The sequence below is a fragment of the Hymenobacter polaris genome, assembly GCF_012927305.1.
Taxonomy (GTDB): Bacteria; Bacteroidota; Bacteroidia; order Cytophagales; family Hymenobacteraceae; genus Hymenobacter; species Hymenobacter polaris.
The window spans coordinates 1,483,370-1,541,040 of record NZ_JABBGH010000001.1 but is presented as its reverse complement, the minus strand read 5'-3'; the positions used below and the strand labels follow the sequence as shown (position 1 = coordinate 1,541,040).

Genomic DNA, 57,671 nt, shown 5'->3' with positions numbered 1-57,671 from the left:
GGCCGCTCACGTTCACGCACCGAAAGTGGAAGTCGGCGTGGTCTTCGAACAGCTGCCGCAGCGGCTCGCCAATCGACTCGGCCTCCAGCTCGGCCGTAGCCACCTGGTAGAGCAGCGGCCAGAACCCGAAGTAGTTGGTTTTGCTCAGCAGCACTACTTGGAATAGGTCGCCGGGCAGGTTCTTGAGCAGGTTGACGCCCGCAAAGCCGCCGCCTACCACCACCACGCGGGGCTTGGTGGTGGGCGGAATGATGAGCGTGAGTTGGTCGGCAGGCAGCATACGGCAGGAAGAGATGGGTAGGATTGCCTATACGAGTTCTGAGAAAGAAGTATGCAGTACTTAACCCAGGTGCCGCGCGCCGGCTCACTACCTACTAGCCAATTCGCAGCTGGTATAGGGGCGGGGCTGGCCCCCGCCCGTCGCGCGCGCCGCTTGTAGGTAATCGTTCAACGACGGGCGGGAGCCAGCCCCGCCCCTATACCAGCTGCGAAAACGCTCTGGCAGCCCCGCGCCGCCACTAAACGGCGCTAGCGTCGCTTTTACTGCATCACCGACCGCGGCCGGTCGGCCACGGCTACGCCCCAGGTGGGGCTGGGCTTGGGGCCCATTTCCAGGACGAGCTTACCGCCCTGCTGCAGGTCCTGGAAGCGGAGGTAGGACTTGGGGTAGGGCTTGCCGTTGAGGGTGACGCGCTGGATGTATTTGTTGGCGGCGCTGTTGTTCTTGGCTTCGATGGCGAAGGTTTTGCCGCCACCCAGCGCGATGGTGGCTTGGTTGATGGAGGGGCTGCCGAAGATGAAGTTGCCGTTGGCCGGGTTGGGCTGGTAAAACCCTAGGGTCGAGAGCACGTGCCAGGCCGACATCTGCCCCACGTCCTCGTTGCCGATGATGCCGTCGGGCTTGGTGGTGTAGAAGTTGTCGGTGATGAAGCGCACCTTCTCGGCCGTTTTCCAGGGCTGGCCCACGTAGCTGTAGAGGTAGGTGATGTGGTGGCCCGGCTCGTTGCCGTGCGCATACATGCCAATAAGGCCCGAAATGTCGGGCGAAGCCTCGGCGCCCATATCGCCCTTCACCGTGAACAGCGAGTCGAGCTTCTGGCTGAAGCGCTTTTCGCCGCCCAGCAGGCCGATAAGTCCTTCCACGTCCTGCGGCACCAGCCAGGTGTACTGCCAGGCGTTGCCCTCCGTAAAGTCGCTTTTCATGTGCACCGACGAGAACGGGCTGAACGGCGTGCGCCACTCAGTTTGCGACACCCGGCCGCGCATAAAGCCCACGCGCTTGTCGAAGTAGTTCTGGTAGTTTTTGGCGCGCTTGCTGAAGTAGGCGTAGTCCTCTTTCTTGCCCATCTGCTTGGCCATCTGCGCAATGCACCAGTCGTCGATGGCGTATTCCAGGCCCTTCGACACGTTCTCGACCTCGCTGTCGGCCGGAATGAACCCTAGGGCCTTCACCGACTTCAAGCCGAACTCGTTGCCCATGGCGGTGGCCTTCACGGCCTCGTAAGCCAGGTTGGCGTCGAAGCCCTTGTAGCCCTTGAGGTAGGCATCGACCACCACCGGCACGGCGCTGTAGCCCACCATGCAGTTGGTTTCGTTGGCCATGAGGTGCCACACCGGCAGCTTGCCCTGCTGCTGGTAGATGGCCAGCATGGTGCTCACCATGTCGTTGACGCGCTTGGGCTGGAGCAGGGTAAACAGCGGGTGCGCCGCCCGGTAGGTATCCCAGAGCGAGAACGTAGTCAGGTTGGTGAAGCCGGGGTTGGTGTGCACTTTCTTATCGGTGCCCCAGTAGTCGCCGTTGTGGTCGTTGAAAATCGACGGGGCTACCATGGTGTGGTAGAGCGCCGTGTAGAAGGTCTTCATGCGGGCCGGGTCAGCCTGGATGCGCACCTTTTGCAGCTCCCGGTTCCAGGCCGCGTCGGCCTGGGCGGTGGTCTTGGCGAAGTTCCAGTGCGGCACTTCGGCGCGGATGTTGGCGATGGCGTTGGCGGTGCTGACGGGCGAGATGCCCACTTTCAGCTTCACCACCTCGCCCTCTTTGGTGGCGAAGGTGACGACACCTTTCAGCCGGTTGCCGGTGGCGGCGGGCGTGGTGTTGCCTAGGGTATCGGTTACCTGCACGCTGGTGAACTGGCGGATGGGCTTGGAAAGCACGGCCGCGAAGTACAGGCGCTGGTCTTTGGCCCAGCCCTTGGAGAAGCGGTAGCCCACCAAGGTGCTGTCGTTGAGCTTTTCGATGTGGGTGTCGGTGGCTAAATCCCAGCCGATGCCCTGCTGCAAGTCAAACACGAGGTGCGCCTGGTCAGACTTGGGGAAGGTGTATTGGTGGAAGCCCACCCGCTCGGTGGCCGTCAGCTCGGCCTTGATGTTGTAGCGCTTGAGGCGCACGCGGTAGTAGCCGGGTCGCACGCTTTCTTCCTTATGTGAAAACAGCGAAATAAAGCCTTTCTGCGGGTTTTTGGGCATGCCCTTCGTTACCCGCACCTCGCCGGTGGTGGGCATTACGGCCACGTCGCCCAGGTCGCCGATGCCGGTGCCGCTGAGGTGGGTGTGCGAGAAGCCCACGATGGTGGAGTCGGAGTAGTGGTAGCCCGAGCACCAGTCCCAGCCCTCGGAGCGGTTGACCGGCCCGAGCTGCACGCCGCCAAACGGGACGTTGGCCCCCACGAACACGTGGCCGTGAAACCCGGTACCGATGTAGGGGTCAACGTATTGCGTGAGCTGCGTGAGCTTGGCCGCCGGGGCCGGGCGCGGGGCCTTGCGCGGCGGGGTGCCGGCGCTGGCGGCCAGGGCCGCGAGGCCGCCAGCCAACACGGCTACCGGAAAGCGAAAAGGAGCAGAGCGAAACTTCATAAAACGCACGAAATCAACTGAAGCGAAGGGTGGGAGAGGTAAGCGGGCCGGTGGGGCCTAGGGTCGGATAAGCAGTAAAGGAGGAAATTAGTGCCGGAGCCAGCTGGCCGGCACGGGTTGCGGCGAACTGCCGTTGAGGCTGTATTTCAGTTGCAGTGAGTAGCCGCCGCCGCCCTCCACGAAGTCGAGCGCGAAGGGCTGCAAACCTTGGGCCAGGGCCACTTGGCCGCTTTTCTCGATAGCCGAGTGCAGGCCGCCGTTGTCCACCACCAGCCGGTCGGCGAGGCGCAGGATGCCGCCGTCGTCGCAGGTGAGGTAGAAGGTGTAGATGCCGGTGGTCGGCACGTCGAGGTAGCCGCGGAACTGCACTCCGAACTTGTCGGTCTCGGCCTGCTTGGGCACGGCCACGGCGTTTACCACGGCGCTGCCGGTGGCCGTAGCCTGCTGCATGGCGGCCGACTTGGGGAAGTAGCCGGTGAAGTAGGTGGCCGTCAGGCCGGCGGTGGTGGCCTGGTTGCGTACCGGCTCGGCGTAGCTCTGCTGCTTGTAATTGATGGTGTAGGTGTCGCCCTTCAGGCCCTCGGGCGTGTAGGCGGCCAGCTTGATGGTGGTGGACTGGCTGATGGGCAGCGGTTTGGCCAGCACCGGCGAGGTGGCCGTGGGCGCGCTACCGTCGGTGGTGTAGCGCAGCGTTAGGTTATCGAGCGGCTTCTGCGCGGCCAGCTGGGTGCTGGTGGTGAAGACGCTTTCCTCCACGAAGCCGCCTAGGTCGGGCACGCGGTAGTGGGCGCCCAGCTGCCCTAGGCGGGGGTAGTGCGCTTTGAGGCGCTGCTGGTAGGCCGCGAAGTCGGGCTTATTGGTCCAGACTACTTCGGCCAGCGCCGTCATGCGGGGCAGCACCATATAGTCGGCGCGGTTTTCGGTGGGCACCATCTCGGTCCATAGGTTGGCCTGGGCCCCTAGGATGGCCTTCGCGGTATCGGTGCCCAGCAGCGCCGGCGGGGTAGGCTGGAGCTGGTAGACCTGGGCGAGCGAGTTTTTATCGGGCAGGTAGTCGAAGTACAGCGGGTTGTTGGGGGTCATCACCACCTGGTTACCGTTGCGGGCGGCGCGCAGGGGCGCGTCGGGCACCCAGGTGCGCCAGTACATCACGGTGGCCGAGGCATCTACGCCGCCGTCGAGCACCTCGTCCCAGCCAATCATTTTCTTGCCCTTGCTCTGCAAAAACCGCTCGATGCGGCGCACGAAGTAGCTCTGTAGCCCATTCACGTCCTTGATGCCTTCCTTTTGCATCAGCGCGGTGCAGGCGCCGGCCTGGGCCCAGGTGGTTTTCTCCACTTCGTCGGCCCCGATGTGCACGTAGCGGCTCGGGAAGAGGGCGGCCACCTCGCTCAGCACGTTTTGGGCAAACTCGTAAGTGCCCTCGTTGCAGGGGCACAGCGGCACCGAAAACTCCTTGCCCCAGGTGGCGGTGCCCGTGCAGCTCAGGTCAGGGTAGGCGCGCAGGGCGGCCATCATGTGGCCGGGCATGTCGATTTCGGGGATGATTTCGATGTGCCGCGCCGCCGCGAAGGCGATAATATCCTTGAGCTGCTGCTGGGTGTAGAAGCCGCCGTACTCGGTGCGGCCGTTGCGCTGGCGCAGGTGCTTAGGGTCGAGGGTAAAATCGGGGTTGTCCTTTGACTTCTTGATGCAGGTCGAATCCTGGTTGTTGAGCGTGCGCCAGGCCCCTAGGGTGGTCAGCTCGGGGTATTTCTTGATTTCGATGCGCCAGCCTTGGTCGTCAGTCAGGTGCAGGTGCAGCTTGTTGAACTTGTAAAGCGCTAGGTAGTCGATATACCGCTTGAGATAGTCGACCGAAAAAAAGTGGCGCGACACGTCGAGGTGCATGCCGCGCCAGCTGTAGGCCGGCTGGTCCTGAATCTGCACGGCCGGCAGGCGCAGCGTAGCGGCGCGGCCCGGCTTCTCGATGGTGGGCGGCAGCAGCTGCCGCACCGTTTGCACCGCCCGGAACATGCCGGCCGGCTCCTTGGCCGCCAGCGTCACGCGCTGGGGCGTGATGGAGAGGCGGTAGCCCTCGGGCGCCGTGATGGCCGGGTCGTACACCAGCGCGATGCTGCCCGCCGTGGCCAGCTTGGCGGCCGGCAGCGGCTTGCCCAGGCCGTTGGCCAGCAGGTGCTGCAGCTGCTGGGCCTCCTGCGCAAACCGGCCCCCGGCCGGCAGCGCCAGGCGGGTAGCCCCCGTGACGGTGAAGCTGCCGCTACCCGGCACCAGCGAAGTCGGGTACGGAATCAGCGGGTAGGCCGTGCTGGCCGACTGCGCGTCCGCCACCCGCCCTAGGAGGAGCAATCCAAGTAAGCAAAGGAGCGGTTTGGCGAACATAGAGGGCTAAGAATTCTGAACTGAAAAACGTTTGTCATGCTCATCTAGCGTCCGCTTGCCGAAGCATCTCTCCTGGCAACATTGTTCGGTAGAGATGCTTCGGCAAGCGGACGCTAGATGAGCATGACGTTCTTTCAGAGTTACTTGTAAACACTATTACTTGCCTGATACAGGCACCAGCTGCTTCGTCACGTTCCAGCCTTCTACCGATACCACGGGGGCGGGCACGCCGGCCGTGGGCGTATAGTCGAGCGTCACGGTTTGGCTGCCGCCGGGCAGCACCGACACGTAGTTGTCGCTGTAGAACACTGGCAGGATGCGCTTTTGGGTGCTGGGGTTCACCAGGGCCACGCGGTTGAAGAAGGCCACCGGGGCGCCCGCGGGGTTGCTGAGCGTGACTTCCAGCTTGCCAGCGGCTACCTGCCGGGTAGTTACCCTAGGGCTCGCTTTGGCCATGCCTTTCAGGCCCGAGTACTCGCCCTTAGCATCGGGCAGCCAGTAGAAGTTATTGCTAATGACCTTCTTGTCGAAGTCTTGCAATTGCAGCGACAAGAACAGGCCCTGCTCCTTGCCCAGCCGCCGCACCAGCCCGTTGATGGGCAGGTAGCGTTTCGACGACGAGGGGTTAATCTCCACGATTACCTGCGTCACGGGCGTTTTCTTGCCGGCCATGTCGTAGGCATCCACCACCAGCATCATGTCGCGCTTCGTTTCGAAGTGGTTGTTGACGAGCGTTACCATGCTGTCCACGGGGTTGTACATCACGTGCAGGGGCTCGCTGCCGGTGCGCAGGCCGTAGAGGCAGGCGTTGGGGTCGAGGTAGTAGTCGTACATCTGGCCGCGCAGGGCGGTCCAGGGGTTCTGCGTTTTCCAGATGATGCTGCCCGTGTACCAGTCCCACATGTGCGAGCTAAAGCCTTCCATGAGCGCGCGGTACTGGTCGTAGTTCACGAGCTGCGCCTTCAGGCCGAAGTCGCGGATGTCCTTGGGCGCGCCGTAGGGCTGCAAATACTGCTCGTAGCCGATGTAGGTGTGGTAGGTCCACACCGAGTCTACCTGCTCGGTGGGGACATCACCTTTACTATTGGCGGTGCGCGGGCCTAGGTAGCGCGGCGGCACCAGGTTGGCGGGCAGCAGGAAGCGCTCCAGCGACTCCGCATCGCCCACGCCCACCGAGCCCACTTCCGAGTTGAAGGGGAAGGTGCGGTGCCCCCAGAACGTGCTAATCGGCTGAATACCATAGGGCCCGTCGCCGTTGCCGCCTAGGTTGTTGTACGACATGCTGTCGGCGTTGGAGAACGGAATAAACCAGCGCGTGCCGTCGAGGCGGGGCAGCAGCGTGTCCTGCATGGCCGCCAGGATGTCCTTGGGCGGCGTAATCTCGTTGCCGCCGCACCAGATGGCCAGCGAGGGGTAGTTGCGTACCAGCTTGATTTGGTCGGCCACCGAGTTCACAAACAGCCGGTGGTCGTTGGGGTATTTGCGGCGGGTGTACTGGTCCTCCAGCTTCATGGGGTCCACCCAGCGGCCGTTGCAGTCGCCGCTCATCCAAAAGTCCTGCATCACGAGCATGCCGTACTTGTCGCAGGCCTCGTAAAACTCGGGCCGCTCCACGAGCGCGCCGCCCCACACCCGAATCAGGTTCAGGTTCATGTCGCGGTGAAACCGGATTTCGGTATCGTAGCGCTCCTTGGTGAAGCGCAGCATGGCATCCGAGATAATCCAGTTGCCGCCCTTGATGAACAGCTTTTGGCCGTTCACCAGCACCTGCATGCTCTCGGTTTTGCTGTTCCACTGGTGCTGGATTTCGCGCACGCCCACCTGCATCGCTTCCTCATCCGACACAGTTTTGCCGCCCGTCAGGAATTGCACCTTGGCGGGGTAGAGGTTTTGCGGGCCGTAGCCGTTGGGCCACCACAGCTTGGGGTTTTGGAGCGTGAGAGTAGGCAGGCTCACTTGCTTGGTGCTGCGGGCGGGCACCGTCACGGCCTGCTTCACCAGCTGGCCCCCTAGGGTGTACTGCACCACGCCGGCCACCGGCTTGGCGGTTGGGTTTTCCAGCTCGGTCGTCACTTGCACGAGGGCCGGCGCCTGCGGGCCCTTGGGCTGGCGCACGCCGGGCACGCGGGTTATCACGTGCGGATTCTTGATGTTGATGGCCCGCGTCTTCTCAATCGTCACCTTGTCCCAGATGCCCGTGTTGCGGTCCCGGATGGGCCGAATCCAATCCCAGCCGGCGGTGTACTGCGTGCTCACGTTGCGGGCAATGGTGCCGTCGCCGCCCTGGCCGCCGTTGGGGTTGCCTACCGGGTCGGGCGGGTACACCACCACGGCCAGGCGGTTGCGGCTGCCCTTGGCCAGGTAGGGCGTGATGTTGTAGGCCTGCCGCAAGAACATGCCGTGGTGCGTCTGCCGGTTGAGCTTCTGCCCGTTCAAATACACCTCGCAACTGTAGTTCACGCCCCGCAAATGCAGCCACACCTGGCCATCGTCCGCGGCCGGCGCCTCCTGAAAATCCTTAACAAACCAGTAGGTGTAGTAGTCGCGCCCGGTTTTGTAGATATCCGGGATGCGCTCGTTGTTCATCCCGAAGAACGGGTCGGGCACCTGCTTATTCACCAGCTGAGTCGTGAGCACCGTGCCTGGCACCACGGCCGGTTGCCAGCCCCCCAGGGCATAGCCCGGCTGCGACAGCTGCGCACCCGTAGCTGTGACTTTGGCAATGGGCTGGCACTGCCAGCCGGTGTTTAGCTCATAGCGCTGCTGAGCGGCCAGCGGGTAGGCGCCGGCCAGGGCCAACAATAAAAGCAGGTAGCGAAATTTGAGCATTCGGAAAAGAAACCGGGGGTGGATGAGAGGAACGACAATAGGGGCGGCGGGCCGCGCCTGCTTCACGGCGCGGGCGCCTGGGGCGGGCTGGTCAGAGGCCGCTGCTTCAGGTGGCAAAGGGCGGCGGCACCCAGCACGGCCGCGTGGCGCAGGGCCGAGGGCGCCACCACCAGGCGCTCGGCCACGAGCGGAAATGGGAAGGCCCCCAGGCTCTCGTAGAGGCCCCCGCGAAAATACGCGAAGCCCTGGCTGACCGAGCCGCCCAGCAAAATGGCCTCCGGTGCCAGGGCGTACAAAATGATGTGCAGCGCCTGCCCCAGGTGCCGGCCAAACTCGGTGTACACGGCCAGGGCCTCCGCATCGCCTTGCGCGGCCCGCGCGTGCCACACGGCGCCCGGCTGCCCGGTGCGCTGCACGAAGAACTTGCCGCTGCAATAGTCCTCCAGCGTTTTGTCGAGGTATGGAATCATGCCAAACTCGCCCGCGCTGGCCAGCGTGCCCGCGTGCAGCTGGTGGTTGATGATGAGGCCCGCCCCTAGGCCCGTGCCCAGCGCCAAGCCCACCAAATTGGCGTAGGGCTGGCCCTGGCCGTACATTTTTTCGCCCACGGCAAAGGCGTTGGCGTCGTTGCTGAGGTACACCGGCTTGCCGAAGCAGTTAGCCAGGTGCTGCCGCAAGTGCACCTCGCGCCAGGCCGGAATGTTCTGCACATTGTGCACGATGCCGTTTGCCTCGTCTACTAGCCCCGGCACGCCAATGCCGATGCCCGCCACGTCGGCCGTTACCAGCGGGGCCAGCTGCTGCGCCAGCTCGCTCAAAATTTGCGCTTTGGGCGCGTTGGCCGAGGTTTCAAACCTGACTTCTTGCACCAGCTCGCCCGCCTGCACGATGCCGGCGTGCACCTTCGTGCCGCCAATGTCAACGCCCAGGTATTTGCTGCTGCTCATGGAGTGGTGCATGTGAGGCGGCCCTAGGGCCCGGCTAGTACTGATAGCGCACGAACGCCTCCATGGCCTCGTAGTTGGCCATGCCCAGGCGGTCGTACTGCTGGGCGGTTTCGCGGTTGCGGTGCTCGGCGCGCACCCAGAACTCGCGGGCGTCGTCGCCCGGAAACACTGGCGTATCCTTCTGGCTTTGGTGCTTGAAGATGGCGTTGCGCTTGCGCAGCACCTCCTGCGGCGACAGCGGCACGGCCATCTCAATCTCGTAGGGCTTAAACTCGTGCCAGGCCCCGCGGTACATCCACACCCAGCAGTCCTGCACCCAAGCCTCGGTTTGGCGCAGGCGGCGCAGCGACTCAATCACGATGTTGAAGCACACGATGTGCGTGCCGTTGGGGTCGGCAAAGTCGCCGGCCACGAACACCTGCTGCGGCTTCACCTGCTGCAAGAGCTTTATGGTCAGCTCGATGTCTGCATCCGTTACGGTGTTTTTGGCCGTCTTGCCCGACTCGTAGAACGGTAGGGCCTCGAAGTGAATGTGGCTGTCGGGCAGGCCGGCGTAGCGCGCCCCCGCAATGGCCTCACTCTTGCGAATAAAGCTCTTGACGTTGCGAATTTCCTGGCTGTCGGGCTGGTTGGGCAGCTTGTGCTTAATAAACTCCCGCATGTTCTCGTACACGCGCTGCAACTCGCTGGTATCCTTGCCCAGGCTGCGGTCGAAGTCGATGGCGAACTCCACGTAGCGCAGCACGTCGTCGTCCCACACGGCCGTATTGCCCGAGGTTTGGTACGCCACGTGCACGTCGTGGCCCTGGTCGATGAGGCGGATAAAGGTGCCGCCCATCGAAATTACGTCGTCGTCGGGGTGGGGCGAGAAAATAATGACGCGCTTCTTCTCAGGCAGGGCCCGCTCGGGGCGCTGCGAGTCGTCGGCGCCCGGCTTGCCCCCCGGCCAGCCCGTAATGGTGTGCTGCAGCTGGTTGAAGATGTGGATGTTGATGGTGTAGGCTGGGCCGCGCTCGGTCACCAGCTGGGCCATGCCGTTGGCATTGTAGTCCTCGTCGGTCAGCTTCAGAATGGGCTTCCCTAGGGTGTTCGAAAGCCAGATAACCGCCTTCTTGATGAGCTGCTCGTCCCACTCGCAGTCCTTCACCAGCCAGGGCTTGTCGAAGCGCGTCAGCTCGGCGGCGGCGTCTTCGTCCAGCACAAACTCCACGTTGTCGGCCAGCTGCAAGTAGGTGGCGGGCACCTCGCTCGATACCTCGCCCTCCACGGCCTTTTTGATGATGGGGGCCTTCTTGCCGCTCCAGGCCAGCAGAATAATCTCGTGGGCCTTGAAGATGGTGCCGATGCCCATGGTAATGGCCTTGGTGGGCACGTTCTCCTTGCCGCCAAAGTCGCGCGAGGCGTCGCGGCGCGTCAGGTCGTCGAGCGTCACCAGGCGCGTGCCCGAGTTAGGGGCCGAGCCCGGCTCGTTGAAGCCCACGTGGCCCGTGCGCCCAATGCCCAGGATTTGCAAGTCCAGCCCGCCGCATTCCTCAATCTGGCGCTCGTAGTTGAGGCAGAAGGCCGCCACCTCGTCGGGGGCCAGCGTGCCGTCGGGAATGTGAATATTGGCCCGCTCAATGTCGATGTGGTCGAACAGGTTTTCGTTCATGAACGTGACGTAGCTCTGCGGCGCGGTGGGCGGCATGGGGTAGTACTCGTCCAGGTTGAACGTCACCACGTTCTGAAAGCTCAGGTTTTCCTCGCGGTGCAGGCGCACCAGCTCGGCGTACACGCCCACCGGCGTGGCCCCGGTGGCCAGGCCCAGCACGGCCTGCTGGCCCAGCTGCTGCTTGCCCCGAATGAGGGCGGCAATGCGGGCGGCCACCTGCACCGAAGCCTCCCGCTGGTTGCGGTACACGGTTACGGGCAGCTTTTCAAAGCGCGTTTCCTCCAAGAGGTTTAGGCGGGTCATGACGGGGAGCGTAACGTTTTGCATGGCGGCGGCGCGTAGGGGTTGGCGAAAGGTCTAGGGTCTGTAAATCAAGGTAAAGCGGGCCTAGGCCAGCTCCAGGTAGCTTTCAAATATGTTTTCCATCACCGTGGCCACCGAGCCCAGAATGACGGCGCTGTTGCCCAGCTCCGACACCACGAGGCTGGTTTTTTCGCGCAGCTGGGCCATGCAGTAGGTGTTGATGGCCTGCTGAATGCTGGGCAGGATGAACTGCTTGGCCTGCGCCATGGCGCCCCCCAAAATGATGAGTTCGGGGTTGAATAGCTGAATCAGAATGGCGATGCCCTTGCCCAGGTTGGTGCCGGCTTCGGCCAGCGTGTTGATGGCAAACTGGTCGCCCTGGTGGGCGGCCTCGTACACTTGCTCGGGCTGCAAGTGTTCCACCGCCTGAGCGCTCAGCTCACTCAGCAGCGTGTTTTGCCCCGCCCGCAGGCCGGCCTTGGCAATGCGCACCACGGCGCTGCCCGAGGCTACTGTTTCGAGGCAGCCGCGCTTGCCGCAGGAGCATAGTGCTCCGCCCTCTACGAGCGGAATGTGCCCAAACTCGCCGGCAAAGCCCGAGGCCCCGCTGCGCAGCTTGCCGTCCAGTATCATGCCCATGCCAATGCCCCAGTCCATGGACAGCACCAGCGCGTCGCGCCGCCCGTGCGCCAGACCAAAGCGGTACTCGGCCAGGGCTGCGCTCTTGGCGTCGTTCTGCAAGAAAACCGGCTTGCCAAACTGCTCTTCCAGCAGCTGTTGCAGCGATTCCGGTTCCCCGTTTGTGCGCAGGTAGGTGTAGTTGTTGCCTTCCTTCGAATCAACCAGGCCGGGCATACTCAGGCCCACGCCCACCAGCTTTTTCAGCTCAATGCCCGACGCGGCCAGCAGCTCTTGCGCGCGCGCCACGATGGGCGCCAGCGCTTGCAGGTCCGCCGTAAGCTCAATGGCGAAGGTGTGCACCTCGTTGATAATATGGTTGTTATTATCAAAGATGGCCATCCGCGTCTTGAACTTCTCCACGTGGATGCTCAGCACGAACAGCGACCCGTCGCACAGCCCGTAAAGCTCCGGCTTGCGGCCCCCCAGGGACTTGCCGCGGCCCTGCTTCTCCACCAGTCCCTCGGCCACTAGCTCGCTGAGCATGGCGATGGAAGTGGGCGAGCTAATGTGGAAGCGGCTGCAAATGTCCGCGTTGGTCTTGGACCCCTTCACGTACAAGTGCTTCACTATCTTAAGCTTCTGCAAATGCTTGCGGCGCTCAACGTTGTTGAGCCGCGCCAGGTGAGTTTCCTCGGGGGCCAATAAGGAACTCATAGCATGGAGGCTTTATTTTTTGTAAATAAAGTAGCTTTTTTTGGTAAGAAAAAGCACTTCCATAAAAATTTAACAGAAGTCCGGTTAGAAAGCGCAAATAATAAGAGAACGCGCCAGCGGGCCACGTTTGCTTAGGTCCTAGTTAGCGCCTCCCGGTTTCAGTTACTGTGCCTGTAGCACCACGTGCTTGATGTTCTGGCGGTTGTAGGTGTAGGTGATGTGGACCCGGCCATCCTGCGCCTCGATAATGGCGGGGTAGCTGTATTCCTCGGTGGTGCCGTTTTCCAGCGTGGCCACGTCGTGCCAGGCTACCCCGTCGGTGGAGGCGGCCACGCGCAGCGTGCTGCGGCCGTTAAACCAGTCTTTGCCGGGCAGCGCGGGGTTGTACACCAGCAGCTGGGTACCACTTTTGAGCGTCACGGCATCGGTGCCGGAGTTCGGGTTGAGCAGGGACGTTGGCGAGAGCCGGCCCCAGCTCGCGCCGCCATCCGGGGACCAGGCCTGCACGATGCGCCCCTGCTTGCTGCGGCACAGCAGCTGCAGGCGGTTGCCCGGATACGTCAGGATGCTGGGCTGAATCACGTCCAGCGGTGAGTCGTTGTCAACCGGCAGCACCTGCCACGTCTGCCCTAGGTCGGTGGACTTTTCCAGGTGGATTTTCCAGCGCCCATTGGCTTCCTCCACGCTCGAGGGGGCCAGGATGGTGCCGTTGGCCAGCTGCACCAGCTTGTTTTTGATGGGCCCCAGCACGCCCGGTGGCAACCGCCGCGCCGCCGACCACGTGCGGCCGCCGTCGGCCGAGCTTTTCACCAGGCCCCACCACTCCCTAGGGTTAGGCCCCACCTTATAAAACAAAAGCAAGTTGCCCCCGCGCACCTGAAACAAAACCGGGTTCCAGCTGGGGTAGCGCAGCGTGTCGTTCACCACCCCGTCGGCCACCCGCTGCGGCGCCGAAGCCCCGTGGGCATCCAAGCTGGCGAGCCAGATGGCAACGTCCGGCCGGCTTTCCTGCGAGCCGCCAAAGCAGGCCACCAGAAACTTATTCCGCGCCACTTCCACCAGCGTGGAGGCGTGGCACTGCCGAAACGGCGGCGCCGTAAAAAGCAGCTCCTGCTTGGCAATTACCCACGTGCGCTGGGCCCTGCCCGGCAGGGGCAGCCCTAGGCCAAGGGCAGCGAGTAAGAAGTATGCTTTCATAAAGCGGGCGCCAGATGAGCAGGGCGAGGAGGTAGTTACAGCAACATAGCGTGCTTAATGCCCTGAGCGGTGGACCCCACCCCCGGCCCCTCCCCTCCGGGAGAGGGGAGCCACGGCCGCGCAGTAAAGAGGTCGTCAGGCTCCCCTCTCCCGGAGGGGAGGGGCCGGGGGTGGGGTAAGCCCCTAGGGTCTTAACGCGCCACATTCTCCACGCCCTGCGCCACCTTAACCTGCGTCTTCAGCCGAATATCTTCCGACGAAGCCCCTAGGAAAAGCGTGAAGGTGCCCGGCTCGACCACCCACTTTAGGCTGCCGTTCAGCAGCATCAGGTCTTCGGCCGTTAGCTCGAAGGCCACTTCCCGCTGCTCACCGGCTTGCAGCGAGAGGCGCTGGAACTTCTTCAACTGCCTGGCCGGGGTAACCACCGAGCTGACGTCGTCGCTGAGGTAGAGCTGAGCTACTTCATCGCCCGCCCGCGGACTGGTATTCTTCACTTTGAAGCGCACGCTAACCCGCACCGCGCCCTGGCTTTCGGTGGCGCTGGCTTGCAAGTCGGAATACGCAAACTGGCTGTAGCTCAGGCCGTGGCCGAAGCTGTAGAGCGGTTTGTTGTCCATTTCGACGTAGCCGTGCGTGACGGGCCGCTTGGCGTTGTAATACACCGGCAGCTGGCCCACGCTTTTGGGCACCGAAATGGGCAGGCGGCCGGCGGGGTTGTAGTCGCCAAAGAGCACGTCAGCCACGGCGTGGCCGCCCTCCTGGCCGGGATACCAGGCATCGAGCAGGGCGGGCACGTGGGCGGCCGGCCAGTTCAGGTTGAGCGGGCGGCCTTTGACGAAAACCGCCACCACCGGCGTGCCGGTGGCCACCACGGCTTGCAGCAGCGCCAGCTGCTTACCTAGCAAATCGAGCGAGGCGCGGTCGTAGCCCTCGCCGCTCTCCATGTCGCTGATAACCTGCCCGCCTGCGGCGGCCGTCACGGTGGCCGCGCCCGTGCTTTGGTACTCGGTTTTGAAGTCGCGGGCGCTGGAGCCCCCTAGGACGACCACGGCCACTTGCGCGCCGCGGGCGGCGGCCACGGCCTCGGCAATATTGGCGCTGGCCGTGTCCCGAATGGCGCAGCCCTTGGCGTAAACAACCTGGGTAGTGGCCGGCACTTTGGCCCGAATGCCTTCGAGCACCGTCACCACGTTGCTTTCGGGCTGGGGCGCCGTGTAGTCGCCCAGCTGGTTGTACATATTATCGGCGTTGGGGCCGATTACGGCAATGCGCTGCAAGGTTTTGGTTAGCGGCAGCAGGTTGTTTTCGTTCTTGAGCAGCACGATGGACTCCTGCGCAACCTGCCGGGCCAGCTGCACGTGGGCCGGCGTGCGCACCAGCTTGGCAGCCTTGGCGGGGTCCACGTAAGGGTTTTCAAAGAGACCCATTTCAAATTTCACCCGCAGCACCCGGCCCACGGCGCGGTCGAGCACCTCGGGCGCCACTAGCTTTTGCTCAAGGGCGGCCAGCAGCTCCTTGTCGTAGCCGTAGCCGCTCAGGTCGTCGTCGAGGCCGGCGTTAAGGGCCAGCGCCGCCGCCTCGGGCGCGGTGGCGGCCACGTGGTGGTTGCCTGCCAGGCCCGAAATGCTGCCCAGGTCCGACACCGTGAAGCCCTGGAAGCCCCAGCGCTGGCGCAGCACGTCGGTCAGCAAAAATGAGTTGGCCGAGCACGGCACGCCGTCGATGGAGTTGTAGGCCGTCATCACCGACTGCGCCCCGGCCTGCACCGCCGCCCGAAAGGGTGGCAAGTAGCTCTGAAACAGCTCGCGCGGGCCCGTGCTGATGCTGCCGCCGTTGTGGCCGCCCTCGGGCACGCCGTAGGCCGTAAAGTGCTTGAGCGTAGACACTATGTTGCTGCCGCTCTTTAGGCTGGCGCCCTGAAAGCCCTGCACCATGGCCACGCCCATCTGGCTGTTGAGCACGGGGTCTTCGCCGTAGGTTTCCTCCACCCGCGACCAGCGCGGCTCGCGGGCCAGGTCCAGCACCGGGCCGTAGCCGATGTGCGCGCCCTGCACCCTAGCCTCGGTGGCAATGGCCGCCGCCATGCGCTGAATCAGGGCCGGGTCCCAGGTGCTGCTTTGCCCGATGGAGGTGGGGAAAACCGTGGTGCCGATGGCCATGTGGCCGTGCGGGCACTCCTCGGCCAGCAGCAGCGGAATGTGCAGCCGCGTGTGCTCCACGGCGTAGCGCTGCAGGGCGTTGGTGGCCTCGGCGGCTTGCCTAGGGTTGAGGCCCGTGCGCAGGGTTTTCTTGGTCCAGGGGTCGGCGCGCAGCGTGGCCCACAGCGCGCCGATGTGGCGCTCATCCACCACCTTTGTATACGCCGCGCTCGCGCTAACCCGCTGGCCGTCTTTCTGGTACATTTCCCACCCTAGGAGAGTCGAGAGCTGCCCCACCTTCTCCTCCGTCGTCATGCGGGCCAGTAGGTCCTGCACCCGGGCTTCGGTGGGGGCCTGGCGGTTTTGGTAAAGCGGCTGGCCTGGCTGGGCGCTGGCGGCGGTAGCGAGCAAGCCCAGTGCCAGCGCGAGATACGTAGTCATGCAAACGAAAGTAGGGGAGTAGTTTGAAACAATCAGGCTGGCCACGCCCGGCGCAGGAAGCGCAGCCAGTTGCCGTGCAGTAGGCCCTCGATGTCCGGGACCGAGTAGCCGCGCCGGGCCAGCAGGTCGGGTAGTTGTTGCAGGTCGGCAATGGTTTCCAGGTCGTAGGGACACTGCTCGCGGCCGAAGGCACCGTCGAGGTCGGTGCCCAGTCCCACGTGCTGGGCGCTGCCCGTCACCTGGCACACGTGGTCGATGTGGTCGAGCACCACCTCCAGGTTGCAGCGCATCCCTAGGGGCGTCGAGGCGCCGCGCACCCAGCCCGGCACCAGCATCCAGGCGTCGAGCGCGGCCCCCATCACGGCGCCGCGCGCGGCCAGCGCCCGCAGCTGCTCGTCGCTGTACTGGCGGTTGTGGGGCACCAGGGCCCGGCAGTTGTTATGGCTGGCCCACACGGGCCCGCCAAAGTGGTCGAGCGCCTCCCAAAAACTGTCGTCGCAGAGGTGCGTGGCATCCAGAATAATATTCAGGCGCTCCATCTCGCGCAGCAGCGCCCGGCCCTGGGGTCCTAGGCCGCCGGTGGCGTCGGTGCCCTGGGCGTAGCGGCCGGGTCCGTAGTGGGCGGGGCCCACGGCCCGCAGCCCATACCGGTGGGCCAGCGCCAAATGCTCCACAGTAATGAGCGAATCGGCCCCCTCCAGGCTCAGAATGTAGCCGACGGGCTTGCGGTCCCTAGGGCGGTCGTCGGCCCACTGGCTCAGGTGCTGCTCCAGGGTGGCGCGGTCGCGCACCTGGGTCATTTCGCCGGCGGCTTCCATGGCCCGGTACCAGGCTAGCTGGCCCTGGGTTTGGGCCCAGGCCTGGGCGGGCGAGTGCCAGCCCGGCAGGGGGTTGCCGGGCGCCACGTAGCGCGCAATCTGGGTGGCTACCACCAGCCCCACGTTGCCCCGGCGCAGCTCGGGCAGGCTCACCACGGCGCGGCCCCGGTCGGGCTTGTCGGTCAGGCCGGCTTCGCGCGCGTTGAGGGCCGCCACGGGCTGGGTCAGGTCGCGGTTCCACTCCAGGGCATTCATGCTCAGGTCGAGGTGGGCGTCTACAATCAGCATGGGCTACAAGGCTACACGGTAAGCACCCGGTCGCGGGCCGCGGTGGGCCACTCCCCGGCCAGGTGGTGGTTTTCGATGGCCACGGCCTGCGCGTAGAGGGCCACCGTGGGGCAAATGTGGTGCGGCAGGCCGTAGAGCACGTCGCCCACCCGGTAGCCGTGGCCGGGCCCGGCCTCCACCACCAGGTGCTCCTCGCTGTGGCCAATGGGGCGCAGCTCGGGCGCATTCAGGAAGGTAACGCGCTTATCCAGCGGGCTTTCGGGGGCAATGGCCTTGTGGCCCAGGTCCAGGCAGAGCGTGGTGGCGGTGGGCTGCGACACTACGCGGCTCAGCACCAGCGCCGCCGGCAAAAAGGGCTGCTCGGCAAAGGCTTGGCCGTAGCCGCCATCCCAATAAATAAACGTGCCGGGGCTGCACTCCACTTCCGGCCGGGCGGCGTGCACGGGAAACGTAGGCGTACCCCCCGCCACGATAACCGGCGCCACCCCCAGGGCCCGCAGCTGCTCGGCCAGCGCGGCCACCGGCGCAAACGCCTGGTGGCAGCGCGCGGTGCGCACGGCCAGGTCTTCGTCGCGCAGGTGGCCGTCGTAGGCGTGCAGGCCCACTACGGTGAGGTGGGGCAAGGCCTGGCACTGCTGGTAAAGCCCTAGGGCCGCCGCCGGGGCCAAGCCCGTGCGGTTCATGCCCACGTTCAGGTCGATGAACACCGGCACTTGCTGCTGGGCGGCCTGGGCCAGTTCGTTGAGCTGGCAAGCAGCTTCGTAGTCGTCGATTAAGCACGAAAAGCGGGTGCGGGGGTACTGCTGCAGCAGGGCGAGCAGGCGGCGCGCCTTGGGCCCCACGGGCTGGTAGGCCAGCAGCACGTCGGGCACCTGGCAGCTGCCCAGCAGCTCGGCCTCGGCAATGGTGGCGCACTTAAACTTGGTGATGCCCGCGGCCAGCGTCAGCTGCACGGCTTCGCGGCTTTTGTGGGTTTTGATGTGCGGCCGCAGCCGCCCGGGGTCGTCTACGTGCGAGGTGAGCAGCGCCAGGTTGTGCGCCACCCGCGCGGGGTACACCACTAGCGCCGGCGTGTCGAGCGCCGCCACATCCGCAATTTGATACCACTCCTGCATATTCCTAACCATCAGTAAGGCAGCTTGCTACACTAATTCAAACAGCGCCTCAATCTCGACCGGAATGTTATCGGGTAGCGAGCCGAAGCCCACGGCGCTGCGCACGCCCACGCCGTGGTCGGGCCCCCACACCTGGGCAAACAGCTCGCTGCACCCGTTGATGACGTAGGGGTGCTTCTCAAAATCGGGCGTGCAGTTGACCATGCCCAGCACCTTCAGCACGCGCTTGACTTGGTTGAGGCTGCCGAGGTGGGCCACAATGGTGGCCAGGATGGTGAGGCCCACCTGCCGGGCGGCCAGCTTGCCGCCCTCCTGGTCGATAGCGTCGCCGATGCGCCCGATAAGCAGGCTCTTATCGTCTTGCACCGGCCCGTGGCCCGATACGTAGAGGTACTTGCCCTCAACCAGGCAGGGCTTATATACGCCTAGGGGGGTAGGCGCCGGAGGCAGGCGCAGACCGGTTTGCGCAAAGTTTTCGTCGGGAGTAGGCATCGGGTAATGTAGTTGTAAAGCAGATTTTTGCTGGTGAGCGTGCCCGCTGCCCTCGTGGCAGGCACCCAAACTAATTCGCTGCAAGTAGGCTTCAAAACACCAAAACCTGGCTTAGAGGCCGCGCGAAAGTAAAGGGCTTCCTGCCGCTGGGGGCAGTAGGCTGGTCGGCCAGTTTAGTATACCTAATATGGCCCTAGGGGCCGGGGGTGGGGTAAACATCCGCGCCATATGCACTACTGCTCTAAGCGCCTGCTGGCCGGCGTGAGGCGCTACTTGCGGCTAACCGGCGAAATGCCCGCGTGGGTGGGCACCACGGGTTGGATGCTGCCGTCGGGGTTAAACGTCAGCTTGTCCAGGCATACTTCGCGGTGGAAGCCGGCGTTGCCGCCCATCGTAATGCCCTGCGGATACGTGAAGCGGTGGTACACCAGGTACCACTCGTCGCGCCCCGGCACCTGCACGGTGCTGTTGTGGCCCGTGCCGTAAATGCCGGCGGCGGCATTTTTGCTGATTACCAAGTTATTGGTTGGCACCGTAATGGGGCCTAGGGGTGCGGTGGCCGTGCCGTAGCGCACTTGGTAGTCGGGGCTGCGGGTGTCATTCTCGCTCCACATGAAGTAGTACGTACCGTTGCGAAAAAACACGTGCGCGCCTTCGCGAAACGTTTGGTCGGGCGTCAGCACCCGCGTGGTGCCGGGCCTAAGGCTCACCAAATCGTCGCTCAGCTCGGCGCCGGCCAGGTAGCCGTTGCCCCAGTACAGGTAGTTTTTGCCGCTTTGGGGGTCGTGAAATACGGCCGGGTCAATCTGCTGGCCGCCCGGCACGCCGGCGGGCCGCTGGTCGAGCAGTGGCCGGCCCGCGTCGGTGAAGGGCCCGGTGGGACTGTTGCTCGTGGCTACCCCAATCTTGGCGTCGGCGCAAAAATAGTAGGCGTAGCGGTAGCCGGTGGCCGTTTTCTGCTCGATGATGCACGGGGCCCAGGCCCGGGTTTTGGCCCAGCTCACCTGCTTGGGCAAATCCAGGATGACGCCCTCGTCGCGCCAGTGCACCAAGTCGGGCGAGGAAAACGACTTGAAGTAGGTGCCCGACCAGCCCGCAAAGCCGTCGCTAGTGGGGTAGAGGTAGTAGCGGCCGGTTTGCTCGGCGTACAGCGCGGCTGGGTCGGCGTAGTAGCCGGGGAGAGCGGGGTTGCTGGTGGCCTGCACCGCCACGCTAAACGTGCGCCGCCCGGCGCCCCGCCCCACGGTGTAGCGAACGGGCCCTAGGGCAAAGTTTTGGGGGCCGGCCGGCGCCACGGGCAGCCCAAACGTAGTGAGGCCGGGGTCGAAGGCGCGCAGGCTGGTGCCTGGCTGCACCAGCAGCGTCACCCGGCCGGTGGCCGTGTCCACGGCCGTATTCTGGGGGCGGATGGCGGGGTTTTGGGTGAGGCGCCACACGTCGGCCGGGCGCAGCCAGCGGGCGGCCAGGCGGCTGGCCTCGGCGGCCGTGAGGGGCAGCACGGTGCCGTGGCGGGGATGAAAATTCATGCTCACTTCCCCGTCTACCACCTGAAAGTGCGTCAGGTCGCGGGTGCGGGTAAACTGGTAGCGGCCCTGGGTGTACATGTCGTACATCAAGATGTAATCGGGGGAGTTGTTGAGCTTGAAGGTGCCCGCGCCCTCCACCGGGCTGCTGGTTTGCTGCACGTACTGGTCGCGCAGCACGTAGCCGCTGGTCAGGTGGTCGCTCACGGCAATCTTGATGCCGTTGCCCTGGCCTTCGGTCTTGAAAAAGAGGTAGTACTTGCCGCCCGTGGCCACAATGTCGCCGTCGATGCACGAGCCATTGGTGGGCGACTGAAACAGCTGCCTGGGCTCGCCCTCTAGGTCGGTAAAGTCCTGGTTGGCGTAGGCGTAGTAGATTTTGTCGGGCTGGTCGCCGTACTTCAGCGAGAAGTAAACCAAGTACTTGCCCGCCTGGGCGTCGTAAATGGTTTGCGGGGCCCACACGCGCTTGAGGGTTTCCTGGCCGGGGTACTTCTGCTGAAAGTTGATGGCGCTAGATTTCCAGGTCAGCAGGTCGGTTGAGCGCAGCAGCACCAAGCCCCGGTTCGAGTCCCAGCCCTTGGCCGACACCATGTCGGTGGCCGCCATATAAAACGACTGGCCATCGGCCCCGCGCAAGATGTGCGGGTCGCGCACCCCGCCGGTCTGGCTGATGGCGGCCGAGCTTACCACGGGCTGGTCGCCATTCAGGGCCACGTAGCGGTAGCCATCGGGGCTCAGGGCGAAGTGGATGGCTTCTTCGGCTTTGCTGTTGCCGGTGAAGTAGGCGAAGAGGTAAGCGCTGTAAGCTGGCAGGGCTTGCCGCCTAGGGGGCCGGGCCGCCGCAGGGCCCGCCAGGCACCAGGCGCCGAAGAAAAACAGCAAAGGCAGGAAACGGGACATAAGAGCAGGAAGAGGCTGTTTTGAGAAGTGATAAGGGCGAGCCTGACGTTCTTTTTTACCACAGGTTATTACCGGCGAGTTCTTGGCTAGTTGCTAGCGCAGCTCGCTTACCAGCGTGGTGATGGAGCGCGGCGCCACGGCCAGCGGCTGGCCAGCCGCCAGCGCCGGGCCGGGCTGCAAGTTGGCCGTGGCCGAGGTCACGAACGCCTGGCTGCGGCCCAGGCGCCGCCGGCCGGCCAGCACCAGCTGCACGGTGGCCGGCGTGTCGTGGTCGTTCACCACCACGGTTACCAGCTGCCGGCCGCCGGGGCTTTGGTACGCAGACACCAGCAACTGGCCCGCGCGGGCCGAGTCGGCCAGCTGGGCGTGCAGGCGCACGGCGCCGGGGCGCACAAAGCGGCTGTAGTTGCCCAGGGCCCACAGCATTTTGCTGGGGTAGAACTGGCCGTCGGCCTTGTTTTGGTCGATGTACACCAGGCCGTCCTTGTAGTCGTAGGGCGAGATGGCCAGCCACCACTGCCAGGCGGCCGCGTTGCCCACGGCCAGGTCGGCGTGGATGGTGCGGGCCAGGTACAGGGCCGGCGCCATGCCCAGGTCGCGCGGCCCGCCGTTTATTTCGCCCTCGTTGCCGCCCAAAATGCAGTACTCGCTTTGCCAGTAGCTGAGGCCCGGCACCGCCGCCACCCGCGCCGCCAGCTGCCGGCGCACGACCGCGGCCGCCGCGGCGGGCGAGGTGGTGAAGTAGCTGTGCCCCGCGATGATGGGCGCCACCCCAGGGGTAGCGCCCAGGTAAGTAGGCGCCGCCTTATCGCCAAAAAACGCGGCTAGCTGGTCGCCCCGGCCGGGCTTGTCGGCGGTTTCCAGCAGGTAGGTGAGCTTGCCCGCCTCGGTTACCAGCACCCGCGTGGGCAGGTGCTGCTGCCCTAGGGCCGTGGCTACGGCCCGGGCCACGCCGGCCAGCTCGGGGTTGCGGGCGGGGGTGCCCTCCTGGCCGCCGTTCCAGTCCCACTGCGGCTCGTTGAGGGGGCTGAGGTAGTTGAAGGTGATGCCTGTGGCCTGGGCCACGCCCGCCACCACGGTGGCGCAGTAGGTGCCCAGGGCCGCGTAGTTGGCGGGGGCCAGGTTGGTTTGGGCCTGGTCGGCGTGGGCTTTGCCGTTTATCGTCAGGCCAACGGGGGGGCTGTTCAGAAACCCCAAAAACTGCCGCACCCCGCGCTTGTGGGCCGCCTGCAGAAACCACTGCTGCCCGGCCTGCCGCGTGAAGTCATACGTGCCGTCGGGCCGCAAAAACGACTCAGCCCGCCGCCACTCGTCTTTGATGTCGCTGCCCGCGCCCTGCTCGGCGCTGCCCGCCCCAATGTTGAAGCGCCACATACTCAGGCCAATGCCGCTGGGCTGACCGCCGGGCCCCGCCGCAGTGCTAAACAGCAGGTCGGCAATGGCTTCCTTCTTCGCTGCCGGCCACTGGCCTACAAACTGGCAGCTCCAGGCATCGGAAGCGGCGAAGTTGGCAATGGTTTGGTAGGGCCGGGCGGGGTCGATGCGCACCGTGGTAATAGCCTGCTGGCCGCGGGCGGGGCCGGCGGCCAGCCCCAGCGCTACCAGGCCAAACCCCAGCCGGGACAACTGCGTGGAAAAGAACATAAGCAAGAGAGTAGTAAAGGCCGGCTCCCGCCGCCGGTAGCCCTAGGGCACGGGCGGGCGCCGTAGCCCCGCCCCGCAGCCTGGCCTGTAAAGAACGCTTGGTAGGCTTACGTGCCGCGCCCGGCCTACTAATGCTCTGCGCCGGGGCTGCTTGCCAGCGCAGTAGCCTAGGCGCCGCGGGCTTACTCGTTGAGCACGGCCGCGGCGGGGTGCAGCTCGCTCAGGATGGGATGGTCGAGGCCGCTGAGGGTGGCCTGCCGGGGCTTGAGCAGCTCCAGCACCGTCACCTGGTTCTGGCCTGGCTTCAGCCACTCGGCCGGCACGTACAGGGTTTGCTGGGGGCCGATGGCCCAGTAGCGGCCCAGGTTATGGCCGTTTACCCACACCACGCCCTTGCCCCACTGGCGCATGTCGAGGTAGGTATCCTGGGGCTGGGCGAGGCTGAAGGTAGCTGCCCGCAGCACTGGGCCGCTGGTGGCCGTGGGGGCTGGGCCGGCGCTGGCCACCACCGCGGGCGCGCTGGCAAAGGGCAGGCCGTACATCTGCCAGCCCGTCAGCTCGTTGCCCCCTAGGGTCACGCTTTTGGTAATGCCCTTGGTGTTTTGCAGCAGGTACGCGCCGTAGTTGATGCGGCCCAGGTTCTCGACCAGAATATCGAGCTGCACCCGGCCGGCCGGCAGCTGCAGCAGCAGGCTGTCCTGGCGCTCGCGGCGGTCGAGGGTGCCCACGCGCTGGCCATTCACCAGCACCACGGCGTAGTCGCGCAGGTCGCGCAGCTTCAGCAGCTGCTCGCCGCCGTGGCTCGTCACCACAGCCGTGCGGTAGAGCACGAAGCCGTAGGGTTGCTTGAGGTTTTCGAAGGTGAGGGGCCTAGGGCTGCGCACGGGCTGGGGCAGGCGCGCGAGCAGGGGCACGGCCCGCGTGAGCTGCACGGCGGGCAGGGCCATGCTGGGCTTGGCGGCCGGCACAGGCGGCAGGGCGGGCGCCCCGGCCGGGCGGTACTTGGCAATGACCTCGCGGAAGGCCCGGAACTTGGCCGTGGGGTTGCCGGCCTCGTCGAGGGGCGCGTCGTAGTCGTAGGAGCTGATTTGGGGCTCGTACTCGGTGCCGGGACCTTTGTAGTTGGCCCCGTTCATAAACCCGCGGGTGGTGCCGCCGTGAAACATGTACATGTTGATGCTCATACCCGCCCGCAGCACCGAGTCGAGGCCGGGCGTGTACTGCGCGGCCGGCACGGTGTGGTGCTGGGTGCCCCACCAGTCAAACCAGGCGGGGTACCACTCGGCCACGTAGTAAGGGCCGTGCCCGTCGTGGCTGGCGTTCACCAGCTGGCGAATCTGGCTGGGCTTGTCCACGCCGTTCACGGCGGGCAGCAGGCCGAGCAGGTGGCCCTTGGCCACGTCGGGGCCGGGGTCGCAGGTATACAGCAGCCCGTCGAAGCCAGCCTGCTCAAACAGCCGCTTGTTTTGGGCCAGGTACGCCTTGTCGGCCCCGTAGCTGCCGTACTCGTTCTCGACCTGCACCAGCAGGATGGGCCCGCCGTGGTTGACTTGCAGCGGGGCCAGCTGCTTGCCCACGGCCTGCAGGTAGCGGGAGTAGGCCGCAATGTACTGCGGCTCCTGGCTGCGCACCTTCAGGCCGGGCACGTTCTGGAGCCAGTAGGGGTAGCCGCCAAACTCCCACTCGGCGCACACGTAGGGGCTCGGGCGCAACACCACCCACAGGCCTTCTTCCTGGGCCATCTTCACGAACGCGGCCACGTCGTTGTTGCCCGTAAAATCGTACTGGCCCGGCTGAGGCTCGTGCACGTTCCAAAACACGTAGGTGCCAATGGTATTCAGCCCCATGGCCTTAGCCATTTTGAGGCGCGCGCGCCAGGCTTCGCGCGGAATGCGCGGGTAGTGCAGCTCGCCCGAAATCAGCTGCAGGGGCTGCCCGTCCAGCAAAAACTGGTTGGTACCCAGGGTAAACGTGTGGCGCGGCGCGGGGGCGGGCGTGGGCCGGGGCCGGGGGGTGGCGCCGCTCAGGCCCAGGGTGAGGAGGAGGGCAGCCAGGGAAGAGCCGGAGAAAACACTACGCATGCGCATGAGCGGGAAAGGAAGGAGCCGTTGCCAGGCAGCCGGCCGGTAGGGAAGTAGGTGTCAGCCCACAAAGCTACCCGGCCGGCCTAGGGCCACCGGGGGCCGGTTTTCGGCAAAAGAGGGGGGCAAACTTAGCGGCCGCCCCGCTACGGCGGCACTGGGTGGGCGCGCTGCTCGTAGCAGCCCAGGCTCGCTGCGCCGCCCAAACCCCTAGGGCCATTGGCGCGGCCCGAGCACCAAACTACCGCTGGCCGCTAGCCGGGCGGGCGCTACTGCGGCTGGCCCAGCAGCCAGGCGTGGGCGGCGGCTTCGCTTTCGAAGCGCTGGATGGTGAGCGAGCCGATGGCCGAGGAGCTTTGGTTGAGAATCTGGGCCAGCGAGAGGCGCGTGAAGACGTCGCTGGCCAGCAAAATAGCCTCAATTAAGTGCGCGGGGCGCGGTACCCGCTGGCCAATCCAGTACTCGGTTACCCAGCTTTTTTCGGCTTCGCTCAACGGGGCCAGCAGGCGCTGGTCGCTGATAAAGCGGGTCCAGCGGCGCGCTACCAGCAGCTGGCCAAGCCGGGTGCCCAGCTCAACGAAGCTGCCGGCCTCCCGCTTGCCCGCGCCGTAGCAAATGACGCCGTAGCCCGCGGGGTGCTCGCGCACGTAGCCCGCGGTATTCTCAAAGTAAAGGGGCAGGCTGGTAAACGGCATAGCAAAGTGAAGAGCCGCGAAAGTACCCCGCCGGCTGCCTAGTATCCTAGGGGCCAGCGCAGTTTAAGCGGTTGGCGGGGAGCTAGCTTTGACTTGGGCCAGCCGCCGAGCCCCTAGGGGCTAGTACAGCTTAAACAGCGGCTTGACGCCGGCCAGCGTTTCGCCAAAGCGCTCGCTAGCCCTAGCCTGCTGGTAGGTTTCGGCGGCGTCTTTGGCGCGGCGGGTTTCGTCGGCAATCACCTTGGTGGCGCGCTCGGGCTTAATGAGGTTGTCCTGCTGGCCCTGGGCAATGGCGGCCCGAATGGCGGCGCTGTACTGGTTGGTGATGACGGGCAGGCGGTCGGTGAGGCTCTGCAGCTGCTGGGCCAGCTGCACCACGGCCTCGGCCGAGTTGTTGGCGGGCGTCAGGTAGCTGTCGGGGTCCAGGATGTCGGGCTGGTTTTGGGCGCGGGCAAAGGCCTGGTCGAGGGCCGTGAAGCGGGCGGGCAGCGAGGCCGCCACGTAGTTGCTCATGCGGCCCACGTTGGCCACGTCGAGGGCGCTGGGGGCGGGCTGGCCGGCGGGCGGCGCCGTGTAGTAGGCCGAGATATCCTCCTGGTAGGCCGCCAACTGCACGTAGGGCCGGTACAGCTGGCTCAGCTGGTGCTGCAGCACGCTCAGTTCGTTGTCTAGAGTCAGCAGCGAGGCCTGGTTGTCGGCGCGGGCCGCGTCGAGGGCCGTGAAGAAGTCGAGCGTGGGGCGCAGGCCCTGCTCGATGGTCGTGACCTGGGCGGCCGAAAACCCGTCGCTGCTCAGGCTGCTGGCGCGCACGCTGGTTAGCAGCTCGCCCACTGCGTTTAGCATGGGGCCCACCGTGGGCAAGGTTTTCACCAGCGAGTTGGTGGTGAGGTGGGCAGCCAAATCGACCAGGCGGCGGCCCTGGTTTTTATCCACCACCTTCTTCGCCACCAGCGACTTGGTGTAGTCGACCAGCGAAATCCCCAGGGGGTTGGCGTCGGTGGGCGACGAGAGGGCGGCTTGCTCGTTGGCGTTGCGCAGGGCCTGCACCAGGGCGCGCAGCTGCGAGAGGCGGCTGTGGCACACCAGCAGCAGGTCGGCGGTGGCGCGCACGTTGTTTTTGGCCAGCGAGAAGCGGGTGCTCTGACTCAGTTTCTGGCCCGCCAGGTAGCTCGTAAACTTGCCCCCCAGGTCGTTGTAGGCGCGCTGCTGCTGGCGGTAGCTCAGGCGCAGGCTATCCACGCGGCGCGTCAGCAGCAGCACTGTGGCCTGGGCCTGGCTCAGCTGCTCCTCAGCGGTAGGCGGCGCAGGGCGCGGGGCGGGCGCGCTGGGGGTAGCCGCCGGGGCGGCGGCCGTGGCGTCGGTGGCCGCTGGGGCGGCGGTTTGGGCCAGCAGGGTGGCCGGCAGCAGGGCCAGGCTGCCCAGCAGGCCGGCGGCAATAGCGGTAAATTTCACGAGCAATGGGGCACTAACTAGGCGTGAGCACGAAATTACGCCCGCCTCCCGGCAAATAAGGTGCCTGTTTGCCCCTGGCGGCCCAGCTTATAGCCCTAGGGTCGGCCGCGGCCCCAACGCCAAACACCGGGCCCGCTCGCGCCAGCCCGGTGTCGTCCGGTTTGTTCTTGCTTTAGTGCCGCGCCGGCCTTCTTAAAAGCCCGTTATCCGCACGCCGAACGCCAGCGTCTGGGCCTGCGGGCCCTGCCCGTCGTGAAACAGCTTGTTCAGGTTATACTTGGCAAAGAGCGTCAGCTCGCCGTAGCCGATGGTGCCCTGCAGGCCGTACTGCCAGTCCTGCAGGTTGTAGCTGCCGTGGTCTTTGTCCTTGTAGGTATTGCCGTTCTCAAAGTACTTGAGCTTGGTCCAGCTGCCCAGGCGGTAGCCCACGAAGCCGCCCGCCCCTAGGGTGAACGTGCGCTGGAAGTGCTGGTCGCGGAAGTTCAGCTGCAGCATTAGCGGCAGGTTGATGGCCGAGGTGGCCAGCTTGGTTTTCTGGTACTGGCGGCCGTTGGTTTCGGGCGTCACGTAGGTATAGCCGTTCTGGTTCACCCACTTGTTGTTGCCTTCCAGCATGTAGTTGTTGAAGGCGAACTCGGGGCCGACGAGCAGGTTCAGGGGGCTGTGCTTGCCGCCCAGGCGCTGGTGGTAGGTCATGCCGATGTTGACGTAGCGCGAGCCCCAGGGCCGCAGGTCGATATCGTTGTTGCGGGGCGCGGCGGCCGGGCCGCCGCGGTTTACCAGCGCGTTCAGGCCAAAGTCAAACACCAGGTCGGTGCCCGAAGCCTTTTCCGCGAAGCGCTTTTCGCGCACCGAGTCGCGGTTGGCCTGGCGGTCGGGGCGGGTGGCGGGGGCGCGGGGCGTGTCGTTGGTCTTGCGGTCGGTATTAACGACCACGCCAAACTTCTTTTCCAGCAGCACTTCCACCTTGTTGCTGGGGCCATAGGGCCGCTGGCCGGGCTTGTTCTTGTAGGTCGTTACCTTGATTTCCTCGGGTAGCCCCTGGCCCGGCTGGTCCTGGTTGGGAAAGAACTCCAGGGTCACCTTGTCGGTGGGGGCCGTTTTGGCGGCCGCATCGGCCCGCTGAATGTAGGTGCCCAGGCGGGCCACCAGCGAGTCGAGGTGGTACTGGGGCAGTTGGCGCAGCTGCTGGGCGTCGCGCACCTGCAGCGTCATCACCGCCTGGTTGGGCAGGCGCACCACAATGGTATCGGTAAGGGCGGGGCGGGTTTGGGCCTGGGCGGCGAAGGCGAGCAGGCTAAGGGCGAGGGCAGAAAAAACAGCTTTCATGGGTGCAAGGGGGTAGGGGAGGCGCCTAGGGGGCACCCCGAGCTAAAGACTGGGAAAGGAATAGTAGGGAAATAACCGGCTGGCTTAGAGCCGGATGGTGCGCGATAGCACCCGGTCGCCGAGGTGAGCCTGCACGGTCACGGTTTCGGGCAGGCCGGTAGCCTCGGCCAGGCTCACCGGCTCGCCGCGCAGGGCGTGGCCGGCCTGGCGCAGCACCCCGCCCAGGCGCAGGTGTCGCCGGGGCTCGGCGGCGGTTTCGTTGGCCGCCGGGCCAAGGGCCGCCACCACCGGCTCGGGCGAAGCCGCCGGCCGGTTGCCGCGCCGCACTTCTACTTCGATAACCTGCAGCTGCGGCGAAGCCGCGGCCAGCACCGACGCTGCGGGCTGGGTAGTGGGCTGGCTGCTCGGGGTTTTCCGCCCCCCTAGGGCCAGCTGGGGGTCCGCGGCCGCGTCCGGCTGCGGGGTAGTGGGTGGTAGGGCAGCTGCTGGGCGGTGCGCCGTGGCGGGGCGGCGCAAGGCGGCAGTGCGGGCTACCGGACTGCTAGATGACGAACCCCCCAGGCCGGTTGCCTGAGCGGTAAAAATTTCGCGGTTTTTTTGGCGACGCCCCGTTTCAGCGGCCAGTCGGGCCGCCGGGGCCTGGCGCTGCCCGGTGGCTGGCGGCGTAGCTGGGGTAGCCGCCAGCGCCGCCTGCGCAGCAGCTGGCTCGGTGCCCGGCGCGGAAGCTAGTGCTAAGCTGCTGGTGGCGGCAGTCTCGCCCGTAGCAGTCCCCCCAGGGCCGGCCGGCTGGCGGCTGCCGCGCGAAGCGGCGGCTACGGGCCCACGGGCCGCCTGGCGGGTGCCCCACCACAGGCCGGCGCCCCCGGCCAGCACAAACAGCAGCAGGCTGGCCGCAACAGCCAGCCGCCCCCAGGCTACCACTGGCCGCCGGCGCTGGCGGGGCCGCAGGTGCTCGTCCTCCAGGCGCTCCCACAGCTCGCGCCGGGGCGGCGTGGCGTGCCCCGCCAGCCCGGCGCGAAACTGCGCATCGAGCGGGTCAGCCGCGGCGGCAGCCTCGTCGGCCGCCGCGGCGGTGCGGGCCTGCAGGCGCGCCCACAGGTCGGCGGGCGGCGGCGTGGCGTGGCCGTCGAGCTGCTGGCGAAAAAGGTCATCTAGCTCATTAATCATTCGTACTTGCTAATTTTTAGAAAGCTCTCTGCTCTAAATTTATTCAACAACGCTCAGTAGCCTATACTACTAAGCTGTGCGCTGCTAGCTATTAATCGTGGAAGGACTAATTCGCCGCTGCAGCAGGGCCCGCGCCTTGCTGAGCTGCGACTTGCTGGTGCCCTCCGTGATGCCCAGCAGCTCGGCTATCTCGGGGTGCGAGTAGCCTTCCAGAGCGTAGAGGTTGAACACGGTGCGGTAGCCGGCGGGCAGCGCCTGCAGTAGGGCCAGCAGCTCCTCGGCTTGCAGCTGGGTGTCAGCGGTAGCGGGGGTCGCGGCCAGATTTTCGGGCTGCGCAAAGTCCTCGAACGAAAGGGTAAGCGGCTCGCGGCGGCGCAGCTCCATCAGGGCCTGGTTGACCATGATGCGCCGCACCCACCCCTCAAACGAGCCCTCCTGCCGAAACGTGGGCAGCGCCTGAAACACCTTGGCGAAACCCAGCAGCAGGGCTTCCTCGGCATCTTCGGGCCGCTTGAGGTAGCGGCGGCACACGGTCAGCATCAGCCCCGCAAACTGGTTGTAGAGCTGGCGCTGGGCGCGGGGGTCGCCGCGCAGGCAGGCGGCAATCAGGTCAGCATCGGTCACAGCGTGGAAAGTAGCGTTTGGGCAGAAAGGCAGGTGGTTGGGGCGTTAGATGCCGCCTAGGGCCTAGGGGTTGCCCAGAGCGGAAAGTTTTTTGTACAAAAAAGCCCCGCCGGGGTGGGCGGGGCGAAGGTTGGCGGAAGGACTGTGCTCACTTGTCATTGCGAGCGCAGCGCCGCAATCGCAATCCGGACGGCATCCGAACATTGTGCTGGTGCGATTGCCGCGCTGCGCTCGCAATGACAGACGATAATTGTGGTAATAGCCCGCGCTAGTCGCGGTAGTTGAGGGCCGGCTGGCGGTTGCCGAGCAGGGGCTTGTACACGTAGCCGCCGACTTTCTGCTTCAGTTCATCTTTGGCCTTCGCCACCAGCTCGGGCTGGGTGAAGAGGTCGATGGCGGTGAGGGTCATGGTTTTAGCGGCTACCAGCATCCCCTTGCTGCCGATTTCAAGGCCGCTGCACGCCACGGCCTGCCAGCTGTGGGCGGGCGTGCCGGGTATCCAGGTGGCGGCCGTCAGGCCCACGGTGGGCACCACGTAGCTTACGTCGCCCACGTCGCTGCTGCCGCCCAGGTCGCGGGCCAGGTAGGGCTGCACCTGCGCGGCCTGCGCCACCGGCGGTGCGGGTGCCCCTAGGGAGGCCTGGATTTTCTGGCCAAAGGCCATTTCCTCGGGCGTGTAGCTGGCACCGCCCACCTGCTCCAGATTCTGCTGCAGGTCGTGGGCCAGGGTTTCGTTGACGAGTAGGTCGTGGGTGCCGCCGATGATTTCGTAGTCCATGGTGGTGCCGGTGCCCAGGGCCGCGCCCTCGGCGGTTTTCACCAGGCGCTCGAACACAGCTTGCGCGTCGGCCCGGTTGGGGTGGCGCACGTAGTAGTACACCTCCGCGAAGTCGGGCACCACGTTGGGCGCCTTGCCGCCGCTGGTGATGACGTAGTGGATGCGCGTTTCCTGGGGCACGTGCTCGCGCAGCATGTTGGCCATGTTGTCCATTGCCTCCACGCCGTCGAGGGCGCTGCGGCCGCGCTCGGGGGCCGCCGCCGCGTGCGCCGCCACCCCATGGAAGCGGAACTTGGCCGAGACGTTGGCGATGTACTTGCCAGCCATGGTGGCGTTCTCGCTGGCGGGGTGCCAGTGCAGCACCGCGTCCACGCCGTTGAACAGGCCCTCGCGCACCATATACACCTTGCCGCTGCCGCCCTCCTCGGCCGGGCAGCCGAATACCTTCACCGTGCCGTGCAGCTTGCCTTCCTTCAGCAGCTTTTGCAGCTCCAGGCCCGTAGCCACGCTGGCCGTGCCAAACAGGTTGTGGCCGCAGCCGTGGCCGGCATTCTGGCCGGCAATGGGCGTTTTCTCGGCCACCGCCTGCTGCGAAAGGCCCGGCAGCGCGTCGTACTCGGCCAGAATGCCGATGACCGGCTGCCCGCTGCCATACGTGGCCACGAAGGCCGTGGGGATGCCCGCCACGCCCGCCTGCACCGCAAAGCCGTGGTCGCGCAGGGTCTTTTGCAGCAGCGCCGAGCTCTGGGTTTCCTTGTAGCCCACCTCCGCAAAGCCCCAAATGCGCTGGGCCAGCTGGCGGTAGTCGGCGTAGTGCGCCTGCAGGTCTTGCAGGGCCTCGGCCTTCAGAGGCGCGGCCGGGGGGGCAGGGGCCGGCCGAAACGCCAGCAGCCCGGCGCCAAGCAGGAGGCCTAGGAGGTAATGTTTTTTCATGCAATCAACTGGTTGGGAATTGCCCAAAAGTAGCGGCTAGGCGCGTTGAATAAACCAACTAATTACCGGAGTGCTACAGTGCTACCACGCGCCCTGAAGCTGAGCAGTGCCCCTAGGGCCTGTCGGCGTTGCATTGCAAGCCGCTAGCACTGTGCTGTCGAAAAAACAAAAGCACGTCATGCTGAGCTTGCCGAAGCATCTCTACTGGGTACGACTGGCGCGGTAGAGATGCTTCGGCAAGCTCAGCATGACGTGCTTTTGTTTTCGGTGATGCTCTCTTCTCTAAGGACGCACCTCACTTCTCATACTGTCCCACGCTGAGCATCACCAGCGTGCAGGCCTCCTCGGTTTGGATACCGGCGGCCTGGGCTTTCTGCTCCAGCTCGGGGTTTTCGGTGCCGGGATTGAAGATGATGCGGCGCGGCTTCAGGCCCAGGATATAGTCGTACCAGCCGGGTTGGTTTTGCGGGCCCACGTACAGCGTTACGGTATCAATACCAGCCTCTTGCGGCCGGTCAGTGTGGATGTCGAGGCCGGCCACCTGGCCTTTGCGGATGCCCACTGGCACTACTTCGTGTCCGTGGCGCTTGAGCTGGTGCACGGCGCGGTAGGCGTAGCGGTCGGGGTTGTCGGTGGCACCTAGGACTAAGGTTTTCATGTCGATAAGTTAAAAATCGTTTGTCATGCTGACGAAGGAAGCATCTTGTCAGGGTAGAACAGGGCTAGCCGTTCCGACCTGACAAGATGCTTCCTTCGTCAGCATGACAACGATTATAAAACAAATGGGTTCTAATGCCGCGCCGCCACTGCCAGCGCCTCCGCCACCCGTTCCCCGTCCATGGCGGCGCTCACGATGCCGCCCGCGTAGCCCGCACCCTCGCCGCAGGGGTAGAGGCCGGCCACCACCGGGTGCCCTAGGGTATGGTGGTCGCGCGGGATGCGCACCGGCGACGAGGTGCGGCTCTCGACACCCACAATCTGGGCCGCGTTGGTGGCAAAACCGGGAATCTTGCGGCCGAAGGCGCGGAAGCCCTGCCGCAGCCGCTCGCTGAGGGCGGGGCCGAGCACGGCGTCCATTTCCACGGGCACCAGGCCGGGCTGGTAGCTGGTTTCGAGCAGGGTAGGGGACAGCTTCTGCTGCAAAAAGTCACCTAGGCGCTGGGCGGGGGCTAGCTGGGTATTGCCCGCCAGCTGGCAGGCGCGCTGCTCTATTTCCTGCTGCCAGCGCAGGCCGGCCAGCGCGCCGTGGCGGGCCACGTCCATGTCGGCCAGCTCCACGGCGGCCACGATGCCCGAGTTGGCAAAGCGCGAGTCGCGGCGGCTGGGGCTCATGCCGTTTACCACCACCTCGCCGGGCGCGGTGGCCGCCGGCACGATGAAGCCGCCCGGGCACATGCAAAACGAGAACACGCCGCGCTGGGCGTCGCGCACCTTGGTTTGCTCGACCAGCGCGTAGCTGGCGGCCGGCAAGATGCCCCGCTCGGGTTGCCCGTACTGCGCCGCGTCAATCAGGCTTTGCGGGTGCTCCACGCGCACCCCTAGGGCGAAGGGCTTAGCCTCAATCGCTACCCCGCGCCGGTGCAGCAGCTCGTAGATGTCGCGGGCCGAGTGGCCGGTGGCCAGCACGGTGGCCTCGGCCTCCAGGGCTTCACCAGTCTGCGTGACCACCCCGCGCAAGCGGTTGTTTTCCAAGATTAAATCTTCGACCCGCGTCTCAAACCGCACCTCGCCGCCGGCCTCGATGATGGCATCGCGCAGGCTCTGCACCACGGCGGGCAGCTTGTTGGTGCCGATGTGGGGGTGGGCATCGACCAGGATATCGGGGGTGGCGCCGTGCTGCACCAGCCGCCGCAAGATGCGGCCCACGTCGCCGCGCTTGGTGGCGCGGGTATAGAGCTTGCCATCGGAGTAGGTGCCCGCGCCGCCCTCGCCAAAGCAGTAGTTGGAGTCTGGGTGCACGAGGTGCTCCTTATTAAGGGCGGCCAGGTCGCGGCGGCGGGTGCGCACGTCCTTGCCGCGCTCCAGCACGATGGGCCGGATGCCCAACTCGATGCAGCGCAGCGCCGCAAACAGCCCCGCCGGCCCGGCCCCCACGATGAGCACCCGCTGCCGCGCCTGCCGCACGTCGGGGTATTCAAACCACGGCCCCAGCAGCTCGCGGGCGGGGGCGGGCGTGGCGCGGTCGTATACGTCGGCCCGCAGGCGGATGAGCGGCCGGCGGCCCCGCGCATCGAGCGAGCGCTTGCGGATGTGCACAAAATCGGCTTCGCCGGGGCGCAGGCCGGCGGCGGCCAAAATGGCCGCGTAGCGGGCCAGCTCGTCGTAGGCTACCTCGGGGGCGAGGGCCAGGTCTAGTTCGTGTTTCATACAGCAGGCGAACGGGAGTTAGCCGTTAAGCAAGCGCAAATTTACGATGGGGGGCGGGATGGGTGGGTTGGCTTATACTTGCGGCTGCTATGTTAGCCGGCCTAAGTAACACAAGTAGCATAAATAACTTTAGAAAAAGACAGTAATGGCAACGGATGGAGTTAAAATAATTGATGGCGATACTGCTCACGATACTTATTGGGGTATGATGGACTTGTATGATATCGGTGCTGAATTCGATGTTATAGATAAAGAATTTCCGCTTGTTCAGAGTGATTACTTTGATGATTTTGATAATGAGATTTACGTTACAGCTTGCGCGCTAGCTCTATGGGAAATCGGTCAAATGAATGAGGAAAAATTAGTTTATATTAAGTCAGTTCTAACTAAAGGAGCTTGCGTGAAGGAGTGGGCTAGTCACGATGAAAAGGCTGGTAAAGCAAGGCAAAAAGAACTAGATAAATTTTGGAAGAAGATAAGCCAGGTAAAAACGACGCCAAGGGCGAAGAAGAAGTATAGAAAAATAACAAACCTGTATTTTAGCCCCGACGACTTACTGACATTTCAACTCGAAGACGGAAACTATAGGGCGGTCATTTGCACGTCGATAGACCAATACAGAGGGCAGTGTAATTATATTCTGGTTCCGACAACCTACAACTCGAATAAAAAACCAGCAGTGGAAGATATGATAAATGAAGAAATATTGGGTAGAACAATCGGTAGTAGCTACGACCCGCAGACTGTGAGGGAAATGCAGCCAGGAATTGATAGAATCTGGAGTCTTTCAGGTGGCGATTGTAATTTCTTTTTCGGGTTAATTATGCACGCGGTAGACCACAAGGATTTTATCAATTTCAAAGAAAAATTTGAAAGGGTTGGTACGCTAAAGATAGTGGACGGGCTTAAGAGAATGGGTTCATTTGGCTATGAAAGCAGCTTTGATAGGTTTGAAAATATTTTTAGTGATTTAGAAAATCACATAAAAATATTTCAGCAAGAAAAGTACCCGGTTAAAGTATTGTGTGATTTGCAGTAGGGAAGTAAGAGGTAATAATATCAATTCGATTGCCATGCCCACCTCCCCACCACGCGCCCGCCTGCCCCGCTACCTCTGCCACCTGGCTGCCCTAGCCGCTACGGGCAGCCTGGGGTTGCTGGCGGGCGGCGGGCTAGCGGCCGGGGCCGGGCGGCGGCATTTTGGCTAAGACAAAGGGCATTTTGCGTAAGCCTGCTTTTCGGGGGTTGATGACCTTTGTATCGTCATCAACCAGAAAAAAAGCTCGCATGAAAGCAGTAACAATCAAGGCCTTTGGCGGCCCGGAAGTGCTCCAGCTAGTAGATGCCCCGCGCCCCGTGCCGGCGGCCGATGAGTTACTGATTAGCGTGTATGCCAGCGGCGTAAACCCGGTCGATTGGGTAATTCGAAACGGTAGCAACGAGGCGATGCGGTCGTTTTTGACCCTGCCGCTGACCCTAGGGTGGGATGCGGCCGGCGTGGTGGCCGAAGTCGGGAGCGCGGTCACCGGCTTTCAGCCCGGCGATGCCGTGTACGGGGTGCCCAACTTCCCCGGCAACGGCAGCTACGCCGAGTATTGCGCGGCCAAGGCCAGCCAGTTTGCCCGCAAGCCCCAGCGCCTCAGCTTCATCGAGGCGGCGGGCGTGCCGCTGGCCGGCCTCACGGCCTGGACGGGCCTGTTCGGCCACGGCCAGGTGCGGGCCGGCCAGCGCGTGCTCATTCAGGGGGCCTCGGGGGGGGTAGGGGGCTTCGCGGTGCAGTTTGCCAAGGCCAAGGGGGCCTACGTTATCGGCCTCGCCTCGGCCGGCAACCTCGACTACGTCAAGCAGTTGGGGGCCGATGAGGCGCTCGACTACCGGGGCCAGCCGTTTGAGGAGCTGGTGCGCGACGTGGACGTGGTGCTGGAAGCCTCGCCCCAGCGCGACAACCGCGAGCGCCTCAAGGCGGTGGCCGTGCTCAAGCCCGGCGGCATCTTCGTGAGCGTCAACGTCGATGCGCCGTTTGACGAAGCCGTGCGGGCCGCCCTGGCCCAGAAGCAGGCCACCGGCGAAATGGCGCCCAACCAGCCCCGGCAAGACTGGCTAACCGAAATTGCCCAACTCATCGACGCCGGCCAGGTGCAGGTAGTGGTCAGCCGGGTGTATCCGCTGGCGGAGGTGGCCGCCGCCCACCGCGAAAGCGAAACCTGGCACGTGCGCGGTAAATTGGTGCTGGAAATCCGCCCCGAAAACGCGCCCGCATGAGGCATTTCAAAACGATAAGCGAATTCCACGAATTCGTGCGCCTGCCCAAGCCCCAACATCCGCTGCTCAGCGTGGTGGATGTGGGGGCCGTGCCGCCCCGCGAGGAGGAAGAGCCAGTCACGATGCTGCTGGATTTTTACTCCATTTCCGTCAAGCGAATGCACAACGTGGCGTTCAAATACGGGCAGCATTCGTTTGACTTCAACGAGGGCATTTTGTCGTTTATGGCACCCCGCCAAGTATTTAGCTCCGCGGTAGCCAACAAAGCCGAAGCCGTGGAAAAATCGGGTTGGGTGATTTATATCCACCCCGATTTTATCTGGAATACGCCGCTGGCCAAAACCATTAAAAACTACGATTTTTGGGATTATTCGCTCCACGAGGGCTTGTTTTTGTCGGCTAAGGAAGAAGCGACTATTACGAATATTATTCTGGCCATTGAGCAGGAATGTAATTCCCCCATCGACCGATTCAGCAAGTCCATTATTATCTCGCAAATCGAGGGCTTGCTGAATTACGCCGACCGGTTTTATAACCGTCAGTTCATCACCCGCGAAAAGGCCAACCATGAAGTGCTCGAACGGCTGGAAACTCTGCTGCACGCCCATTTCAATAGCGATAACCTGGCGGAAAGGGGCCTGCCCACCGTGCAGTACGTAGCCGACGGCCTGCACCTGTCGCCCAAGTACCTGAGCAACATCCTGCGCCTGCTAACGGGCCAGAATACCCAGCAGCACATTCACGCCCAGCTCATTGCCAAGGCCAAGGAAAAGCTATCCACGACCAGCCTGACGGTCAGCGAAATTGCCTACGAGCTGGGGTTTGAGCACGTGCCCTCGTTTAGCAAGTTATTTAAGACGAAGACGCAGGTATCGCCAGGGGAGTTTCGGGCTTCTTTTACCCGATAAAGAACATGTTGGCTTGAACGGCAGCTTTATAGCGCTGTACAGTGGGTACGGGTAGTACGTGACTGGCGGCACCCTGCTCTCGCTGCTGGTGTACTGGTGCCTGGGCGAGAGCCGAACCCGCGGGTATAGGACTGAAGAGGCGGCTCCTGGGTCTGTAGCGGGTTTGGTAGGGGTCTAGCTGTCAGGTAGTTACTTTGCAGCCTAAACAAGTGGCCCCTTTCCCGGCTTACCCACCAGCTTACCAATTCTTTCTCACCCCATGAAGCTTTTTTCCTTCGCCGCCCTGGCCGGGGCCGTCCTGCTGCCCGCTGCCGCCGCTATGGCCCAGGCCATGCCCTCGCCCAACGACCCCAAGCCGCCGGTCATTGGCACCATTACCGCCCCGGCCAAGAAAATGCCCGAGGATAAGAGCAAGCGCCCTAGCCCCCCGGCCGTGGCCAAAGCCGACGTGCGCGGCACCGAAGTCACCATCGACTACAGCCGCCCCTCGCTGAAAGGCCGCGCCGCCTTTGGCGACAAAAGCCCCCTAGCCCCCGTGGGCGAGGTGTGGCGCACCGGCGCCAATGAGGCCACCACCTTCACCGTGAGCAAGCCCGTGAAAATCAACGGCCAGTCCCTGGCCGCCGGCACCTACGGCCTCTTTACCATCCCCGGCCCCTCGGAGTGGACGGTTATCTTCAATAAAACCGCCAAGCAGTGGGGCGCCTTCGACTATAAAGCGGCCGACGACGTGCTGCGCGTGAAAGTGCCAGCCAAGCAGGTAGCTACGCCCACCGAGCAGTTCACCATCAACGTTGATAAATCGGGCAAAGTGGCCATGCTCTGGGGCACCACCGAGGCCGATTTTATAGTGAAGTAGCCCTAGGCTGCCAAAGTCACCAAAAGCCCCGGTCAGCTACTGGCCGGGGCTTTTTTAGGCCTAGGGCACCCAGTGGCTTCGCCAGTGACGCTTCTCTATAGTACGCACGTTTTCGGCAGTGCTGAGTGAGCGTAGGTAGGCGGTGAGCTGGCTAAGCTCTTGGTCGTTAGGCTGTCCTGCGTAGGGAGTTGGGTAGATGGCGTTGCCATAATTATGCAGCACCTTGGCAGGAGTATCATCTACTATAAGCACCCGGCGCAAGTCGTAGCCACGCCGTCGCACCTTCTTTAGGCGCTTGGCATATTCGTAGCTGCTCGACGTGTATAGGTCATAATATTCCTGCTCGTCGGCCCGCGGCAACAGGAACGGCGTGCAGCGCGAGCGCCCCCAGACAAAAGCCAGCGGAATACTGGGTGGCAAAATATGACCTGCGATTTCCCGAACGTAGTCGTCGCTGGCCGATGACCAGATGGCGAGTTGAAAGTGCGCGGCCAGCTCACGCAGAAAGCTATCCAAGCCCGGTCGCTTATACACGTGGTACTGAAAAACCTGAAAGTCGGCGGGCCTTTCGAGCGGCCGCGTCGTGGCGTGGATTAGCGTTTCATCCAGGTCTAGAATCAGGAGGATGGGTTCGGGCATACGGCAAGTTACCCCGCCTCTTCCAGCACGGCTTCCACCCAGCCTTTGCCCCAGTCTTCCAACTCCTGGGCGGTCCAGAGCTGGGGGTAGAAGATGCGGCGCTGAAACTTGGGGGGCAGGTAGGTGCGCCAGTTGGTGCCGCCGGTGGCGGGCACGTCCTTGGGGTCGCGCTGCAGGTAGCGCACGGCCGACTTGTAGTGCATCAGCGGCCAGTTCACGTTCACGTTCACGTCGAGCTGCTTGAGGGCGCGCACCAGCCTAGGGTGGCGGCGCTCGGCTTCGGGCAGACGCTGCACTACGGCCCAGGCGTTGGTATGCTCGTGGCGGCGGGCGAAGTCGATGAGCTGGCCAGTGTATTTCTTCTCGAACTCGGTCAGGGTGAGGGCCTTGGCGCCAGTTTCTTCCACCGTGGCGCCGGCCTGCCAGTAAATGCACCCTAGGTACTGCTCGTGGGTAGGGGCATCGCCCAGCAGGCGGCGGCGCTCCTCGGGCACTAGGTTGGCCAGGGCCGTGCTGGCCAGCTCAATGAAGCGGTATTGTACGCTCTGGAAGCCCGAGGCCGGCATCAGCGTCAGCCGGAACTGCAGAAACTGCTGCTTGTCCATGCCGTCCACCATCACGTCGAACGAGTTGATGAGCGTGTCGAAGTAGCGGTTGATGCGCCCCAGGCGCAGCACCACTTCGCCCAGCGTGGGCTGCTCCAGGGCGCCCAGCTGCTCGTACTCGTGCAAGCACAGCTTGAAGTACAACTCCGTGACCTGGTGGTAGATGATGAAGATGGTTTCGTCGGGAAACCGGGTGAGCGGGCGCTGCAAGCTCAGCAGCGTCTCCAGCTCAATGTAGTCCCAGTAGTGCACGTACTCGGCGTGCAGCAGGCCTTCGAGGTAGGCGGCCAGGTCCTGGCCATCGGCGGCGTAGCGCTGCTGCAAGCGGCGCAGCTGGGCCAGCACGGCGGGCGAAAACTCGCTTTCGGGCGAAGAGGGGGCTAGGGGCTGGTCGGGCATGGCAACGCAAAGTCGGCGGGGCCGCAAATATCGGCAGCCGGTGCTGGGTAGGTGGTCGGGTTATGGGGGCGGGTGGTAGTGGGCTATGTAAAGAAAGCCCGTCATGCTGAGCTTGCCGAAGCATCTCTACCGAACGATACCCTAGGGGCGCGATATAGATGCTTCGCGGGGCTCAGCATGACGGGCTTATCTAAAATCCACTGAACCCTAAAAATATTCTTGCCCCATCGAGTACCAACTACCACACCGGTGCTACACATTTGCAGTGTACTAGTAAAGTAGAACACCAAGACACTAAGCTCTCACCCTATGGTACGCATCCGCCACCTGCACTTCGGCTACTCGCGCCGGGCGCTGCAGCTCGAAAACCTGAGCCTCGACTTGCTGCCGGGCCGCATCTACGGCCTGCTGGGCAAGAACGGGGCCGGCAAATCCACGCTGCTCAAGAACATCGTGGGCCTGGCGTTTCCGCAGGCCGGCACCTGCGACGTGAACGGCCACCCGGCCGCCCGGCGCCGGCCCGCCACCCTGCAAGACCTGTTTTTCTTGCCCGAGGACGTGAAAGCGCCCGCCGCCACGGCCCACGAGCTGGCCGCCAGCACCGGCGCCTTCTACCCGCGCTTCGACCACGGCGCCTACACCGCCTACCTCGCCGAGCTGGATGTGCCCCCGGCCGTGCGGCTCGACAAGCTCTCGTTTGGGCAGCAGAAGAAGGCGCTCATCGCCTTTGCGCTAGCCACCAACACGGGCCTGCTGGTGCTCGACGAGCCCACCAACGGGCTGGATATTCCCTCCAAGGCCCAGTTTCGCAAGCTGGTGGCGCGGGCCCTGGGCGACGAGCGCTGCGTGGTGATTTCCACCCACCAGGTGCGCGACCTCGACAGCCTGATTGATACTGTGCTGGTGCTGCACCAGCGCCGCATCGTGCTCAACCACACCATTGATGAGCTGGCCGAGCAGCTGGCATTTGGCAGCCTAGCGCCCGGCGCCGATGCCACCGGCGTGCTCTACCACGAGGCCTCGGTGCGGGGCCAGCAGGTCATCCGCCCCAACGAAGCCGGCGCCTTCAGCCGCGTCGATTTAGAAGTATTGTTCAACGCCCTGACCACGCCGCAGTCGGCCGTGGCCGCTTACCTCGCCACCCACCGCCATGAACCAGTATTTTAGTTTTGTTCGCTTCGGCCGCCTGCTGCGCAAGCACACCGCCGAGCACTTTTCGGCCTATGCCCTAGGCAGCATCGTGCTGCTGGGGGGCCTGCTGGCCATCTTCAGCTTCCTGAGCTACCTGAACAACGGCGCGCCCAGCCAGGGCGGGCAAGTAGCCATCTACACCCTCGGGCTGATGGGGGCGGCGGCCTTCTTTGCCAGCACGGCCCTGGCCGAGTACAGCCAGGGCAGCTCGGCCGCGCTGGCCCTCACGCTGCCCGCCTCGCACTTCGAAAAATACCTGGTGGCCTGGCTGTTTTCGGTGCCGGGGGTACTGCTGGTGTTCACGGCCGCCTTTTACCTGGCCGACTGGCTGGTGCTGGCCGCCGCCGACCGCACCGATGGGCTAGTCAACTTGCTAGACAATAAGACGTGGCTGCGGAGTATGCTGGTATACTTTCTGCTGCTGCATGCCGTGGCGCTGTGGGGCAGCATCTTTTTCCGGCGCCAGCCCTTCGTCCGCACCGGCTTCCTGTTGTTTGGGGTCATTGCCATCCTCAGCTTGCTCAACTACGGGGCCCTAGGGCTGCTGCTGGGCACCAAGCTTGGCTTTAGCCTGCCGTTCAGCTGGATACAGCTGCACGACGGCCCCCGGCTGAGCCTGCCCGAAAGCCAGGTGCAGTGGCTGAGCTGGGTGCCCGTGGCCCTGGTGCTGCTGCTGTGGCCCGCCGCCTACGCTCGCCTCACCGAGCAGCAGCTTTAATTTTTTCTAGCTTATGCAATTCAATGACAACGAGGCCATTTACCTACAAATAGCCGGGTACGTGGGCGAGAATATCCTGCGGGGGCAGTGGCCGCCCGAGCAAAAAATTCCGTCGGTGCGCGACCTGGCCGCCGACCTGCAAGTGAACCCCAATACAGTGATGCGCACCTACGACTTCCTGCAAAGCCAGGGCGCGATTACCAACAAGCGCGGCATCGGCTTCTTCGTGGCGCCCGACGCCGACGAGCGCGTGCGGGCTTACCGCCGCGAGCGCTTCCTGCAGCAGGAGCTGCCGGCTTTTTTCAACACCATTTCGCTGCTGGGCATTGGCTTCGAGGAGCTGCGCCAGCGCTACGACCAGTATTCGGCCGCGCCGGCCGCTACCCCGGCGCCCCTTCCCCATGAAAACTAGCAACTTGCTGCTCCTCATTGCCGCCCTAGTGCTCCTAGGGTCGCTGACGGCCTATAACATGGCACTGCGCGCCGAGTACCGCAGCGGCACCTACAAAGACCCGTTGCGCGAGTATAGTCGCTTGAAGTTTAAGGATTTCGACGAGGTGGCCGTACCCGCCGCCAGCGCCGCGGGCGTCAAGATTGTGGCTGGCTCTTTTGGGGTGCGCCTGAGCCCCGACGCCGCCAAGTACCTGCACGTAACGCAGCAGGGCCGCCGCCTGGTGGTCAGTGCGGTGTTTCCCGAGCAGTGGCACTGGCTGCCAAACGATGCCGTGGTAATTAGCTGCCCGCGCCTGGCCGCCCTTAGCGCCGATGCCGTCGCAATGGAGGCGGGCAAGCGAGTGGAAGACACCCGTATCGGGCCCCGCTACCGAGTGCTGGTGCAGGGCTTTGGGCAGGATACGCTGCGCGTGCAGGCCGACCGGTCCAGTCGCATCGAGCTGGCTGCCAACCGCCTAGGCTACCTCGCCGCCGAAACTGGCCGCACTCCCGGCAGCCACACCGCCCTGCTGCTCGACGACGACAACCACATTGCGGCCGCGAGCCTGCGCTGCGACAACCTGGGTACCCTGGAGCTAAACGGCGTGCGCATCCCCCGCCTGCATACGCAGCTCGGCGACAGCGTGCAGCTGAGTTTGCGCGGGCAGGCCCTAGGGGCGCTGGTGCAGCGGTAGGGACGGAACGCCACCCAGAAGCTAAAAGAACGTCATGCTGAGCCTGTCGAAGCATCTCTATCGCGCCCCTAGGGATTGTTCGGTAGAGATGCTTCGACAAGCTCAGCATGACGTTCTTTGGTGCTGAAAAATATGAAACCCGCATGGCCGAAAAATCCAGCATCTTCGATATGATTGGCCCTGTGATGATTGGGCCCAGCTCGTCGCACACGGCCGGGGTGGTGCGCATTGCGCGCGCCGCCATCCGCATTCTGGGCGAGCTGCCCACCGAGGCCGTTATCACCTTCTACAACTCCTTTGCCCGCACCTACGAGGGCCACGGCTCGGACCGCGCCATCGTGGCCGGCCTGCTGGGCTACCCGCCCGACGACGAGCGCATCCGCACGGCCTTCGACCATGCCGCCGCGGCGGGCCTGCAGTACACGTTTCAGAGCGTGGGCAACGCCTCGACGCTGCACCCCAACACCATCAAGCTCAACCTGGTAGGGCCCGGCGGGCACCGCGTGGAGGTAGTAGGCCAGAGCCGGGGCGGCGGCGTTATCCGCATCGTGGAAGTCGATGGCTTCGGGTGCGACTTCTCGGGCTCCTTGCACACGCTCATCATCGACGCCGACGACGTGCCGGGCTCCATTGCCTTCATTGCCAGCGTCATCGCCCACGACGACTGCAACATTGCCACCATGTTTGTGAGCCGCAAGGGCAAGCACGAAGCCGCCCGCCAGTTCATTGAAACCGACACGCCGCTGCCCGACATCACCCTAGGGTACCTGCGCCACCTCAGCTGGGTGCACCGCCTCACCTACATTCCCACGCTGGAATAAGGACGATGAAACGGCGGGCTGTAATGCCGCCTCTGCTTGCGCGATACACCCAGTCAGTTCTCTAAGTCAGCCAAGGCCTAGGCCTAAACTTTTGGTGAAAACCCGGTGAGCAACCCACCTTTGCCTAACCTCTTCTCTGCTATGTCTGCACTAAGTACCCTAGGCCGGCGCGGCGGCGCTCCGCTGGCCGCCCTGGCTGCGCTGCTGGCCACTCAGCCCCTGGCGGCCCAAACCGTGCCGCCGGCCCTCCCGGCCTCCCCCCCGGCCGTGCTGGCTACGCCCGCCGTAGCCGCCACCGGCCCCTGGGGCTTGCAGCGGGCCATTGACTACGCCCTGGAGCACAACATTGGGGTGCGCATCAACCAGCTGACGGTGCAGAACAACGCCCAGGTGCTGCGCCAAAGCAAGGCCGCGCTGCTGCCCACGGCCAACATCAGCGCCACCCAGGCCTGGCAGTACGGCACCAGCGTCAACCCGCTCACGTATGAGTTTCAGAGCCAGACGGTGCGCTCCAACAACGTGTCGGGCAACTCGCAGCTGGTGTTGTTTCAGGGCTTCCAGCTGCGCAATACCATCCGGCGCAATGCCCTGGACTTGCAGGCCAGCCAGGCCGACGTGCAGAAGGCGCGCAACGACTTGAGCCTCAACGTGGCTTCGGCGTTTTTGCAGGCCGTGCTGGCTCAGGAGCTGGTGCGCGCCAACCAGTTTTACGTCACGCGCGACCAGGAGCAGATTGCCCGCACCAAGCTGCTGCTGCAAGCCGGCAGCATTCCGGAAAGCACCCTGCTCGACAGCCAAAGCCAGCTGGCCACCGACGAGTTGAACGTGACGACCGCGCAAAACCAAGCCAACGTGGCTCGCCTGAATTTGCTGCAGCTGCTCAACCTGGACCCGGCCGCCAACCCCGACTTTCAGCTGGAGGTGCCCAACCTGCCCGACCCCGACGAGGAAAATGCGTTGGTAATCAACACCAACGAGTTATTTCAGGGCGCCGCCACCCGCCAGCCCGAAATCAAGGCCGCCGACCTGCGCGTGCTCAGCGCCGGCCGCAGCGTCGAGCTGGCCCGCGGCGCCTACTACCCGCGTTTGATTTTGGCCGGGAGCATCTTCAGCGGCTTTTCGTCGGCCCGCACGGTCACGCAGATTGGCGGCGACTCGACGGCGCGGCGCACGACCTTCTTCGTGCAAAATCCCACCACGCCCGGCGGGCCGCTCACCCCGCTGAGCGTCATTACCTACCAGCGCAACGTGACCACGCTGCCCCAGAGCTATTGGGACCAGCTCAACCAAAACCTGGGCCAGCAGGTGCAGTTCGCCCTTAGTATCCCGATTCTCAACGGCTTGCAGGTGCGCACCAACGTGCAGCGCACGCTCATCAACGCCCAGCAGGTGCAGCTGCAGGCCGAGCAGGCCCGCCTCACGCTGCGCCAAAGCATCGAGCAGGCCTACGCCGACGCCCGCGCCGCCCAGCTGCAGTATGCCGCCGCCAAGCGCCAGGTGGCGGCCCTCACTACCACGCAGCGCAACGCCGAAATCCGCTTCAACAACGGCCTGCTCAGCGGGACCGAGTTCAACGTGACCAAGAATAACCTCAACTTTGCCATCTCCAACCAGCTGCAAGCCAAGTACACCTTTATCTTTCGCCGCAAGGTGCTCGACTTTTACGAGGGTAAGCCGCTGGCACTCTGAGTTCATTGAGCTATTAGCTGCTAGCGGAAGCTTTCATGCAGCTTGTAGCTGACTGCCTATTTACTTCTTTATCCTAAAAAGCTAGCAGCTAACGGCTAATAGCTAACAGCTTAAAAATGAACAACAAAGTATTGATTGGCCTACTGGTAGCCGTGGTGTTGCTGATTGGGGGCTTTGTGGTGGGCAAGAAAGCCGGCTGGTGGGGCCAGCCCAAGGGCGTGGAGGTAACGGCCGCCACGGCCGGGCCGGCCAACATTGTGGAGAAGGTGAGCGCCTCGGGTAAGGTGCAGCCCGAAACGGAAGTGAAAATCTCGCCCGACGTATCGGGGGAAATCACCGAGCTGTACGTGCAGGAGGGCGACTCGGTGAAGAAGGGCCAGCTACTGCTGCGTATTCGGCCCGACAACTACCAGGCGGCCGTGAGCCAGCAAACGGCCATGGTGGGCACCCAGCGCGCCAACGTGAGCCAGGCCCAGGCCCAGCTGGAGCAGCAAACCGCCAACGCCCGCCAAACCGAGCTGACCTACCGCCGTCAGGCTTCGCTGTTCAAGCAGAAGGTGATTTCGCAGTCGGATTACGAGGCCGCGCAGGCCGCCTACAACGCCTCGCAGGAGCAGCTGCGCGCCATCCGGGCCCAGATAAACGCCGCCCAAAGCAGCGTGCGCAGCGCCCAGGCCGGCCTGACGGAAGCCCAGAAAAACCTCAACAAAACCACGATTTACTCGCCCGTGAGCGGTACCGTGAGCAAGCTCAACGTGAAGAAGGGGGAGCGCGTGGTGGGCACCAGCCAAATGGCCGGCACCGAGATTATGCGCATTGCCAACCTCAACAACATGGAAGTGCGGGTAAGTGTGAACGAGAACGACATCATCCGGGTGCAGCTCGGCGACTCGGCCGACGTGGAAGTGGACTCGTATGCGACGCAGGATGAGAAGTTTAAGGGCATCGTGACAGCCATTGCCAACACGGCCAAGGACGCGCTCACCGCCGAGTCGGTAACCGAGTTTGAGGTGCGGGTGCGCCTGCTGCCCGAAAGCTACCGCCACTTGCTGAAAGCCGGCGCCAGCGGCCGCGCCACGGTGCCCTTCCGGCCGGGCATGACGGCCTCGGTGGATATTATTGCCGACCGCCAGAATGGGGTGCTGAGCGTGCCGCTGGCCGCCGTAACCACCCGCTCCGACTCGGCGGAAATTAAGAAGGACAACCCCAATGGCCCGCGCGTGGGGCCGCGCGGCGCTACTGCTCAGGTTAGCGACGACGCCAAAAACGCGCCCAAGCCCAAGATTGAGGAAGTGGTATTCGTGCTGAAAAACGGCAAAGCCGTGATGACCCCCGTGAAAACCGGCATCAGCGACTTCCAGAACATCCAGATAAAGAGCGGCTTGACGGCGGGTACCCAGGTAGCCAGCGGCCCCTTCCGCGCCGTGTCGAAAACCCTGAAGGATGGCGCCTTGGTAACGGTGAAGGACGCCGCCAGCCTCAGCAAAGAAGCCCTGGCCGACAACACTAGCAAGTAGGCGCGGGTGGCCCTAGGGCTAGGTGCTAAGACAAACGGCGGCCCCCTAGGTCGCCGTTTTTGCTGCCAGCCACCCTAGGTGGATTTCCGGCGAAATATGCCCTGAAAGCGCTGGTTTGTATACGTGGCGCAAACAAGGCCGGGCTGACTTTTGTGGTACGGTCAACCATCCCGTTTTCCCCTGCCATGTCCCTCACCGATTTTCGCACCCTAGGCCGCTCGGGCCTGGTAGTTAGCCCCTTGTGCCTGGGCACCATGACGTTTGGCACCCCGCGCTGGGGCTCGGCCGACGACGTGTCGGCGCAGATTTTCAGGGAATACGTCGAGGCCGGCGGCAATTTTATTGACACCGCCGACGTGTACGCTAAGGGCCGCAGCGAAGAGCTGGTGGGCGAGTACGTAACCCAGCAAGGCCTGCGCGACCAGCTGGTGCTGGCCACTAAAAGCGGCTTCAACACCCAGCCCGGCAACGCCCACGCGGGCGGCAACGGTCGCAAGCACGTCTGCCAGGCGCTGGATGCCTCGCTGCGGCGCCTGAAAACCGACTACGTGGACTTGTATTGGGCGCACGTGTGGGACGGGGTGACGCCCGCCGCCGAGGTGCTGCAAACGATGGGCGACCTAGTGCGGGCCGGCAAAATCCGCTACTACGCCCTCTCCGACGTGCCAGCCTGGTGGGCCACCCAACTGGCCATGCTGGCCCAGGCGCACGGCGTGCCCGGCCCGGTGGCCCTGCAGCTGGAGTATTCGCTGGTGAGCCGCACCATCGAGTACGAGCTGCTGCCCGCCGCGCGGGCCCTAGGGCTGGGCGTGTGCCCCTGGAGCCCCCTGGCCGCCGGCTTCCTGGCCGGCAAGTACCAGCGCGAAAACCCCAAAGCCGGCGGCGAAGGCCGCCTGAGCGGCCCTAATCCCTTTGGCGACAGCAAGTTTACGGAAAGCAACTGGCAGGTGCTCGACGCGCTGCGCGAAGTGGCCGGGCAGCTGCAGCGCCCGCTGGCGCAGGTGGCGCTGGCTTGGGTGCAGGCCCAGCCCGGCGTGGCCAGCACCATCATCGGGGCCAGCCAGCCCGCGCAGCTAGCCGACAACCTGGCGTCGCTGGAAGTGAAATTGGCGCCCGAGCAGCTGCAAAAGCTGAACGAAGCCAGCGCCCCCGCGCCGGTATTTCCCTACGGTATTATTAGCCCGGCGGTGCAGCGCGGTATCTTCGGCGGGCATGCGGTGCGAGGCTGGGAGTAGCGTGATTGGTAATAGGGGTAATGGGGAATCATGAAAAAACGTCCGTCATGCTGAGCTTGTCGAAGCATCTCTACCGAACGATACTGCGCGGTAGAGATGCTTCGACAAGCTCAGCATGACCGCCTTGTTTTATCCCATTACATTACCCTAGGGCTCAATTACTGCTCAGGCGAAATTCGGCCGGCGTCTGGCCAGTCTTGCTTTTAAACAAGCGGCTGAAATACTGCGGGTACTCGAAGCCCAGCCGGAAGGCCGTTTCGCTGATGCTGAGTGAGGTGCTGAGCAGCAGCGATTTTGCTTTCTCCAAAATGGCTTGGTGGATGTGCTGCTGGGTGTTTTGGCCGGTGAGGGTGCGCAGCATGTCCGAAAGGTAGGCCGGTGACACGTGCAGGGCATCAGCGAAGTGCTGCACGGTGGGCAGGGGCTGCTCGGCGGCGTGGGCCACGTAGCTGGCCAGCAGCGCCTCGAAGCGGCTCAGCAAGTCGTGCGGGCCCACGCGCCGGGTCTGGAACTGGCGGTGGTAGTAGCGGTTAGCGTAGTTCAGCAACAGGTCGAGCTGGGCCACCAGCACATCCTGGCTGAAGGCATCGGTGGGCTGCTCGCTTTCGCGCCGCAGGCTGGCGGCCAGCTCGTTGAGCACGTCTTCCTCGCGGGCCGCCAGGTGCAGGGCCTCATGCACCTGGTAGGAAAAAAACTGGTAGCTGCTGATTTTTTGCCCTAGGGGGTAGCGGGCCAGCAAATCGGGGTGGAACACCAGCAGCCAGCCGCTCAGCTCCGAGGTATCCACCGGCCCGTCGCCGGCGCAGAGCTGGCCGGGCGCGTAAAACCCCAGCACACCCTCGCTAAAATCGTAGGCCCCGTGCCCGTAGCGCAGGCGGCCCTTAAAATCGCGCTTGAGGGCCACCAGATACAGCTGGCGCAGGGCGGGGCCGGGCGGCGCGGCGGGGGCCGGCGGGGCCGCCAGGTCGATGACGGTCAGCAGCGGGTGGGTGGGGCTAGGGTAGCCGAAGTGCCGGGCAAAGTCGGAAACCGAATCCAACACCTGAAAATCTTTGGCCGTCTGTTTCATAATGCGCCTAGCAAAAAGTAAGTATACTTGTGTAGGAACAAGGCTAGTAACTAACCGCCCTGGCTGGCGCCGGGTTATGGCTGCCCGGCGCCGGCCGGGGGGCCTAGGCTCCGCCTAGGGTGTTCAGTTCGCGCATATCCTGCTCGGTCAGGACCAGGTTGGCGGCGCGCATATTCTCCTCCAAGTGCGCCAGGCTGGACGTACCCGGAATGGGCAGCATGTTGGGCGCGTGGTGCAGCAGCCAGGCCAGCGCCACCTGGCGGCTGCTGGCCTGGTGCCGGTCGGCCACCGCCTGCAGCGCCTGCTGGCCGTGCACATCCTGGCCGCCACCAATCGGAAACCACGGAATAAACGCAATGCCCTGCGTGCGGCAATAATCGAGTACGGGCTCGGCTTCCCGCTCAAATAAGCTGTAGCGGTTCTGCACCGACGCCACCGTGAAGTGCTGCTGCGCCTGCTTAATCTCGTCTACCGACACCTCCGAAAGGCCCAGGTGCCGCACCCGGCCCCGGCGCTGCGCCTCGGCCAGGAAGTCAAAGGTTTTCTCGGCCGGTAGCCTGGGGTCAATGCGGTGCAGCTGGTAGAGGTCGAGGCGCTCGAGCTTGAGGCGGCGTAGGCTGCCGTCGAGGGCGTCGTGCAGGTGCTGCGGGGTGGCATCGTTCAGGAAATCAGCCCACGGGCCGAAGCGCACCAGGCCACCCTTGGTGCCCACCACCACGCCGGCCGGGTAGGGGGCCAGCGCCTCCCCAATCAGCTCTTCCGACACGAAGGGGCCGTACATGTCGGCCGTGTCGATAAAATTGACGCCCAGCGCCACCGCCCGGCGCAGCAGCGCCAGCATGGCGGGGCGGTCGGCCGGCTCGCCCCAAATCTGGGGGCCCGTAATGCGCATGGCGCCGAAACCGAGGCGGTTTATTTCCAAATCACCCCCTAGGCGAAAGGTGGGGGCGTAGCTCGTGGCAGCAGTCATAAAAAGTAGTTGGTGAGGGAAGGGAACGGGAAGCCAGCGCGGTGGGCCAGGTTCCTGCCGATTGGCTGCTACAAAGCTCCGGGCCGCCGCCCCCGGCCCAGCTACACAAACCCCGGCTTATGCAATACAAAACGCGGGTGCTGGCGCCCGCCGGTAGGTGCTGGCCGCCGTACTTTGCCGGGCTATGGTTATCCGCTCATTTACTGGCTTGCGCACGGCCCTGCTGGCCAGCACCTGGCTACTGGCGGGGCCGGCCCTGGCCCAGCAGCCCGCCCGCCCCGACTCGGTGGCTGCCGTGCCCGCCGCCCCCGATACCACCCGGCACAAGTACCAAACGCCCCCCGCCGCCCCGCGCCCGCCCTGGTACCGGGGCAAGCTGGTGCGGGCCACGGTGGTGCCGGCCGCCCTCATCGGCTACGGCCTCAGCGTATACGACGACCGCGGCTTTTATTCGTCGCAGCAGGCTAGGGCCGACATTCAGCGTCACTTCCCTAACTTCAGTAACCACCTCGACGACTACCTGCAGTATGCGCCCTACCTGGAGCTGGGCGCGGTGCTGGCCTTCGGGGTAGAGGGCCGCAACGACCGCCTCAACCTGGCGCTTATCCTAGTGAAGTCGGAGCTGCTGATGGCGGGCGCCGTCGAAATTACCAAGCGCGCCACCCACCAGCTGCGGCCCGACGGCTCCGACTATCGCTCGTTTCCGTCGGGCCACACGGCGCAGGCGTTTCTGGCGGCCAGCATCGTGCACACCGAGCTGCGCCACAAAAGCCAGTGGTACGGCGTGGGCGCCTACACCCTGGCCACCACCGTGGGCGCCTTTCGCATGCTCAACAACAAGCACTGGGAGGCCGATGTGTTTGCGGGCGCGGGCTACGGTATTTTGGCCGCCCACCTGGCTTACCTCAGCCACCGCCACCGCTGGGGCCGGCGCCCGCCCCAGCGGCCCGGCGTAGGCCAGCAGCCACCCCGGCCGCCGCAGTGGCAGTTGCGCTGGGCCCCGGTGCCGCTGCCGGGCGGCCTGGGCCTGCAGCTGAGTTGGCACCCTACCCCCTAGGGGGTAGGGCGCCAGGAGGCCAGCCACAGCAACCTGAAAAGCGCGTGCCCTAGGGAGCTAGCTGCGCGCTAAGCCAGGCCACGGGCAAGGTGGCCAACTGCGGGGGGCCTAGGGCGGGCGGGGCGGGGCCGGCCAGCGCCGCCGCAAAGCCTGGAACCACCAGAAAGCTACTTACCAGCCAGTCGTGGCCGGCGGCCCCTGTTAGCTGGTGGCAGCCGTCGAGGGCGGGGATGGCTGCAAACTGCTCGTCGATGCCCTGGCCAGTCGCTTTTACGAATGCCTCCTTGCGCGTCCAGAGCTGGTAAAATTGCTGGTACGGGTGGGGGCTGCGTGCAATAACTTGGCGCTCAGCCGCCGAGCAGCTAAAGTCGAGCACCGAAGTAAAGTCAAACGTGGAGCTGATTTCCTCCACGTCGACCCCCACGGGCTGGGTGGCTACCGCCAGCAGAGCCCAGCGGCGAGTGTGCGACACGCTGAAGTGCAGCTGGGCATTGCCCCGCAGCTGGGGCTTGTGGGTGGCGCTCTGCGCAAACTCGACGGCCGCCGCCAGCTGGCCCGTGAGGTGCCCCAGCAGCACTCGCAGCGCTGCGCGCACCACCAAAAAGCGCTGCCGGTCGGCGGCTTGCAGGTAGCGGCCGGCGCGCGCCAGCTCGGGCGGCGGCAGCACGTGCGGGGCCAGCGCGGCCACCGCCGGCCCGGCGGCGTGCTCCAGGCGATACACCCGCACCTCGCCGGGGCCTAGGGGCCCGGTGGCGGGCGCCGCCCCCCAGGCCGGGGCCGGCAGGTGGGCGCAGGTGATGGTGCCGGGCGTCACGGCCGCAAGCTAGCATCGAGGGCCTGCTGCAGGGCCTGGGCGCAAGCCTGGGCGTGCGGGGCGTCGAAGAGCGAGAAGTGGTTGCCGGGAATAGCGTGCATCGTCACGCCGAGCTGGGCAAACTCCCGCCAGCCCAGGTAGGTCGCATCCTCGACGTAGTACACGCGCTCGGTGCTGCGAAATACGTGCAGGTGCAGCGGCTGGGAGGTAAGCTGATACGCTTGCTGCGCCGCCTCATACGCTTCCCCCAGGGCGTGCGAATGCCCGTTCAGCTCCTCGTAATGCGCCTGGCGCTGGGTTTTGCTGTAGCGCACCTGCGCCAGCAGCTTGCGCAGCAGCGTGGGGTTGTAGTAGCGCAGCACCAAACTCGGGCGGCGCAGCAGCAGCGAGGCCTTAAAAAGCAGATTCTTAACTTGAAAAACGTGGTGGTGCCAGGCCCGCACCAGCCGCGGCTGGTTCTGGGCGGTTTGGTAGGCATACGTATCGAGCATGCCCAGAAAGCTGATTTGCCGGCCGGCGGCCAGCAGCTGCCGGCTCATCTCGTAGGCAATGATGCCCCCGTAGGAGTAGCCGGCCAGCGCGTAGGGCCCCGTGGGATTGTGCGCCACAATGGCCTCTACGTAGTGCTGGGCCATCTCCTCGATGGTGGTGAGGGGCGCCTCCACGCCGTCGAGGCCCTTGGCTTGCAGGCCGTACACGGGCTGGTCGGCGGCCATGTGCCGGGGCAGCGTGTTAAAAAGCAATACGTTGAGCCCCGCGCCGTGCACGATGTAGAGCGGGGGCCGGCTGCCGGTGGGCTTGATGGACACCAGCAGGTTAAAGCCAGCCGCTTCCCCAGCCTCGTCCAGCAACGCCGCCAGCTTCTCGATGGTGGGGCACTCAAATAATGAGGCCAGCGGCAGGCGCTTGCCGGTGGCGCGCTCCAGCTGTGTCATCACCCGCACGGCCACCAGCGAATGGCCCCCAATGGCAAAAAAGTCGTCGGTTACGCGCACCGGCGCGGTGCTGCCCAGGCAGTCTTGCCAGATGCGGGCTACCAGCCGTTCGGTTTCGGTGCGGGGCGCGCCGCCCACTGGCGTGGCGGCCGGCTCGGCAGCCGGCGCCGCGGCCAGGCCCCCCAGCTGGGCCAGGGCCGCCCGGTCGGTTTTGCCGTTGAGGGTGCGTGGCAGCGTGGGCAGGCAGGTATAGTCGGTGGGTACCAGGTGGGCGGGCAGCTGGCGCAGCAGCGCCGCCCGCCAGCGTGCGGTGCGCAGCGGGGGCGGCTCGGTAGCGGCGGGGTGGCCTAGGGCCAGCACCACGTAGGCGGCCAGGCGCTCGTCGCCGGGGGCGGCCGGAGCCAAGGTCACCACCGCCTCGCGCACCTCGGGCAGGGCCAGCAGGGCGTGCTCAATCTCGCCCAGCTCGATGCGGTGGCCGCGCAGCTTCACTTGCTGGTCGAGGCGGCCTAGGCACTGCAGCTCGCCGCTGGGCAGCAGCTGGCCCAGGTCGCCGGTGCGGTAGAGGCGGCCATTGGGCGGCGGAATAAACGGGCTGGGCAAAAACCGCTCGGCCGTGAGGGCGGGGCGGCGCCAGTAGCCCTGGGCCACGCCCTCGCCCCCAATGCACAGCTCGCCCACCTGCCCGGCCGGCAGCAGGCGCTGCTGCTCGTCCAGCACGTAAAACTGGGTGTTGGCAATGGGCCGGCCAATGGTGACGGGCTCGCCCGCTCGCACCCGCTGCACGGCCGACCAGATGGTGGTTTCGGTGGGCCCGTACAGGTTCCAGACCGATTGGCAGCGGGCCAGCAGTTGGGCGGCCAGGTCGGGCGGCAGCGGCTCGCCCCCGCTCAGCGCCTTGAGGGGCAGCGGCGCGTTCCAGCCCGCCGCCAGCAGCAGGCGCCAGCTGGTGGGCGTAGCTTGCAGCACTGTAATGCGCTTTTGGCTAAGCAGCTGCAGCAGGCGCTGGCCGTCGCGCACGGCCTCAGTGGGGGCCAGCACTACGGTGGCGCCGCTCAGCAGCGGCAAAAACAGCTCGAGCCCCGCAATGTCGAACGAGATGGTGGTAATGGCCAGCAGGCGGTCGGTGGCGGCCAGGCCGGGCGCTTGCTGCATGCTGCACAGGAAGTTCACCGCGTTGCGGTGGCTCACCACCACGCCCTTGGGCTGGCCCGTCGAGCCCGAGGTGTACAGCATATACAGCGGGCTGGCGCTGTCGAGGACCACCTCGGGAGCGGTGGTGGGCAAGCTAGCGGCGGCCTGCTGGGCCTCGGCCAGCAGCACGACGGGCGCAGCCACCGGGCCGGTTAGCGCTAGGGGCGCCGAAGCCAGCACCAGTTGCGCCTCCGAGTCGGTGAGCATGAAGGCCAGCCGCTCGGCGGGGTAGCTGGGGTCGAGCGGCACGTAGGGGGCACCGCACTGCAGGCAGGCCAGCAGCGCCACCAGCAGGTCGGCGCTGCGGTCGGCGGCCAGGGCCACCACGTGGCCGGGCTGCACGCCCCGCTGGCGCAGGTAGTGGGCCAGGCGGTTGGCTTGCGCATGCAGCTGCTGGTAGGTGAGGTGCTGGGTGCCCGCCTCCAGGGCGGTGGCGTGGGGGCTAGCGGCGGCCTGCGCGGTCAGCAGCTGCCCTAGGGTCTGGGTGGCGGGGTAAGGGTGGGTGGTGGCGTTGAGGGCCTGGTAGGCGGGCGGCAGCGCCGGCGCGGGGCCGGCGGTTAGCTCGCGCAGGCTGGCGGCCGGGGTGGCTACCAGCCGCTGCAGCAGCGCCGTAAACTCGGCCATCAGCCGGGCAATGGTGGCGGGCTGAAAGAGCGTCGTATTGTAGGACCACTCCAGGGTGAGCGCCCGCTCCGAGCCGCTGGCGTTCACAAACAGCTCGAAGGCTTCGTAGGCGCGGGGGTTGCTGGCGTATTCGTACCCTAGGCCCTCCAACTGCACCCCGTCCGCCATGCCCAGGTCCAGGTTGAACACCACGGGTACCAGCGGCACGCGCGCGGCGTCGCGCGCCAGCGGCAGCTTCTTGAGCAAGCTGCCGAAGGTAAGCTGCTGGTGGTCATAGGCATCGAGGATGGCCGGCTTGCGCTGGCGCAGGTAGTCGCCGAAGCTAAGCTCGGGGCGGAAGCAACTGCGCAGCGGCAGCAAACTCACGCAGTGCCCCACTAGCTCCGGCATTTCGGCTCCCGGCTGCCCGGCGGCCGGTAGGCCCACCACTAGGTCGGTTTGGCCAGTCAGCTGGTGCAAAAAGGCCTCGAAGGCCACCAGCAGCGTGGTCACGAACGAGCAGCCCGCCCGCAACCCCACCTGCTTGAGCGCAGTGGTCAGGGCGGGGGGCAGCGGGTAGTCGGCGCGGGCGGCGCGGTAAGTGCGCGCGGCCGGGCGCGGCGCGTCGGTGGGCAAGTTCACGAGGGGCACCTCGTCCGCAAACTCCTGTAGCCAATACTGCTCAGCGCGCTGATAAGCCACCTGTTGCCCTAGGGCCAGCTGCTGGTCGGCATACTGCCGGAAGGAGGCGGGCGGCGGCAGGGCCAGGGGCCGGTTGTGGCGGTAGGCCGAGTAGGCCGCCCCCAGCTCGCGCAGTAGTACGCCCGCCGACCAGCCGTCGCACACCAGGTGGTGGGCCGTGAGCACGAAATGGTGCTCGGCGGGTCCCAGCTGCAGCAGGGCCACCTTCACCAAGGGTCCACGCTGCAAGTCGAACACGTGCTGGGCTTCCTGGGCCAGGTAGTCGGCCACCGCCTGCTCGGGGTCGGGGGCGGCCTGCGCATCCTGGCACGGTAGGGGCAGCGCCAGCGCCGCCAGCACGTAGCTAAAGCGGCCATCGGCGCTGAAAGCTAGGCGCAGGGCCTCGTGGCGGTCGGCCAAGGTTTGCACGGCGCGGGTTAGGGCCGGGCGGTGCAGGGGGCCGCGCAGGCGTAGCGACACCGACTCGTTGTAGGCTCGGTTGGCATCGTTGCCGCCCAGCTGGCAGGCCACCCATATCTCGGCCTGCGCCTCGGTGAGCGGTAGTAGGTGCGAGATGGCCGGGCCCGCAAAGGGGTCGAACGCAGCGGTTTCGGCAGGTTCCACGGCGGGTAGCAACGTGCTGGTTTTCACCGTGGGCGAGGTTTTGCTAAGCGCAGTCATGGCTTACTAAACGCTAAGTTGCCGGTAGCCACCGGGATGCTGCGCGTCGGCCACAAACCAGGCCGGGTTGCCGCCCGCATCGCGCCCTAGGCGGGCGCCCGGCGCGGGCGGCTGGTTGAGGGCCGCCGAGGGGCTAGGGCTGGCGCTGAAGCCAGGGCCGGCGCTGGGCACCAGGGGCCAGAAGCCGGCGGCGGCCAGCTCGTAGGCGCTGGCCAGGCAGGCGGTGGCTACCTGCGCCAGCTCGGCCTCGGTGTGGGCCTCGGTGGTGAAGCACGGAAACCCGTCCCAGATGTGGATGCCCCGCTCGCGCATGAGCGTGAACAGCAGCTCGCCGTAGGGCACGTCGCGCGTGAACTTGATTTTCCAGAGCGAGCCAAAGTGCACTACCTCAAACGGATGCCCTAGGGCCGCCAGCTCCGCGTTTAGTCCGCGGGCCAGCTGCTCGGTTTTGGCGGTGAGGCCTTGCTGCAGGGCCGGCCCCACGGCCCGCAGGTGCAGCAGCGAGGCCTTGGCCGCCGCCAGCGCCAAGGGGTGCCGCACGAAGGTGCCCGCAAAGTACGTTACGCCCACTTCGGGCACCGAGGCGTCGCCGTACTGCCAGTGGCCGCCGTCGAGGGCGTCCAGCCACTCCTTCTGGCCCGCGATGATGCCCAGCGACAAGCCGCCGCCCACCACCTTGCCGTAGGTGGCCAAATCGGCCCGAATGCCGAACAGGGCCTGCGCGCCGCCGGGGTGCAGGCGGAAGCCCGTGATAATCTCGTCGAAAATGAGTGCCGTGCCCGCCGCGGCCGTCACGGCGCGCACCTGCTTTAAGAACTCCACGGGCTGGAAGTCGGGCCGGCGGCTTTGCACGGGCTCTACCAGCACGGCGGCCAGCTCGTGGGCCCGCTCCCGAATGATGCGCAGGCTCTCGTCGGTGCCGTAGTCCAGGATGAGCATGTTTTGGACGGCCGAAGGCAGGATGCCCGAGGCCGCCGGAAACGACTTGAGCTGGCGGGTGCCGCGCACCAGCACCTCGTCCACGATGCCGTGGTACGAGCCGGTGAAGGCCACAATCAGCGAGCGCCCGGTGATGGAGCGCGCAATGCGCATGGCCCCCAGCACGGCTTCCGAGCCGGTGTTGCAGAGCCCCACCCGCTCGAAGCCCGTAAACTCGCACAGCAGCTCGCTCACCTCGCCGGCCAGCTCGTGCTGCGGCCCAATCTCGAAGCCCCGCTCAATTTGCGCGTGCAGCGCCTCCTTGATGAAGTCGGGCTGGTAGCCGAACATGGTCGAGCCAAAGCCGTTGAGCACGTCGATGTACTCGTTGCCGTCGAGGTCCCAGAGGCGGCTGCCCTGCGAGCGGTTCACCACCAGCGGGTACACCAGCTCCTTGGTCAGCGGCCGGAAACCCGACACCACCCGTGGGTCGG

The 57,671-nt window shown here is 65.0% G+C and carries 44 protein-coding genes (2 of these 44 running past the window's edge); 14 read left to right on the top strand and 30 right to left on the bottom strand.

Annotation, left to right across the window (positions count from 1 at the left end):
- From HHL22_RS06530 to HHL22_RS06420, 23 genes are all read right to left on the bottom strand, one after another.
- Positions 1-280, bottom strand: the beginning of a protein-coding gene (locus tag HHL22_RS06530; protein ID WP_169530128.1) for an NAD(P)/FAD-dependent oxidoreductase. The gene continues 1,061 nt to the left of window position 1, outside the view; only the first 280 of its 1,341 coding nucleotides appear in the window; its start codon is at positions 278-280; the stop codon falls past the left edge of the window.
- A 260-nt stretch (positions 281-540) separates the two neighbouring features.
- Complete coding sequence (locus HHL22_RS06525; RefSeq protein WP_169530127.1) at positions 541-2,853, bottom strand: GH92 family glycosyl hydrolase; 2,313 nt, start codon at positions 2,851-2,853, stop codon at positions 541-543.
- An 87-nt stretch (positions 2,854-2,940) separates the two neighbouring features.
- Entirely contained in the window at positions 2,941-5,235 is a 2,295-nt protein-coding gene (locus HHL22_RS06520) for a family 20 glycosylhydrolase (protein WP_169530126.1), read from the bottom strand.
- Positions 5,236-5,391: 156 nt separating this feature from the next.
- Entirely contained in the window at positions 5,392-8,064 is a 2,673-nt protein-coding gene (locus HHL22_RS06515) for a glycoside hydrolase family 2 protein (protein ID WP_169530125.1), read from the bottom strand.
- Between the two features lie 62 nt (positions 8,065-8,126).
- Entirely contained in the window at positions 8,127-9,011 is an 885-nt protein-coding gene (locus HHL22_RS06510; protein ID WP_169530124.1) for an ROK family protein, read from the bottom strand.
- 34 nt (positions 9,012-9,045) lie between these two features.
- Positions 9,046-10,965, bottom strand: a complete 1,920-nt coding sequence (nagB, locus tag HHL22_RS06505; protein ID WP_169530123.1) for a glucosamine-6-phosphate deaminase — start codon at positions 10,963-10,965, stop codon at positions 9,046-9,048.
- A gap of 84 nt (positions 10,966-11,049) precedes the next feature.
- Complete coding sequence (locus tag HHL22_RS06500; RefSeq protein WP_169530122.1) at positions 11,050-12,300, bottom strand: ROK family protein; 1,251 nt, start codon at positions 12,298-12,300, stop codon at positions 11,050-11,052.
- Between the two features lie 162 nt (positions 12,301-12,462).
- A complete protein-coding gene (locus HHL22_RS06495) occupies positions 12,463-13,497 on the bottom strand; it encodes a sialidase family protein (protein WP_169530121.1) in 1,035 nt (344 codons plus the stop codon).
- A 191-nt stretch (positions 13,498-13,688) separates the two neighbouring features.
- On the bottom strand, positions 13,689-16,076 hold the full coding sequence (locus HHL22_RS06490; protein ID WP_169530120.1) for a glycoside hydrolase family 3 N-terminal domain-containing protein: 2,388 nt from the start codon (positions 16,074-16,076) through the stop codon (positions 13,689-13,691).
- Positions 16,077-16,108: 32 nt separating this feature from the next.
- Complete coding sequence (locus HHL22_RS06485; protein ID WP_169530119.1) at positions 16,109-17,182, bottom strand: dipeptidase; 1,074 nt, start codon at positions 17,180-17,182, stop codon at positions 16,109-16,111.
- Between the two features lie 11 nt (positions 17,183-17,193).
- Positions 17,194-18,309, bottom strand: coding sequence for a D-TA family PLP-dependent enzyme (locus HHL22_RS06480; RefSeq protein ID WP_241737982.1), 1,116 nt, complete (start codon positions 18,307-18,309; stop codon positions 17,194-17,196).
- A gap of 15 nt (positions 18,310-18,324) precedes the next feature.
- The gene (locus HHL22_RS06475; protein WP_169530118.1) at positions 18,325-18,789 is read right to left on the bottom strand and encodes a RidA family protein; all 465 of its coding nucleotides are present in this window, start codon (positions 18,787-18,789) and stop codon (positions 18,325-18,327) included.
- A 269-nt stretch (positions 18,790-19,058) separates the two neighbouring features.
- Positions 19,059-21,215: a family 43 glycosylhydrolase gene (locus tag HHL22_RS23955; protein ID WP_169530117.1), complete on the bottom strand. Its 2,157-nt coding sequence runs from the start codon at positions 21,213-21,215 to the stop codon at positions 19,059-19,061.
- 93 nt (positions 21,216-21,308) lie between these two features.
- Positions 21,309-22,859: a glycoside hydrolase gene (locus HHL22_RS06465; protein WP_241737981.1), complete on the bottom strand. Its 1,551-nt coding sequence runs from the start codon at positions 22,857-22,859 to the stop codon at positions 21,309-21,311.
- A 182-nt stretch (positions 22,860-23,041) separates the two neighbouring features.
- Positions 23,042-24,946 carry a glycoside hydrolase family 35 protein gene (locus HHL22_RS06460; protein ID WP_206680690.1) on the bottom strand — a complete coding sequence of 635 codons (1,905 nt, stop codon included), beginning with the start codon at positions 24,944-24,946 and terminating at the stop codon, positions 23,042-23,044.
- 263 nt (positions 24,947-25,209) lie between these two features.
- Positions 25,210-25,635 (bottom strand): hypothetical protein, encoded by a 426-nt coding sequence (locus tag HHL22_RS06455; protein WP_169530115.1) that lies wholly within the window; start codon positions 25,633-25,635, stop codon positions 25,210-25,212.
- A gap of 120 nt (positions 25,636-25,755) precedes the next feature.
- A complete protein-coding gene (locus HHL22_RS06450) occupies positions 25,756-27,087 on the bottom strand; it encodes a hypothetical protein (RefSeq protein WP_169528929.1) in 1,332 nt (443 codons plus the stop codon).
- A 192-nt stretch (positions 27,088-27,279) separates the two neighbouring features.
- Positions 27,280-28,416 carry an outer membrane beta-barrel protein gene (locus tag HHL22_RS06445; protein ID WP_169530114.1) on the bottom strand — a complete coding sequence of 379 codons (1,137 nt, stop codon included), beginning with the start codon at positions 28,414-28,416 and terminating at the stop codon, positions 27,280-27,282.
- Between the two features lie 84 nt (positions 28,417-28,500).
- Entirely contained in the window at positions 28,501-29,583 is a 1,083-nt protein-coding gene (locus HHL22_RS06440) for a hypothetical protein (RefSeq protein ID WP_169530113.1), read from the bottom strand.
- An 84-nt stretch (positions 29,584-29,667) separates the two neighbouring features.
- Positions 29,668-30,207, bottom strand: a complete 540-nt coding sequence (locus HHL22_RS06435) for an RNA polymerase sigma factor (protein WP_169530112.1) — start codon at positions 30,205-30,207, stop codon at positions 29,668-29,670.
- 268 nt (positions 30,208-30,475) lie between these two features.
- Positions 30,476-31,918: an amidohydrolase gene (locus HHL22_RS06430; protein ID WP_169530111.1), complete on the bottom strand. Its 1,443-nt coding sequence runs from the start codon at positions 31,916-31,918 to the stop codon at positions 30,476-30,478.
- 295 nt (positions 31,919-32,213) lie between these two features.
- Positions 32,214-32,576, bottom strand: a complete 363-nt coding sequence (locus HHL22_RS06425; protein ID WP_169530110.1) for a CoA-binding protein — start codon at positions 32,574-32,576, stop codon at positions 32,214-32,216.
- 131 nt (positions 32,577-32,707) lie between these two features.
- Positions 32,708-34,285: an NAD(P)/FAD-dependent oxidoreductase gene (locus HHL22_RS06420; protein ID WP_169530109.1), complete on the bottom strand. Its 1,578-nt coding sequence runs from the start codon at positions 34,283-34,285 to the stop codon at positions 32,708-32,710.
- A gap of 205 nt (positions 34,286-34,490) precedes the next feature.
- Between HHL22_RS06420 and HHL22_RS06415 the strand changes: the two genes are divergently transcribed.
- The 5 genes from HHL22_RS06415 (at position 34,491) to HHL22_RS06400 (ending at position 38,314) form a co-directional block, all read left to right on the top strand.
- Complete coding sequence (locus tag HHL22_RS06415) at positions 34,491-35,324, top strand: hypothetical protein (RefSeq protein ID WP_169530108.1); 834 nt, start codon at positions 34,491-34,493, stop codon at positions 35,322-35,324.
- A 34-nt stretch (positions 35,325-35,358) separates the two neighbouring features.
- Positions 35,359-35,493, top strand: coding sequence for a hypothetical protein (locus HHL22_RS24215; protein WP_262888345.1), 135 nt, complete (start codon positions 35,359-35,361; stop codon positions 35,491-35,493).
- 79 nt (positions 35,494-35,572) lie between these two features.
- On the top strand, positions 35,573-36,547 hold the full coding sequence (locus HHL22_RS06410) for an NADP-dependent oxidoreductase (protein WP_169530107.1): 975 nt from the start codon (positions 35,573-35,575) through the stop codon (positions 36,545-36,547).
- Positions 36,544-37,455: a helix-turn-helix domain-containing protein gene (locus HHL22_RS06405; protein ID WP_169530106.1), complete on the top strand. Its 912-nt coding sequence runs from the start codon at positions 36,544-36,546 to the stop codon at positions 37,453-37,455. Before HHL22_RS06410 ends, HHL22_RS06405 begins: the two co-directional genes overlap by 4 nt.
- A 259-nt stretch (positions 37,456-37,714) precedes the next feature.
- Positions 37,715-38,314: a DUF2911 domain-containing protein gene (locus HHL22_RS06400; protein ID WP_241737980.1), complete on the top strand. Its 600-nt coding sequence runs from the start codon at positions 37,715-37,717 to the stop codon at positions 38,312-38,314.
- 60 nt (positions 38,315-38,374) lie between these two features.
- Here HHL22_RS06400 and HHL22_RS06395 read toward each other — a convergent pair whose 3' ends face one another.
- Together HHL22_RS06395 and HHL22_RS06390 are read right to left on the bottom strand one after the other, a co-directional pair.
- Positions 38,375-38,953, bottom strand: a complete 579-nt coding sequence (locus HHL22_RS06395; RefSeq protein WP_169530105.1) for an NIF family HAD-type phosphatase — start codon at positions 38,951-38,953, stop codon at positions 38,375-38,377.
- A gap of 8 nt (positions 38,954-38,961) precedes the next feature.
- The gene (locus tag HHL22_RS06390) at positions 38,962-39,957 is read right to left on the bottom strand and encodes a tryptophan 2,3-dioxygenase family protein (RefSeq protein ID WP_169530104.1); all 996 of its coding nucleotides are present in this window, start codon (positions 39,955-39,957) and stop codon (positions 38,962-38,964) included.
- Between the two features lie 309 nt (positions 39,958-40,266).
- Between HHL22_RS06390 and HHL22_RS06385 the strand changes: the two genes are divergently transcribed.
- The 8 genes from HHL22_RS06385 to HHL22_RS06350 all read left to right on the top strand — a co-directional run bounded on the left by HHL22_RS06385 (position 40,267) and on the right by HHL22_RS06350 (position 48,255).
- Complete coding sequence (locus HHL22_RS06385; protein WP_169530103.1) at positions 40,267-41,124, top strand: ABC transporter ATP-binding protein; 858 nt, start codon at positions 40,267-40,269, stop codon at positions 41,122-41,124.
- Positions 41,108-41,866, top strand: a complete 759-nt coding sequence (locus HHL22_RS06380; protein ID WP_169530102.1) for a hypothetical protein — start codon at positions 41,108-41,110, stop codon at positions 41,864-41,866. The genes HHL22_RS06385 and HHL22_RS06380 overlap by 17 nt, the downstream gene beginning before the upstream one ends.
- Before the next feature lie 13 nt (positions 41,867-41,879).
- Complete coding sequence (locus HHL22_RS06375) at positions 41,880-42,278, top strand: GntR family transcriptional regulator (protein WP_169530101.1); 399 nt, start codon at positions 41,880-41,882, stop codon at positions 42,276-42,278.
- Positions 42,268-42,993, top strand: coding sequence for a hypothetical protein (locus HHL22_RS06370; protein WP_169530100.1), 726 nt, complete (start codon positions 42,268-42,270; stop codon positions 42,991-42,993). The genes HHL22_RS06375 and HHL22_RS06370 overlap by 11 nt, the downstream gene beginning before the upstream one ends.
- Positions 42,994-43,136: 143 nt before the next feature.
- A complete protein-coding gene (gene sdaAB, locus HHL22_RS06365; protein ID WP_169530989.1) occupies positions 43,137-43,814 on the top strand; it encodes an L-serine ammonia-lyase, iron-sulfur-dependent subunit beta in 678 nt (225 codons plus the stop codon).
- A 141-nt stretch (positions 43,815-43,955) separates the two neighbouring features.
- Positions 43,956-45,503, top strand: coding sequence for a TolC family protein (locus tag HHL22_RS06360; RefSeq protein WP_169530099.1), 1,548 nt, complete (start codon positions 43,956-43,958; stop codon positions 45,501-45,503).
- A 116-nt stretch (positions 45,504-45,619) separates the two neighbouring features.
- Positions 45,620-47,020 carry an efflux RND transporter periplasmic adaptor subunit gene (locus HHL22_RS06355; RefSeq protein ID WP_169530098.1) on the top strand — a complete coding sequence of 467 codons (1,401 nt, stop codon included), beginning with the start codon at positions 45,620-45,622 and terminating at the stop codon, positions 47,018-47,020.
- Positions 47,021-47,205: 185 nt separating this feature from the next.
- Positions 47,206-48,255, top strand: a complete 1,050-nt coding sequence (locus tag HHL22_RS06350) for an aldo/keto reductase (RefSeq protein WP_169530097.1) — start codon at positions 47,206-47,208, stop codon at positions 48,253-48,255.
- A gap of 154 nt (positions 48,256-48,409) precedes the next feature.
- On the opposite strand, the gene HHL22_RS06345 is transcribed toward HHL22_RS06350, so the two are convergent.
- Complete coding sequence (locus tag HHL22_RS06345; RefSeq protein WP_169530096.1) at positions 48,410-49,324, bottom strand: helix-turn-helix domain-containing protein; 915 nt, start codon at positions 49,322-49,324, stop codon at positions 48,410-48,412.
- 103 nt (positions 49,325-49,427) lie between these two features.
- Positions 49,428-50,294, bottom strand: a complete 867-nt coding sequence (locus tag HHL22_RS06340; RefSeq protein WP_169530095.1) for an aldo/keto reductase — start codon at positions 50,292-50,294, stop codon at positions 49,428-49,430.
- 184 nt (positions 50,295-50,478) lie between these two features.
- Here HHL22_RS06340 and HHL22_RS06335 point away from each other — a divergent pair, with 184 nt between their 5' ends.
- Positions 50,479-51,351, top strand: a complete 873-nt coding sequence (locus HHL22_RS06335; RefSeq protein ID WP_169530094.1) for a phosphatase PAP2 family protein — start codon at positions 50,479-50,481, stop codon at positions 51,349-51,351.
- A gap of 49 nt (positions 51,352-51,400) precedes the next feature.
- Here the strand turns inward: HHL22_RS06335 and HHL22_RS06330 are convergent, their stop codons facing one another.
- The 3 genes in view from HHL22_RS06330 to HHL22_RS06320 are tightly spaced (at most 6 nt apart) and all read right to left on the bottom strand, a layout consistent with a single transcriptional unit that may run on beyond the window.
- Entirely contained in the window at positions 51,401-52,165 is a 765-nt protein-coding gene (locus HHL22_RS06330; RefSeq protein WP_169530093.1) for a 4'-phosphopantetheinyl transferase family protein, read from the bottom strand.
- On the bottom strand, positions 52,162-56,259 hold the full coding sequence (locus HHL22_RS06325; protein WP_169530092.1) for a non-ribosomal peptide synthetase: 4,098 nt from the start codon (positions 56,257-56,259) through the stop codon (positions 52,162-52,164). Before HHL22_RS06325 ends, HHL22_RS06330 begins: the two co-directional genes overlap by 4 nt.
- A gap of 6 nt (positions 56,260-56,265) precedes the next feature.
- Positions 56,266-57,671: the 3' portion of a polyketide synthase gene (locus HHL22_RS06320; protein ID WP_169530091.1), read on the bottom strand. The gene runs 5,251 nt beyond the window's last position; 1,406 of the gene's 6,657 nt are visible here — the last part of the coding sequence; the start codon falls outside the window, past its right edge; it ends in the stop codon at positions 56,266-56,268.

Bases quoted from the DNA above. Each gene is read 5' to 3' on its own strand.
- HHL22_RS24215 (WP_262888345.1), top strand. From the start codon at position 35,359: ATGCCCACCTCCCCACCACGCGCCCGCCTGCCCCGCTACCTCTGCCAC.
- HHL22_RS06485 (WP_169530119.1), bottom strand. From the start codon at position 17,182: ATGCTGATTGTAGACGCCCACCTCGACCTGAGCATGAATGCCCTGGAG.
- HHL22_RS06370 (WP_169530100.1), top strand. From the start codon at position 42,268: ATGAAAACTAGCAACTTGCTGCTCCTCATTGCCGCCCTAGTGCTCCTA.
- HHL22_RS06385 (WP_169530103.1), top strand. From the start codon at position 40,267: ATGGTACGCATCCGCCACCTGCACTTCGGCTACTCGCGCCGGGCGCTG.
- HHL22_RS06525 (WP_169530127.1), bottom strand. From the start codon at position 2,853: ATGAAGTTTCGCTCTGCTCCTTTTCGCTTTCCGGTAGCCGTGTTGGCT.
- HHL22_RS06515 (WP_169530125.1), bottom strand. From the start codon at position 8,064: ATGCTCAAATTTCGCTACCTGCTTTTATTGTTGGCCCTGGCCGGCGCC.
- HHL22_RS06325 (WP_169530092.1), bottom strand. From the start codon at position 56,259: ATGACTGCGCTTAGCAAAACCTCGCCCACGGTGAAAACCAGCACGTTG.
- HHL22_RS06500 (WP_169530122.1), bottom strand. From the start codon at position 12,300: ATGAGTTCCTTATTGGCCCCCGAGGAAACTCACCTGGCGCGGCTCAAC.
- HHL22_RS06465 (WP_241737981.1), bottom strand. From the start codon at position 22,859: ATGTTCTTTTCCACGCAGTTGTCCCGGCTGGGGTTTGGCCTGGTAGCG.
- HHL22_RS06380 (WP_169530102.1), top strand. From the start codon at position 41,108: ATGAACCAGTATTTTAGTTTTGTTCGCTTCGGCCGCCTGCTGCGCAAG.
- HHL22_RS06430 (WP_169530111.1), bottom strand. From the start codon at position 31,918: ATGAAAAAACATTACCTCCTAGGCCTCCTGCTTGGCGCCGGGCTGCTG.
- HHL22_RS06480 (WP_241737982.1), bottom strand. From the start codon at position 18,309: ATGGTTAGGAATATGCAGGAGTGGTATCAAATTGCGGATGTGGCGGCG.
- HHL22_RS06390 (WP_169530104.1), bottom strand. From the start codon at position 39,957: ATGCCCGACCAGCCCCTAGCCCCCTCTTCGCCCGAAAGCGAGTTTTCG.
- HHL22_RS06520 (WP_169530126.1), bottom strand. From the start codon at position 5,235: ATGTTCGCCAAACCGCTCCTTTGCTTACTTGGATTGCTCCTCCTAGGG.
- nagB (WP_169530123.1), bottom strand. From the start codon at position 10,965: ATGACCCGCCTAAACCTCTTGGAGGAAACGCGCTTTGAAAAGCTGCCC.
- HHL22_RS06420 (WP_169530109.1), bottom strand. From the start codon at position 34,285: ATGAAACACGAACTAGACCTGGCCCTCGCCCCCGAGGTAGCCTACGAC.
- HHL22_RS06425 (WP_169530110.1), bottom strand. From the start codon at position 32,576: ATGAAAACCTTAGTCCTAGGTGCCACCGACAACCCCGACCGCTACGCC.
- HHL22_RS06400 (WP_241737980.1), top strand. From the start codon at position 37,715: ATGAAGCTTTTTTCCTTCGCCGCCCTGGCCGGGGCCGTCCTGCTGCCC.
- HHL22_RS06510 (WP_169530124.1), bottom strand. From the start codon at position 9,011: ATGAGCAGCAGCAAATACCTGGGCGTTGACATTGGCGGCACGAAGGTG.
- HHL22_RS06405 (WP_169530106.1), top strand. From the start codon at position 36,544: ATGAGGCATTTCAAAACGATAAGCGAATTCCACGAATTCGTGCGCCTG.
- HHL22_RS06455 (WP_169530115.1), bottom strand. From the start codon at position 25,635: ATGCCGTTTACCAGCCTGCCCCTTTACTTTGAGAATACCGCGGGCTAC.
- HHL22_RS06375 (WP_169530101.1), top strand. From the start codon at position 41,880: ATGCAATTCAATGACAACGAGGCCATTTACCTACAAATAGCCGGGTAC.
- sdaAB (WP_169530989.1), top strand. From the start codon at position 43,137: ATGGCCGAAAAATCCAGCATCTTCGATATGATTGGCCCTGTGATGATT.
- HHL22_RS06445 (WP_169530114.1), bottom strand. From the start codon at position 28,416: ATGAAAGCTGTTTTTTCTGCCCTCGCCCTTAGCCTGCTCGCCTTCGCC.
- HHL22_RS06490 (WP_169530120.1), bottom strand. From the start codon at position 16,076: ATGACTACGTATCTCGCGCTGGCACTGGGCTTGCTCGCTACCGCCGCC.
- HHL22_RS06475 (WP_169530118.1), bottom strand. From the start codon at position 18,789: ATGCCTACTCCCGACGAAAACTTTGCGCAAACCGGTCTGCGCCTGCCT.
- HHL22_RS06395 (WP_169530105.1), bottom strand. From the start codon at position 38,953: ATGCCCGAACCCATCCTCCTGATTCTAGACCTGGATGAAACGCTAATC.
- HHL22_RS06355 (WP_169530098.1), top strand. From the start codon at position 45,620: ATGAACAACAAAGTATTGATTGGCCTACTGGTAGCCGTGGTGTTGCTG.
- HHL22_RS06495 (WP_169530121.1), bottom strand. From the start codon at position 13,497: ATGAAAGCATACTTCTTACTCGCTGCCCTTGGCCTAGGGCTGCCCCTG.
- HHL22_RS06360 (WP_169530099.1), top strand. From the start codon at position 43,956: ATGTCTGCACTAAGTACCCTAGGCCGGCGCGGCGGCGCTCCGCTGGCC.
- HHL22_RS23955 (WP_169530117.1), bottom strand. From the start codon at position 21,215: ATGTCCCGTTTCCTGCCTTTGCTGTTTTTCTTCGGCGCCTGGTGCCTG.
- HHL22_RS06415 (WP_169530108.1), top strand. From the start codon at position 34,491: ATGATGGACTTGTATGATATCGGTGCTGAATTCGATGTTATAGATAAA.
- HHL22_RS06410 (WP_169530107.1), top strand. From the start codon at position 35,573: ATGAAAGCAGTAACAATCAAGGCCTTTGGCGGCCCGGAAGTGCTCCAG.
- HHL22_RS06460 (WP_206680690.1), bottom strand. From the start codon at position 24,946: ATGCGCATGCGTAGTGTTTTCTCCGGCTCTTCCCTGGCTGCCCTCCTC.
- HHL22_RS06345 (WP_169530096.1), bottom strand. From the start codon at position 49,324: ATGAAACAGACGGCCAAAGATTTTCAGGTGTTGGATTCGGTTTCCGAC.
- HHL22_RS06340 (WP_169530095.1), bottom strand. From the start codon at position 50,294: ATGACTGCTGCCACGAGCTACGCCCCCACCTTTCGCCTAGGGGGTGAT.
- HHL22_RS06350 (WP_169530097.1), top strand. From the start codon at position 47,206: ATGTCCCTCACCGATTTTCGCACCCTAGGCCGCTCGGGCCTGGTAGTT.
- HHL22_RS06335 (WP_169530094.1), top strand. From the start codon at position 50,479: ATGGTTATCCGCTCATTTACTGGCTTGCGCACGGCCCTGCTGGCCAGC.
- HHL22_RS06440 (WP_169530113.1), bottom strand. From the start codon at position 29,583: ATGATTAATGAGCTAGATGACCTTTTTCGCCAGCAGCTCGACGGCCAC.